The following is a 57,671-nucleotide window of genomic DNA, read 5'->3' as shown; positions in this document are numbered from 1 at the left end:
CCAAAAAACTGGATAATCAAATTGCGAAGGATTTTACCTTGGAAGATATTTCGGCCGAAACGGGATTAACACAAGCAAAGCTTCAAGAAGGATTTAAATTGCTCTACAACAACACGGTAACCGAATATATTCGTAATACAAGATTGGAAAAGGCAAGAGACCTTATTGCAAATTCAGAAATGAACATCTCCGAAGTGGTGTATTCGATTGGATTTACCAGTAGAAGCTATTTCTCCAAAATTTTCAAAGAAAAGTACGGTATTAGCCCTAGCGAGTTTAAAAACAGCAAACGGGAAGCTGTTATGGTTGAGTAGTGCGCTTAAAGCCTTGTTTATAAAGCAATTTTCAAGGATTAAAGCGGTAAAGGGGGGTGCGGAACTGTTCCACGCCAAGTATACCTGTGTATACATGGGTCACCTCTACACGAAGTAAGGGGTCTGGGGCATCGATAATATAGGTTAGTACAAGTTTTTCTTCGTCCATATAGTACCTGCCGTTGTTCAAGGGTCGGGGTAGGGAGCGCATTTTGCCGCTATGGAACTCGGTATTGTTTGGAACTAAAAACTGAAAGGAAAAACTGAAAACGGGATTGTCCAGCACCGTCATCTCCGCCAGATTTTTTTGAGGCAGTTTATGAAGGATGATGCGGCTCTTGTGCTTTTGCACTTGGTTTAAAAATTGCCTGCTTTTATAGTTGAGGATGATAAGCGAGGCAAAGGAGATCCGTAGGGATGTTTTGGGGTCTTGTTGTAGATAGTTGGAAAAAGTGGGTAAAATGGAATGTGTAGGCATGATGGATGGTTGGATTGTTAGATTTTGGGATTGTGTAAAAATATACAAAATGACGTTTACGTCATTAATTTCGACCTTCAAAATTTTGACATTGCTGTCGTATGATGGATACCGACGATCAAAATGTTGACTTTTTAAAGGACTTAGCTAATCGGGTTAAGGGGTTGAGAGAAGCTAAAAATCTTACCCAAGAAGATGCCTACAATGATACGGGAATCCACTTTGGACGTATAGAAACTGGCAAATGGGACCCAAAGTTCAGTACAATCAAAAGAATTACTACCTATTTTAAATTGAGCATCACTGAGTTTTTTGCCGAAGGATTTGATTGATAAATAAGTTGTTGCTAAGCTTAAAGATTTGACAAAAGAAGAAGAACAATTCCTGAAGAAATTTGGCGAGCAGATACGTCGATTACGTAAAGAAAAAGGGATGACCCAAGCCGATTTGGTGTTTGAAGCCAAGGTTCATGGAAATATGATAGGTCGCATAGAACGCGGTGAAAGGGCAGCCAATCTTCTTCAACTTCATAAAATTGCCAAAGCACTTGAAATTAGTGTGGAAGAGCTTTTTGAGTTTAAGGAGTAAACAACTCCAGTCATCCATTTTATTCTTATTTTGGGGTATAGTTGTGTTTTTATATTTATACAAACTAGTTGTAGTACATTAAAAGAATGAGGAAATCGCTGGAAGTTAAAAACATGGCAACAAAAACATTTTAGGCGTACTCAGAAATATGGGATGAATAAAAGAGCTTTTAAAATTGTTGGACTTTATATAGTTAGTATAATCTGTATTCTCTGCCATTACTTAATGGACTATTACAACATAATAAATGTACTCTTTCAAAAAACGAATAGAATTCCTCAAGATGGATTTGTAGTACTTCTTCTTACTGGCTTATTCCAATATGGATTATTAATAGTTGGTATATTCATATTCGCAATACTGAGTTTTTTCTTAATTAAAGAAAAGAAAGCTCCAAAAAAGTATAAAAACAAAAATCAAAATGAAATTCTTGAAGTAGGGCATGAATCTTACATGATTCCAGACGAATATTTGAAAACTGAAGCTTCATATAGAATATTTCTACTCAATAACACGGACAAAATTGTAACTATCAAAGATAAATTTACCTTGGAGCCAAATGAATATAAGGTATTCCCTTTTGTAGATACAGACTCTATTTCATTTGACATAGGACCTGAAATTTTTTTCGGAGAATATGGACTTGAAATCAGAGACAAAAAAAGCCAAATAGCTGCAATTGGAGGAGTGTATTGGGAAAAGTACAACGTTCCAAATAGTGTGGATTACGGATTTGTGATAGTGCCTCCAGGTGAAGGTGATATTGCTACTAAATAAAAAGAAGCTAAAAACAAAAAACCCACAAACAAAGTTTGCGGGTTTTTTTGTGGTACCTCCAGGAATCGAACCAGGGACACACGGATTTTCAGTCCGTTGCTCTACCAACTGAGCTAAGGTACCATCGCCTAAAGCGGGTGCAAATATAATTTCAAAATTAGGATATACAAACAAAATCTAGAAAAAAGGCGACGATTTTTTTCCAATTCTCGATCTTTGCAATATGAATCTCGTCATCGACATAGGGAATACATTGGTCAAATACGCTGTTTTTGAGAACAGAACCCTAATTTTTGACCAAAGTTCCGAGTCAGGTCTTTTTCTTTCCAAGATCAAAGAACTTTTTGAGCTGTACCCTAAAATTCGGAAGGCCATTATTTCTTCCGTAGGTACTTTGGACCGAAAAGAACGGGATATTGTTGCCATGTTCTGCAAGGTGCATGTGCTCAGCAATGCTTCCAAAGTGCCATTTAAAAATAGCTATGCTACTCCCCAGACCTTGGGTGTGGACCGTATTGCTCTGGCTACTGCAGCTTTTTACCAAAATCCGCGTGGGAACACCTTGGTGATCGATGCGGGAACCTGCATTACTTACGATATGGTGAACAATTTTGGTGAGTATGTTGGAGGAGCTATTTCTCCTGGGGTGCAGATGCGCTATAATGCCATGCACAACCAAACTGCAGGGCTCCCTCAACTAAAACCAGATGACTTTTTAGATTTTATTGGAAATTCCACAAGCAGCTGTATGCACAGTGGGGTAATCAATGGTGTGGCTAGGGAAGTTGACGGCGTAATTGAACAATATGTGTCTCGCTTTCAAGATTTAACAGTTATTTTAACAGGCGGAGACTCCCATTTTTTTGCCAAAAGGCTAAAAAACACCATATTTGCGAACTCCAAATTTCTCTTGGAGGGGCTTAATTGCCTACTGGAATACAACACAAACTGAATGATTAAAAAACTTTTGATCGCATTTATTTGCGTGACTGCCCATGGACTGTTTGCGCAAAACGGAACCATTTCGCCCTATTCCTATTTTGGTATTGGTGATTCTAGGGACAATGGAACAGTAGACAACCAAATGATGGGGGGAGTAAGCATGTATGGCGATAGTATACATGTAAACCTTTCTAACCCCGCAGCCTATTCCAAGTTGTTGACCACCGCTTATACGGCAGGTATTTCCCATAAGGAATACCAATTAAAAAATTGGACGGAAGAACAAAACACCTCCGTAACCAATTTGGATTATTTGGCCATTGGTTTTCCACTGGCTAAAAATGTAGGCGCTGGATTTGGTATTATGCCTTATTCATCTGTTGGCTATGGACTCAATGTAACCTCTGCAACAAATCAAGGCGCCGAGGTGGCAAGTGCCTTTAGCGGAAGTGGAGGATTGAACAGACTTTTCGCATCCATTGGATTTGAGCCTATCAAAAACCTAAGTTTTGGGGCCACGGTCAATTTTAATTTTGGAACACTTGACTATGAGCGTTTACAAACTGTGGAGGATGTTCAATTTGGAACATTTGATCGTAGGGAATCGAGGGTGAACGGCTATGATTTTAACTACGCCATAAATTATAACCCAACCATAAAGGATAAATATACCCTTTACACATCGGTAGTGATCAATACCCAAGGCAACTTGGTTTCCGAAAATTCACAGACCATTGGTTCTTTCTCTTTGAATACGGGAGAAGATGTGGAAACCATCGATGTGAATTTGGATCGCGATAATTTAAAACATACCGAGTTAAAGGTGCCAACCGAAACCACTTTGGGGTTAGGTTTTGGTGAAAATAAAAAGTGGTTTTTAGGAGCGGAGTACAGTTTTCAAAAAATGAGTGATTTTGAAAACCGCTTTCTAGGTTTGGAGAATGCATCTTATATTGATGCCAGCACCTATGCCTTTGGTGGATACTGGGTTCCTGATTATAGATCTCTATCAGGTTACTTTAATAGAGTTACGTATCGAGCTGGATTGCGCTACGATAAAAGTGGAATGGTGGTGAACAATAAGGAAATAAACAACTTTGGCATAACTTTTGGATTGGGTTTACCGTTAAGCGGAAACTTTTCAAACCTTAACCTAGGATTTGAATTGGGTAGACGCGGAACAACCGATGCTGACCTTATTGAGGAAAGCTATCTAAAAGTGAATATTGGATTATCGTTAAATGACCGATGGTTTCGTAAAACAAAAATTAATTGATCGAAAATTTTTTAATAAATTCATAAATAACCACCCATTACTAATCCATTTTCAGGATTTTTTAATGAAAATTTGTACTTTAACCGCTTTAAAATTAAGAAGATGAAAAAGAGACACTACTTAACAATGTTATTGATCCTTATGTTGACGGGATTAAGTAATGCCCAGGCACAAAACCCAGAGTGCATGACTAATCTTTCCATTTATGCAGAGCACGTAAAGGTAAAAAACTACGATGCTGCATACGAACCATGGAAGATGGTTTACGAAAGTTGCCCAGATATTAACAAGGCTAACTTTTCATACGGAGAAAGAATTCTAAAACACAAAGTTGAGAGTTCTTCTGGTGCAGATAAAGATGGCTACGTCCAAGATTTATTGTCCCTTTACGACAATAGCATTAAATATTTCCCATCCAACTATTCAAAAGCTGATGTTGCAATTGACAAAGCTTTGTTGATGTATGATGAAAAAATGGCTTCCGACGAAGAAATCTTCAATATGTTGGACAAAGGCTTTAAGGAAGATCAAGCCAATTTTGATAACCCTAAAGCATTATACCTTTACTTCTCAAGCTTGGTAGATTTGCACGGTGCAGGTAAAAAAGACCTTCAGGATGTTTTCAACACCTATGATGATGTAACTGGAAAACTTGATGAAGAAAATCAAAAATTGACAGGTGTTGTGACCAAATTGCTTCCAAAAGATTCTTTGGGAACTTTAACTGCAAAGGAGAAAAAGCAATTAAGAGCAGCAACTGTAAATGCTGAATCATTTGGTAAAGTTGCTTCTAGTGTTGATTCTAAATTGGGTGCACTTGCAGATTGTGATAACCTTATTCCTTTGTACGAAAAGAACTTCGAAGAGAGAAAAGGAGATGTAAAATGGGTAAAGAGTGCTGTAGGTAGAATGTTCTCCAAAGAATGTACCGATGACCCAATGTTTAGAAAATTGTTCGAAGCTCAGTTGGCTTTGGATCCTTCTGCTGAAGCATATATGTATGGAGGTGTATTGAAGCAAAAATCTGGCGATATGCAAGGTGCATTGGCCGATTTCAATAAAGCAGCAGAATTGGAAACTGATTCTTATAAGAAATCCAACATCCTATACAAGATTGCAACTACTGTAAGAAGAAGCAGTAAATCTCAGGCAAGAAGCTATGCTTTAAAAGCCGTAGATGCCAATCCAGCAAACGGAAAAGCTTATTTGTTGATTGCTAACCTTTATGCAAGTAGTGCCAACGATTGTGGTAGTACCCCATTCGAGAAAAGAGCTATCTACTGGAAAGCTGCAGAAATGGCAAGAAAAGCTGGACGTGTAGATCCTGCTTTGAGTGGAACAGCTGGTCAAACAGCAGCTAGCTACGATGCTAAAGCTCCATCCAAGGAAATGATCTTTAGCTCTGGTAAAGCAGGACAAACCATCACTTTCTCATGTTGGGTAGGTGGTAGCGTGAAGGTGCCTAGTTTGTAGAGTGAAACAGACTTCTAAAAATATTTTAAAGAGTTTTGCCACGGTTTTTACCGTGGCAATCCTTTTTATGTCCTGTGGTGACGAATATGAAAGAGTTGGAGAGGAGCGTGTAAAACCTATTTTTCCACAAGGTGTTGCACATAATTTCACCTTGACCTATACCGAGACCAAAGAGGCAATGTCGGCGCAAGATTCTGCAGAGTCAAGAATCATAGCCGTGTTGTCCAGTCCAGTGTCCGAGGATTACGACAATCAATATTTTAAGTTTAAAAACTTCCCAGAAGGTCTACGTGTGGATTTCTATGATGACAATGACCAAAAAAGTGTTGTGGTTGCAGACTATGGAATTGTTTATTCACAAACCAATTTAATAGATTTGCAAGGTAATGTAGTGATTGAAACCCACGACGGGAAAAAATTGGAGACCGACCAATTGTTCGTTGATAGAAAGAACAACTGGATTTTTACCGAAGCAGCATTTAAGTACACCAATCCCGAGGACGGAACCGTTATGGATGGTGAAGGGATGGACTTCAATCGGGACTTCAGTTATTTTAAAGCCCACAAGACGTACGGTTTAATGACGATTAAAGAAGAAGACCAATGATCAAAGTTTTACGATATACCGAATACCTATATTTGGCCGTTGCAGCCATTTCCATTTATAAAGTGGCCACCCTTTGGAGTGTTAATCCAAAGGAAACCTACATTTTTATCTTCTTCGCAGTGGTGTCTATCGCCATGTTTGCTTTTAGAAGAAGATATAGGAAACGTTTTGAACAACGACAAAAGGATAATCAATAAGTGCATTGGATAGTTCCATCATAATTATACTTGTATCGCTCTTGTTTTCGGCATTCTTTTCAGGAATGGAGATTGCCTTTGTCTCTGCGAATAGAATTCACATCGAAATAGAGAAAAAACAAGAAGGGTACCTTGCCAAAGTACTTACCTTACTTACCGACAAACCATCAAAATTCATTGCAACCATGCTTATAGGCAATAATATTGCTTTGGTTGTTTACGGACTTTTTATGGGAGAAGTATTGATGAATTGGTTCCAAGGGTTGTTGCCCACCGATTATCAGTTCTTAAATACACTACTTACCGACTTTAGTTTGCTCTCGCAAACGGTGATTTCTACACTGGTCATTTTATTGACCGCTGAGTTTTTACCGAAAGTATTTTTTCAGATTTATGCCAATACCTTGATCAAGGTTTTTGCAGTCCCAGCATACATTTTTTATGTATTGTTTTCTGTTGTTTCTTGGTTTGTCATCAAGGTGTCCGATTTTGTACTTCGCGTATTTTTTAAAACCGAAGGTGATGAGGTACAACTTTCCTTCACCAAATTGGAGTTGGGTGACTATATCACTGAACAAATGGAAACCGTGGAAGAAGAGGATGAAGTCGATTCCGAAATACAGATATTTCAGAATGCCTTGCAATTTTCAACTGTAAAGGCAAGAGAGGTAATGGTGCCAAGAACCGAAATCACGGCGGTGGAAATTAAGGAGACCACTAAAAATCTGGTCAAACTATTTACCGAAACAGGCTACTCCAAAATTTTGGTATTTAAAGATAGTATCGATGAGATTATTGGGTACGTGCACTCCTACGAATTGTTTAAAAAGCCAAAGACCATAAAAAGCATCCTATTGCCTGTGGAATTTGTTCCCGAAACCATGTTGATCCAAGATATTTTGAATGTGTTGATCAAAAAACGGAAGAGTATGGCCGTAGTTTTGGATGAATACGGTGGAACTTCAGGGATTTTAACAGTAGAGGATATTATTGAAGAGCTTTTTGGTGAAATTGAGGATGAGCATGATTCCACGGACCTTCATGAAGAACAAGTTGGCGAATACGAATACAAGTTTTCGGCACGAATGGAGGTGGATTACATCAACGAGAACTATAAATTGGAGCTTCCAGAAGGAGAAGAGTACGAAACTTTGGGTGGTTTGATCGTGAATCAAACAGGTGAAATTCCTGAGCAGGACGCTGAAGTAGAAATAGAAGGATTTACCTTTAAAATATTGGAAGTGTCAAATACCAAAATAGATTTGGTAAGTGTTCAGGTTCATCCTGAAGATTAATAATTTCCACCCCTTTTTTAGCTTTCCTATTTGAAAAGAAAGTGGTATTTTCGCCCACTGAAATTAAAGAAAACAAGCAGTAAAATGGCAATATTAGAGAATATTAGAAAACGAACAACTGTTCTGATTCTTATTATTGGTTTGGCGTTGTTCGCATTTGTAATATCAGGAGTTTTCAGCAGCAATAATTTTTCTGGTGGAAAAGTTGGCTCCTCGGTTGCAGAGGTAAATGGGGAAGATATTTCCATTGACGAATTTAGAGCTGAGGTTGAGACGGCATCCAGAAGATATGGACCTACCGTTACTTCTACCCAATTGGTGAACATGATCTACGATCAAGAAATCCGTAAAACTCTTTTGAACCAACAGTTCGAAGATTTGGGTATTGAAGTGGAAAGTGACCAAATTGTTGAGTTTGTAAAAACTTCAGGGTATGCTCAAATTCCTGATTTCATGGATGAGAATGGATTTTTCAATGAAGCAGTTTTTCTAAGTGCTATTGCCGATTGGAAAGCGAATGACCCATTGCGTTACGATGCATGGTTGCAAGATGAAAAAGCCATCATTCAAGCTGCAAAAGAAAATATTTACTTCAACTTGATCAAAGGTGGCGTTGGCGCTACATTGACAGAAGGTAAATTGGATTACAAATTGGCCAACGACAAAGTAGGTATTCAATACGTACGTGTGCCTTATACTTCTATTCCAGATAGTACCATCGAAGTTTCCAAGAGCGAGATTCAAGCCTATATAGATGATCACAAAATGTTGTTTGAGCAAGATAAAGCTCGAGATATTCGTTTTGTGTACTTTGAAGAAAAACCATCTGCGGAAGATGAGAACGCAGTAAAAGAGTCGATCACTACCCTTTTGGATGATGTGGTTGAGTATTCTGAGGCAAAAGATGCCAATGACACCATCAAAGGTTTTAGAAATACTACCGATATGGCGGCTTTCTTGGATAGAAATTCAGATACGAAATACGATACTATTTACAAGGCCAAAAAAGATCTTCCTTCTGTTGTGGCGGACACCTTGTTCACTTTGGAAATTGGAGATATCTACGGTCCTTATAAGGATGGTGATTTCTATAAAGTATCAAAAATCATGGGCAAAAAAGCCAATGGTTCGGTAAAGGCTAGTCACATTCTTATTTCTTGGGCTGGTGCTGAGCGTGTGAGTCCAACTGTGACCCGTACAAAAGAAGAAGCAGAAACACGAGCTAAAGAGTTATTGGCAGAAGCTAAAAAAGCAGATGTACAATTTACCACATTGGCCAGAGACAATTCTGATGGACCTTCTGCACCTAGAGGTGGAGATTTGGGATATTTCCAAGAAGGGGTTATGGCAGATGAGTTCAACGACTTTAGTTTCGGAAATCCAGTGGGAACTATCGGATTGGTTGAAACACAATTCGGTTACCACATTGTAAAAGTAGATGACAAACAAGATATTCTTCAGGTGGCAACCTTGACAAGAGCTATTGAGCCATCAGAAGAAACCATCAATACTTTGTTTACAGATGCTACCAAATTTGAAATGTCATCCTTGGATGCAGCTGCAGAAGATTTTGGAGATATCGCAAGAGAAAGTAACTATACTGTTCGTCCTGTAAACAAAATCAAGGAAATGGAAGAAAACCTTCCTGGGCTTGGAGCACAACGTAGCATTGTACAGTGGGTATTCAATGATGATACCAGTGTGGGAGATATCCAACGTTTTAATGTGAACAACGGTTATGCTGTGGTACAGTTGACCAAGAAGTACCAAAAAGGGTTAATGACTCCGGAAGATGCTTCGTTCATCGCATTGCCGGAAATTAGAAAAGAGCGTAAAGCAGAACAAATCATAGCAGCCAACCAAGGCAAGGCTATGGATGCAATTGCGTCGTCTAACAATGTAAGTGTAAGCACTGCATCAGCTTTAACGGTTAAATCTCCAACCATTCCAGGTTCAGGTAGAGAGCCTTTGGTGGTAGGGACCGCTTTTGCATTGGACCAAGACCAAACTTCTGGTTTGATCAAAGGAAATACTGGCGTATTTATGGTGAAAGTGACAAACAAGACTGCTGCTCCAGAAGTAGATAACTATAGTACATACGCGCAAAGCTTGCAGACAAGTGCTGCCGCTAGAGTGAATGGTGCAGTTTATAATGCATTAAAAGATAAAGCGGAAATAGAAGATAAAAGAGCTACTTTTTATTAGTAGTTTCATCTAATAGTATAAAAAAACGCCTCCTTTTAAGGAGGCGTTTTTATTTATCGGCTTTCCGTTTCTTCCCATTTCATTTTATAGCAGATGTCCACAATTCTGCCTGTGGAGTCTATACTGATTTCAAAACCTTGTTTGGTTCGGAAATAACCATCCCTCAAAAAGTACCATTTCCCATTTTTAAAGAAGAATTCCCTTTTATCGGGTTTCCAATCGGGGAGGGGGTAAATTTGATCTAAAAGGGATTCAAAATCTGGAGCAGATTGCTCGTTAAGCACAAAATCCTCCTTGATATAACTGGTTAGCTTCGGTAATTGGGTAGTTTCTTTTATAGTTTCAAAAGTGGTAACTAGTGAATCCGTATCTATTACAATAAATTCATTGGTTCGCTGGGTTTTATCCCCATATAAATTATGTGTCTCCAACTCGATATGATAAGCTTTGTGTTTTAAAATTTTTTGAACTGCAGGAACGGTGATTTCAGTATAGGTCCGTTTACAATTTTCCAGCATAAAATTATCTAGTCGAACCGTTGCAATCGAATCGGTCTGTGCCAAAACATTAAGGGTGTTTAACAGTAGAATGCCAAATAGGCATTTACGAGCAAAGATATTTTTGATGTGGAACATAACATTTGCTTTTTGAGTTTATAATCAAACTTAATGGCAAACGCCTTAAAATTATGCTCCCAATTGACGGATGGGTGGTTTGGGTTTATGGAAATAGACTTTTCTTTAAAAAGAAAGGCCACATTTCAATAAATGCGGCCTTTTGGTGATGAAATAATAAACTTATTTTTTAATATCCAGCATTTTGTACCATGTTGGAGTTTGCATTTATTTCACTTATTGGAATTGGGTACGCAAACAAGTTGTTTGGGTATGAAATTGTACCTAAACTGTTCTCGGTAGAACCCCAGAAGGGTATGGCTTGACCTGTTCTCACCAAATCATCAAAACGGAAACCTTCGAACATAAGTTCTTTTCTCCTTTCATTTAATATGTCTTCCTTATTTACAGCAGCATAAGCCAGTGCTCCTCGATTACTGGTAATCAAATTGATTTGAGTGAGTGCATCTCCTCCAGTTTCTAACAAGGCTTCAGCATAATTAAGAATAACTTCTTCATACCTAAATAAAGGAATATTGTCTGCTCCAGTTGCTGTATCGGGGTATTTACCCATATTTCTTAGACGTGTACCGCCATGTTGGTACCCTAAAATATTGGCGCGAACATCTCCCAAATCAAATAAATCAATTACCGTACTAACTACTTGTAGGTCACCGTATCCTCCTGGTTCATCTGCTGGATACCGATAGATATATGACAAAGCATTTGAACCTTGGTTGTCAGCACCACTGAATGCCAATTCAAAAAGAACATTCGAACCTCCATCGCCAGCCCAACTGCTTACATAGGATTCCGCACTAATTATGGAATACATCCCTGAATTAATTACTGACTCGGAAGCAGAGATAGCCCTATTCCATTCTCCAAAATATATGGCAACACGTGCTTCCAAAGCTTTTGCCACATATTTTGAAACAATTGTTTTTGATGTGTCATAGCTTTCATCCATCATATCGAATGCAGTTTGCAAATCGTTGTAGATTGCTGCTTTTACTTCGTCAACTGAGCTTCTGGATGGGAACAAGTCCTCTCCTTTAAATTCGGTGACAATTGGAACTCCAAGGGTGCCACCTGCATGTTGCTGACCATAAACTCTCAATAAGTCATAGTGCGCAAGAGCTCTTAGAATTAAAGCAGCACCTTGTAAGTGCTCACCATAAGCTTGGTCACCCTCTAAAGTAGTTACATCGGTATTGATAATAATATTTGCATTTGCAATCACGTAGTATGCATTGTCCCAAATAAACCCAGTATTAGAGTTATATGCATATTCACCTTGAGTAGTGAATCTCCCAGAATTACCATTTGAAAAGCAGTTATCGGAGCGCACTTCGTTGGTCGCAATCATATCACGGCCATAGTAGCCTGAACTTGTAAGTGAATTGTGCGCACCTTTTAAAATACTATATAGATTGTCTACCTTGGTTACACTACCTTCTACAGCTTTATTTTGTGAAAGGGTAGGTTCAAGACTATCGGCTGTACAAGCTCCAATTAAGATGGTTGCTAGTAACAACAGTCCTCTATTTATTTTTTTTATGGTTGTTTTCATCTTCTTTTTCTTAGAAATTAATATTTACACCTAAAGAAATTGAACGTGTAGGTGGTGTTTCAAGTCCTGTTTCCCCTGGGTCTACCGTACCATTTTGGCTATCAATATCCACTTCTGGGTCGAACAATAAATTTTTATCCTTTACCCAAGTCAATAAATTGTTTCCCCTAAGAAAAACACTCAACTTGGTAAAACCTACAGACTCCAAAGCTCTAGATGGTACATTGTAACCAACAGTCAAAGCTCTTAAACGCATGAAATCCGCATCATATAAATATTTGGAATGTCTTTGCCAAGGAGAAAATGATGAAGAGAAGGCTCCATTTCTTGCGATATCTCCAGGTTGTTGCCATCTGTCTAATAGGGAAGTATAGCCATTAAAAGCTAAAATTGGATAGGCATTTGATTGATTTAGGTACAAATGCCAACCTTCATAAATTTTATGCCCTCCTGCGTAATAACCAGTTGCATTTAAAAAGAATCCTTTAAAAGAAAAGTTCAAATTAAGACCTGCTGTGGTTGTAGGTACAGCGTTGCCACCTTGAAATACCGCTTCGGCTTCATTAAAGTTTTCTGTAGTTTCTCCATCTACACCATTAATATAATATTCTTCAACTCCTGTTTGTGGGTTGACACCTGCCCAAGTTGGCATATACCAGGCATATGCTGGATGACCAGATTCAATTCTGGTTCGAACTGTTGTTATGGTTCGTTCTTCTCCATTTGGGTCAGTTGGTAGCGAAGTTATTTCATTCTCAACTTTAGAGATGTTTCCACCAACGCTTAAACTAACATCTTCTGTATTGACAATGTTGAAGTTAAGGTCAATTTCAAAACCCTTGTTAGTTAGTTCTCCAATATTTTGAACTTGACTTGCAAAACCAGTGGTCTCTGATAATGGAACATCCAATAAAAGATCTTTAGAATCTCTATTAAAGTAAGCCACACTTCCACTTATTCCATTATTAAGTAATCCAAAATCAATTCCAACGTCCAAGGTATTGGAGGTTTCCCATGTTAGTTCATCATTTCCGAACGTATCAACATACTGCGCGCCTTCTCCTCCGTAGTCAGCAGCATACCCAAATAAAGATTGATATTGGTTAAGGCCAATTAAAGCATTACCTGTTACTCCATAGGAAGCTCTTAGTTTAAGGGCATTCACAATTTCTGAATCGGCTAAAAAAGCTTCTTTATTCAAGTTCCAAGCTGCACCTACTGACCAGAAGTTACCCCAACGATTATCTTTGCTAAAACGAGAGTTTCCTTCTCTTCTTAAAGATAAATCCAAAACGTAACGACTATCAAATGCAGAATAATTTAGCAATCCCATATAAGCACCTACATACCAATCGCTAAATGATGAGTTAATGCCAGTCGGGGTTCCAAGATTATCAAGGTTTTGTAATCCTTCATCTGCAAAATTCTGCCCATCACCTCCTAAAAAGTAACGACGGTTGGATTGATATTCTTGAAGTGCCTTGAATTTGAACCTATGATCATCGTTGACATCAAAATTATAGTCTACGAAATTTTGAAAGACATAGAAAACATTGGTTCGATCATATTGACTTGCATCACCACTCGTTGCTGCTCCGTAACCATAAGTTGGATTCGAATATGTTCTAAAGTTGTATAATTGAAAATCAACATTAAATGTAGATCCGAAAGTAAAGCCTTCTGCAAAGTCCCAAGTAACGGAGTTGTTCGTTACAATACGGGTTAATCTATTTTTACTGGTATTATTTTCCGTTAGATATATGGGATTGGGTAAAGAACCTCCAAAAAGGTTGTATGTTCCATCTGGGTTATAAGGAAGTGATAGTGGAGAAATAAAATATTTTACTGTACGCGGGCTCTCAAAATATGCACTTGTTTCCAAGAATGCATTTTGTTCCATATGTGATGCTTGATTGCTTGAAGAGAATGTAATGTTATCGGTTAAATCTTTGGAAAAGTTTAAAGAACCAGAGATTCTTTCAAAATCAGAACCAATGACAGTTGCTTCCTGTTGCATATAACCGAGAGAAGCAAAAAAGGTATTGTCAACTCCCCCACCGGAAGCAGAAAAACTATGTTGTTGAATAATGGCATCTTTATTGGCTACAGCTCTGTCCCATCGTGCTTCAGGACGGCCATTTGCATCCCATTCTGCGAAGTCACTTGCTAGAAGGTCCTGAATTGCATCATCTTTTGAGGCATAGAAGCCATCGTTGTAAAATGCTTCGGCAGCTAGTTCCAATCGATTGGCGGCTGATAATGGCACCGGACCCTGAATAGCATCGTTTTGAAACCCATAGCTGCTATTTAAGCTAAAAACTGTTTTACCTGCTCTACCACTTTTTGTTGTAATTAAGATGACCCCATTAGATCCACGTGCTCCATATTGAGCTGTAGCTGAGGCATCCTTTAGTACTGTAATGGATTCAATATTACTCTGGTCCAAACCAGCCAAAGCTGAAAGTGAAGAATAAGCACCACTTGAACCAACATTACCATTTGAAACTGGGACACCATCAATAACATATAAAGGCTCATTACCTGCAGTAATGGAGCTTATACCACGAATTCTAATGTTTGCTGTTGATCCAGGAGTACCAGATGTGGCAGAGACTGTAAGTCCAGAAACATTTCCTTGTAAGGCTTGATCTACAGATGGAGCAATAATTTCCCCTAATTTTTCTGCTTCAACCTTTACCACAGATCCTGTTATATCTGAACGTCTTTGTGAAGTGTATCCAGTAACAACAACTTCTTCAAGAGTTTGTGTGTCTGCTTCCATTTGAATATTAATAATGGTTGCTGCCCCAACGGTTCTTTCAACCGTTTTTTGCCCGATGTAACTAAACCGAAGTACTTGACCTGCACTTGCGGTAATGGTATAGTTTCCATCAAAATCGGATTGGGTTCCGTTGCTGGTGCCAACCACGAGAATGGAAACCCCAGGTAATGGTAAACCATCTTGGTCGGTAACGGTACCGGTTACATTTTTTTCTTGTGCCAATGCCGCCGTGAATACACAGACCAATAGCATTAGCGACAGCCAATAATTTTTCGCTTTCATAAAAATTAATTAAGAGTTAGTTATAGCAACCGTCCAAGGCGGGTGATAAAATCTTGACTTTGTAGGCTAATTCAAATAATCAATCTTCCGTAACAATGAAAACTAAATAAACAGGAAGAATAAGATTTAGAGTCCCGCCCTTTTAGGTTGCTCAGCAAAAAAAGGGAAAGAATGTACGGGGTTTGTAAAGGCTTAAGAACCTTTACAATGAGCCCGATAAAGGTTAACATTAACAGTTAGGTGTGGTATTAAGCGGCCTTTACCATAAATTCTGTTGGTGTGGATCCAGTAACCTTTTTAAAGGCCTTGTAAAAAGAGACCCGGTTGTTAAAACCACATTGATAAGCAATATCGGAGATGGATTCGGATGAGTTTTCAAATCCATTACATAGCTTAATTTTAGCATCTTTAATTCTATAGGAATTGATGAAATCGTAAAAACTTAGGCCAAAGTTTTCGTTGATGACTTGGGAGGCATGATGCCTTGAAATATCCAATAGGTCTGCGATGTGATTTAATCGGATTTCATGGTTGAGGTAGAGTTTTTTGGAATCCATCAGATTTTCCAATTTGTCTTTAAGTTCTAATGAAAAGGACTCGGACAATCCAGTTTTTTCATATTTGTTCTGTTTCATTTGTAGAGTTCCCAAATGATAAACTGATTGGTCAAGAATTTTTGGGAACCGTATCAATACAAATATGATAACCGCGTATAAAAGCAAAGGGATTAAATGTGAAAAGACCAGAACAGTGTTAATTTGTCCATCTGACTTAAACCAACTGAATGAAAGAATTCCAACAGAATAAACAAATAAAAAAAAGAAAATGAAGAGCAGGTTTTTGGTGATGGTCTGCCCGTTTTTTTTGGTAAAAAATGGGGTTTGATTCCAAATTGACATAGCTATCTTTTTTGGTTTTCTGGAATCAAAATGCAAAAAACAAGTCGTTTAGCTACTCGCCAATTGACGGATGCCCGTTTTGAATTTATGGATAGGTGTAAATTTGAAACGGATACGAATAAAATTAACTTTTACAGCTCCAATTTAGCATAAGGAATTACAGTTTCGTACCCTTTGCTTTTAAAATAGTCCAATGCTTTAAAATCTCCAGTGGCCAAAACAAAATCGCCGCCCCAAGCGCCAAGACTTTTTATAGCTCCAAAATAATCTGGGAATAGCCGTTCTTTAATCGGAGCTATTTGAAGTACTTCCGAAAGCAAAGTTTCATGCTCTTCCATCAATTGTTCAAATCCAGCCAAAGTATCGGCCAAAATCATTTTTTTGGTTTTGGCTGAGATGTCTTTGACCAATTTGTCTTTGTCAATGGAAAGGTTTCGATAGGCCTCAATGGCCTCTTTGCTACTTTGTTTTTGATTGAGGTGTACAAAAAACAAGGAGTCTTTAAAAATGGGATTGAATGTTACTTCCTCAATCTCAGGGATACCATTGTTTAATTGGTAGGTGATTGGGGAGTTGTACTGTGCGCAGGCAATATCATACCCACTACCACCAAAGGCATTCCAAAGCAATTTATAAGCATCTACACGGGCCCATTGTGCCACATTATTAATTAATGTAGAAGAAGTGCCCAAGCCCCAAGAGCGAGGAAAATCTAAATAAGTTTCTATTTTAAAGCCCTCACTATCGGTCAGCAATAGGGGATTTTGGGCATTGGCCTCCAACAAAATCGTAATTAAAGATTGTGCTGTTTTTTGATCTGTGGTGGATTTTATTTCAAAATTATCCAGATTAAAACTGGCCGAAAACCACGCTGCATTTTGTTCATCAAAACTGGTCCATTCCAAAAGCCCCGTTTCGGTAGGAGTCACATGTAAGGATTGACCATAACTTGTTGGGATCGCAAAGCCCAAGGCGCCATCCAATATGGCATATTCGCCAGATAGTAATAGTTTTCCGTTGCTGTAAAACTCCTTTTGCATTATTGTGTTTGTATGTTTTTCAAAGCCTCTTGCACCGAAGCATTGGTTACTGTATTGTGTTTAAAATGTTCCACCAATTGCTTTTTTTCATCCTCCGAAGCGCCCATTTGGTTGAGCATGTTCAGCAAGTGCATTTTCATGTGCCCTTTTTGAATTCCTGTGGTCACCAAACTGCGAACCGCTGCAAAATTTTGGGCCAATCCAGCTACAGCAACAATTTTCATTAACTGTTGTGCCGATGGGTGTTGTAGAATTTCTAATCCCAATTTCACCATTGGGTGCAAAGTGGTCAATCCACCCACAGTACCCAAAGCCAAAGGAACTTCAATCCAAAATTTAAATATTCCATCTTCAACACAAGCATGGGTGAGGCTAGAATACTGACCTTCTTTAGCGGCATAGGCATGAACTCCTGCTTCTACAGCTCTAAAGTCATTTCCAGTAGCAAGGATTACTGCATCAATTCCGTTCATAATGCCCTTGTTGTGGGTTACGGCTCGATACGGTTCTACGTTGGCAATATTCACAGCTTGCACAAATTTTTTGGCAAATTCTTCCGCTGGCATGTCATCATTTCCAAGCTCGGCGATTGGACAACTCACTTCTGCCTTTACCAAACAATTGGGTACATAGTTTGAAAGGATGCTCATTACCACTTCCATATTTTTCTCTTCTTCTGAAAAAGCCTCAAACATATTTGCTTGCTCTTTTAAAGTGGCAGCAAATTGTTCCAAACAGGAGTTGATGAAATTGGCACCCATTGCATCCAACGTCTCAAAAGTACAGTGCAATTGATAGTATCCGTCAATTTTGTCACTAAAATCCCGTAGTTCGATATTGTTGATGCCCCCACCACGTTTTTCCATGTTTTTGGTAATGGATGAAACGCTGCTCAACAATTCGGGTTTTAGGATATCAAAGAAACTTTTAAGTTTTTCAGCATCACCTTTATATATAAAGTGTACCTGTCCAACTTTTTCAGTTCCTAGAATCTCTGTTTTAAACCCTCCTTTTTCCAACCAAAATTTGGCCGACTTGCTCGCTGCAGCCACCACAGAACTTTCTTCTATCGCCATGGGAATGGCAAAAAGTTCGCCATCAATCAAAAAATTAGGGGCAATCGCAAATGGCAAATAATAATTGGAAAGGGTATTTTCTATAAACTCATCGTGTAATTTTTGGACTTCCGAATCCGAATTCCAATACCGTTCCAACAATTGAATAGTGGCCTCGGGGTCATCGGTGCAATTATGTGCAATCCAATTTATTTTATCGGTTTTGGAGAGTTTGGAAAAACCTTCAACAGGTGAGTTCATAGTGTTGGGTTAAAAGGATTCAAATATACGGATATTGGGATTTTTGAAGAGGGTCTCTACTATTTTGTGCAGTAGGAACCATACGCAGAGCTTGGTTTTAGTTGTTAATGCAACAACGAAAATTTATTTTTCGGATAAAAATCAGTAAACTTGGAAGTTTTAATTCCAATTTTTACTACATGAGAAAACAGCTTTTCCTAAGCGTTTGTTTACTAGGGTTTTTGACTTTTTCTGCAGCACAAAAGAAAGAAATAACCCTTGAAGAGATTTGGGGTGGCGAGTTCCGAACAGAATATATGGATGTACTCAGATCCATGAACAACGGTACCCAATATACCATTTTGAATTTTGACCGTTCGGCACATTCCAGTAGTTTGGATAAATACGATTACAAAACCCTACAAAAGGTTGAAACCATTGTGGCATCTTCTAATACAGTACCTTACTTTTCTTCCTATTCTTTTAGTGATGATGAGTCCAAAGTATTATTGGCAACAGAAGTAGAGCCAATTTTTCGTCGTTCAAGATTGGGCATTTATTATGTGTATGATATTGCTACTAAAGATTTGGTGAAAATTTCCGAAGAAAAGATTCAAGAACCAACCCTTTCCCCAGATGGTTCCAAGTTGGCCTATGTGAAAGATAATAATATGTATCTGTTGGACCTGACTTCTAAGTCAACAAAACAATTGACTACGGATGGAAGCAAGGGTACCATTATAAATGGTGTTACCGATTGGGTGTACGAAGAGGAATTCGGTTTTGTTCGTGCTTTTGAGTGGAACAGCGATGGAACCAAAATTGCTTTTTTACGTTTTGATGAAACCGATGTACCCCATTTTTCCATGGATGTTTATGGTAGCAACCTTTATCCTTTTCAACATGAGTTTAAATATCCCAAAGCAGGTGAAAACAACTCATTGGTTACTCTTCACATGTTGGATGTGGCTTCTGGCGCGGTTTCAGATGTTGACTTAGGAAGTCCATACTATATTCCAAGGATCAAATGGATGAACAATCCAAATGATTTGAGTGTGCAGACTTTGAACCGTCATCAAGACGATTTGAAATTGATTGCTGTAAGCGCAAAGGATAATTCCACTTCCTTATTGTTGGAAGAAACCGATGCAGCCTATGTCGATGTGGATGATGATCTTACTTTTTTGGCGGATGACAGCTTTATTTGGACAAGCGAAGCCAATGGTTATAATCACCTATATCTATATGATAGGAATGGGAAATTGAAAAATCAGATTACCGATGGTTCTTGGGAGGTGACCAGCTATTACGGTTACGATAAAAAGCATGACCGAATTTTTTATCAGTCAGTTGAAAATGGTTCTATCAACAGAGATGTGTACAGCATTTCCACCAAGGGAAAGAAAAAGAAAAGGCTAACGACAAAAGAGGGGACTAATTCCGCTTCGTTTAGTACTGATTTTACCTATTTCATCAATACCTTTTCCAGTTCAGAAACGCCTTATGAGTTTACGCTACATTCCGCATCTGACGGAAAATTGGTGAAGTCAATAAAGGATAATTCAGCTTTGGCGAGCAAATTGGCGGGGTATGAAGTCACTCCAAAAGAGTTTTCCACTATCAATATCAATGGCTACGATTTGAACATGTACATGATCAAACCCGCCGATTTTGATCCCAATAAAAAATATCCGCTGTTCATGTTCCAGTACAGTGGGCCAGGCTCGCAACAAGTAGCCAACCGCTGGATGGGTACTAACGATTACTGGCATCAGATGTTGGCCAGTCAAGGGTATATTGTGGCTTGTGTTGATGGGCGTGGAACGGGATTAAAAGGTCGTGATTTCAAGAAAATAACCCAAAAGGAATTGGGAAAATACGAAGTGGAAGACCAAATCGCTGCAGCCAAAAAATTGAGTGAACTTCCTTATATTGATGAAGAAAGAACTGGAATTTGGGGATGGAGTTATGGTGGATTCATGTCGACCAACTGTATTTTAAAAGGAAACGATGTGTTTGAAATGGCCATTGCAGTTGCCCCTGTGACGTCATGGCGTTTTTACGATACGGTTTATACAGAAAGATATATGCAGACCCCCCAGGAAAATCCATCAGGTTACGATGATAATTCCCCATTCAACTACCCTGAGTTGTTGAAAGGAAAGTATTTGTTGGTGCACGGTTCTGGAGATGATAACGTACATGTGCAGAATACCATGCGAATGATTGAGGCTTTGGTTCAGGCCAATAAGCAATTCGATTGGGCCATTTATCCCGATAAAAACCATGGAATTTCAGGTGGGAATACACGTTTGCATCTGTACACCAAGATGACCAACTTTATTAAAGAAAACCTATAAACCAATACCACAAAAGATATGTCAGAAGTTAAACCAGTTAGCGAAAAACAATTGTTCGGACATCCCCAGGGATTGTTCTACCTCTTTTTTGCGGAGTTATGGGAGCGTTTCAGTTTTTATGGAATGCGCGCCCTGCTTACGCTTTACATGGTCGATGTTATTTTTGAAGCCTTAATGGAGCGAGACTACGCTACCGCTGCGGTGTATTCTTCTTACGGATCTTTGGTATATGCCTCAACGGTGATTGGAGGTCGTATTTCTGATAGTATTTTAGGAATGCGAAATTCAATTTTCTTGGGAGGTATTTTAATGGCGATTGGGCATTTTGTGTTGGCCATCGAAAACAATGTAGCTTTCTTTTTGGCCCTTTCATTGATCATTGCTGGTAACGGATTCTTCAAGCCCAACATTTCCACTTTCGTAGGTTCATTATATGAGGAGGGAGACCCGAGAAAGGACTCTGGGTTTACCATTTTCTATATGGGAATTAATATTGGTGGCTGGGTAGCCCCTTTATTATGTGGATTTCTGGCCGCTAAATATGGCTGGCACTACGGATTTGGACTGGCAGGAATAGGAATGTTAACGGGACTTATCGTTTTCTGGAGCGGAATTAAAAAAGGCGTTTTTGGTGACAAAGGATTGCCACCTGAAAATGGAAATATTGATAAAAAAGTAGCTGGCATTAAGCAAGGAACTTTGGTGCCAATTTTGGCTTTTGTGTCCGTGCCTGTAATTGCATTTCTTTTGTCTTCTTATAAAGCATTGGGAGGTGAGGGAAGTTTCTTCGAGGACCAAAACATCGTGAATGTCATTTTTAAACTTATTGGAATTTCCATTTTGATTTATCTGGGTTTCATCATGTATAAATCCACGGCGGATGAACGCAAGAAATTGTTCGTTGCCGTTTTGATCACATTCTTCATGACCATTTTCTGGGGATTCCACGAACTTTCAGGGAGTGTGATTACGTTGTTTGCTGCTCGAAATGTTGATTTAGAGGGCATTATGTCTGCTTCCCAGACCAACTCCCTAAACTCCATGTGGATCATTATTCTTGCCATACCTATTTCATTGATGTGGCAATGGTTATCCAAAAAGAATTTGAATCCAAGAACACCCTACAAATTTGGAATGGGGCTGCTGTTTGCAGGAATCAGTTTTTATGTTTTGGCCATTAGCGGTACGAGTGCCAATGAAAATGGTTTTGTTCCTTTCACTTATTTATTGTTGATGTACTTTTTAATTTCGGTTGGTGAGCTTTTCATGTCACCAGTGGGATTGTCAAAAATTACAGATCTATCACCAAAACGCATTGTTGCCTTTATGATGGGGGTTTGGTTCCTATCATCTGCATTTGCATTTCAGGTTGTTGGGTTTATCGGAAAACAATTAGCTGTTGAAAGTACCAGTAGTGATGTAAGCGGTTTTGAAACTTTAGGAGTTTATACCGATGGATTCATGTTGATTGCAAAATATGCCCTTGGAGCAGGTTTGCTAGTGATTATAGCCTCACCATTGATTAAAAAATTAATGGGCAAGGTGCACTAGTCATCTGCAGAATCAAAAACATAAAATCCCTTTTCGCCTGTGTGGTGGAAAGGGATTTCTTTTTCCGAACAAGTTTGTTTCCAGCGTTTCACGTAACTTGGATAATTGCTCCCATCGGCCAATACCGTTTTAGGCTGAATGGAATCCAATAGACGTTCCAAATTCACTTTTGGGGATTGGGTGAGCAGGAGGTAATCGTATTCTTTTTCCAAAGGAAACAAACCTAGACTGTCGATTACATACAATTTTTTGGTTCCAATTTTATAGCTGTTTTGTATGGGTTTGATTGCTATGTTTTGAATTCGTTCCGCAACTGAAAAATCATAGGCTAAACTTCCCAAATTTGATGAGTCTTTTGCATAAACAAACAATTCAGATCCAGTTTGATGGAGTAGCACCGTATTTCTAGATCTATGGGCAAGGCTGAGTTTTTCTGTATTGTTGGTTTGGTAGGTAGACCAAATCAGCCAATTTTGGAATACTACCAAACCACCAAATAGAACCAAAAGTTTTCTTTTTGAGGTTTTGGAGAGAAAAATTACCAATGCAAATACAATGAAGTAACCCATTAGTAATTGAACAGAATCAAACGGAATGTTTTTAATGAGAAATCCCTCTTGGTTCGCCACCCAACCTATAATCGAATTCATTATTTCAATGATTTCATTAAAAAGTGTTACCAAAAAGGAGGGGAGCAAATCGAACAATGCCAATGCAATCACTAAAATTCCAAGTCCCAAAATCAAACCCAAAAAGGGAATCACCAATAAATTGGACACAAAAAACAATGCAGGAAACTGATGAAAATAAAACAAACTGATGGGTAATACGCCCAATTGTGCCGCAGCACTTACAGAGAGCAATTGCCAAACTTTCCGAACAAAAATGTTGTCTGGGAACCAAAATCGTTGCAGTTTGGGATAGATCCAAACTATGGCAATAACCGCCGCATAACTCATCTGGAATCCTACTTGAAATAAAAACAACGGCTTCATCAACAAAATGAACAGCATGGAAAGTGCTATGATGTTAAATGAGTTGGTAGGTCGGTTCAAGTGTATGGCATAGGCCAAAAAACTGAACATGGTCACCGCTCTAACTATGGATGGCGACAACCCCGCAACAAACGCGTAGCTCCAAAGCAGGGCAATCACTAAAATCATTTTTAAGGTTTTGCCTTTTGGTAATTGTTCCAAGGGAGAGCATAAAAATTGGAGAATGAGCAACAGAATCCCAACATGCAGTCCAGAAACAGCCAAAATATGTACAGCTCCCGCATTGATGTAATTGTTATAGGTGGTTTCTGAAATATCATCCCGTTTTCCTAGCAACAGGGCTTCAATTACCCCGAGTTCTTCCGTTCCAAAATCATAGGCTTTGAGTTTTGAAATAATATGCTCCCTAAAATTTGAGGCACGCCCCACCAATGTTTTAGATGCATCTTCAACAAGTAGAATTGCTTTTTCATCTGCCCGAATTTGATGGGATATTCCTTGCTTTTGGAGATATGCTTTATAATCAAATTGATTTGGGTTTAATGGAGACCGAATTGTTTCCACTTTACCTGTCACATAGAATTCGTCATCTACTCCAAAACCAACTGAAGATGAATCCTTACTTAAACTCAACAATAATCGACCAGCTGCTTTTTCATTTTCAACCGCTAAAACATCAACAAAATAGCGTTGGGAAAAGTCATTGGGTTTGAGGACTTCCCGAACTTTCAATTTCCAAGTGTGCTCCTTAGAGATATCATGATTTTGGTAGGATTTGTATGTGGCCAATCCCACTGAAAAAATACCCAAACAAGTCACAAGAAGTGCAGTTGAGATTTCAAAATAAGGAAATCCCTCCCTGGGCTGTTTTTTGCCTACGCCATATAAAATGGGAAGTAAAACAACCATAAAAATAAGAGATAGCAGCGGAGTTATCTCAACATAAAATCCTATAACAATGCCCAACATAAGCCATAGGGTAAGCTTAATGGACACAAAATTAAGTTGCTGCACCCTAAAGGATACGCATCGCTTTTACAAAGGCACTGTTCCAATAGCCTTCCCGCAACGATGATACTAAAACGCCTCTTGAGGTTGTGGCATGAATAAATTTGATATCGTCTCCGTCCACATCCACCACGAGTCCTACATGGTTGATGCGTTTTCCACTTTTAGAGGTCTGGAAATACAGGAGATCACCTTTTTGAACTTCTTTCACCCTAACTTTTTGACCCTCCATGGCCATTTGGTACGAAGTTCGAGGAAACATAATGTCGTTTTCCTTTAAGGAAACATAGACCAATCCAGAGCAGTCCATTCCCTTTTTGGTGGTGCCCCCGTATTTGTATCGGGTGCCTGAATACGACAAAGCTGATGAAATAACGGCATCGGCCGTTTCGTTGGTACGCCCCTCTTTTTTGGATTTTTTTTCTGGGGAAGTGTCGGTGGTCGACCCCTCAACCGTAACGGTTCGGGTCTTGCTGTAGGTGCGTCGTTTTTTGCCAGGCCCGCAGGCAGAAATGGCCAAAAACAACAGTAAGATTATGGTTTTTCGTAACATCCAAGAATAGATTTACATTCTTGGAAGCTAAAACTACACATTTTCTACAATTAATTGAGCTGCCAATTGACTGGCACCTTTTCCTCCCAATTTTTCTTTCAGCAGTTTATAGTCGGAAAGCATGCGTTCCCGTTCAGAGCCCGCAACAATTTTTGTGAGTTCGGATTTTAGGTTTTTAGTTGTTAATTCATTTTGAATCAATTCCTTAACTACTTCTCTGTCCATGATTAAATTCACTAAGGAAATATAATCCAAAGTGATAATTCGCTTGGCAATTTGGTAAGAAATCCAATTGCCTTTATAGCACACCACTTGAGGGATGCCAAAAAGGGCAGTTTCCAAAGTAGCCGTTCCACTGGTCACCAAAGCAGCATGGGAATGCTTTAAAAGGGTATAGGTTTTGTTGGAAACATACTCCACTTTATCCCCTTTTAAAAAGGGTGTGTAAAATTCATCTGGAAGACTGGGAGCACCTGCAATCACAAATTGATACTCGGGAAAATCCTTTTTCACCGAAAGCATTACCTCCAACATTTTTTGCACCTCTTGTTTTCTACTGCCTGGGAGTAGGACTATGATGGGCTTTTCATGATCTAATCCATATTCAGCTCTGAAAGATTCATTATCCTGAATGGGTGTGTTTTCTATCGCATCAATCAATGGATGTCCAACAAATTGAACAGGGTAACTATGTTTTTTCTCGTAAAAATCCTTTTCAAAGGGTAGAATCACATACATGTTGTCGATATCCCTTTTTATTTTTTTGATTCTACCTTCACGAGAGGCCCAGATTTGAGGGGAGATGTAGTAGTTGGTTTTAAATCCATTTTCCTTGGCCCATTTGGCAATGCGCAGATTGAAACCTGAAAAATCAATAAAGATTACCACATCGGGAGTGAACTTTTGAATGTCCTCTTTGCAATAGGAGATATTCTTGAAAATGGTTGGGATGTTCATGATCACTTCCAAAAAACCCATAAAGGCCATATCCTTATAATGCTTGGCCAATACACCACCTGCTTGCTCCATTAAATCCCCACCCCAACACCGAATTTCGGCCTGGGCATCCTCATTTTTGAGTGCCTTGATGAGGTTGGACCCGTGCAGGTCTCCTGAAGCTTCGCCAGCAATGATGTAGTATTTCATGAAAAATTCAAGTTCAAGATCAAGTTCAAAAAGGGGATCAGAATAAAACTTTATATAATAAGATTACTAAAGCAGTGACCAAAGTAGCGAGCATTACCCCTTTGGCTCGTTGGTCTCTTTTGATACGGAGGAAACCAAAAAAAGCGATGAGGTTTAAAATGGCTCCCAACGCCAATATGCTTCCAATATGTCCTTGTTGTACGGCCGCATTGAAGGTTTCAACAATTCCTAAATCCGAAAAAATGATGATATAAAGGAGCGTTCCAAAGGTGTTGGCAATGATTCCTACAATAAAACCGATGATCAATTCTTTTTTACTATTCATTCAAGTTCCAGTTGTTTATTTGTGGTATGGCATGATGGGCCGTTAGGTCAAATTGAGTGGGCACCACCGAAATATATCCTTGGGACAACGCCCATTCATCGGTATCCTCCCCTTTGTCCAATAATTCGAATTTACCTGTTAGCCAATAATAATCTTTCCCCGATGGACTGGTACGTTTGTCGAACTCTTCTTTCCAATTGCCACGGGCTTGTCGGCAAATTTTTATCCCTTTCGGTTCTTCTTCGGATTTGGGAATATTCACATTGAGCACAGTTCCTTTGGGAATCCCATGTGTCAATGCTTCAACAACAATTTTCTTTATTGATTTTAAGCTTGGCTCAAAATTGGCATTCCAAGAATAATCACAAAGTGAAAACCCAATGGCTGGAATTCCTTCGATTCCTGCCTCAATGGCAGCACTCATGGTACCTGAATAAATCACATTTATGGAAGAATTTGATCCGTGATTGATCCCACTGATGCAAATGTCAGGTATACGGTCCAAAATTTCGCGCAGCGCCAATTTTACACAATCAGCAGGAGTGCCACTGCAACTATATTCTTCGGGTGCTCCTTCTTTGTGGTCCACCACCACCTTTTTGGAAAACAAGGTGCTATCCACCGTAATGGCATGCCCCATGCCGCTTTGCGGGCTATCGGGTGCCACAACCACCACATCACCGATCTCTTTCATGGTGCGGATCAAGGCCCGTAATCCAGGGGCCGTAATGCCATCATCATTGGTAACAAGAATAAGCGGTTTGTCCATGAAAGATAATTTACGGCATAAAAATACGTTTTTCATGAGGATGAGACTCTTGGCGTTTAACAAAAAATAACATTGTGCCCTCTGGACTGGCACGGTTTTTTCTGTATCTTAGAGATTCATACAATTAAAAAGATGGAAGACGTTATGTAGATTTGACTGTATGAGGTCAGATTATTTCGCTCCAGAAAAATCAGATTATGAAAAAGAACTTTGTTTTAGCACTTTTGGGTGTCCTTGTAGCGGTCGCCTCGTGCAGTTTTACCAATAAGTCTTTTGAGAACGACGACAAGGATAAGCTCCTACTCGATTTGATCACTTATGTGTTGGAAAGAGGTCACTATGAACCAAAGGATTTGGACGATTCATTCAGCTCCAATGTCTTTGACGATTTTATCGATGTAATTGATCCGACCAAGCGTTATTTTCTTGAAAGCGATTTAAAGGATTTTGAAAAATATCGATTCATGTTGGATGATGAAATCCGTAATACGGACATCACATTTTTCAACGTGGTATACGATCGTTTAATGGTTCGTATGGATGAGGCCAAGGAAATCTATAAAGAAGTACTAGCCGAACCCTTCGATTATACCCTTGATGAAAACATCGATATCGATTATGGAGAGCAAGAATTTGCCTCCAGCAAAAAAGAATTGAAAGAGCGTTGGAGAAAGCAGTTGAAATACAACACTTTGGCAGGTTTTCAAACCAAGATTGAAAACAAATGGAGAGATGGCATTTCAGGGTCTGGTGGTGATGATCAAGCTTCTGCAGATGTTTCCATTCCAGAATTCAATGAAATTCCAACCTCTATCGACAAAGCCTTGACGGAAGAAGAGGCGAGAGAAAATACAATGTCCAATTTGGATGAATTCTTCGACTTTGTTGGGGATTTGGAACGTAAGGATTGGTTTGTACAGTATTTGAACACGATTGTGGAAGAGTTTGACCCACATACCTTCTATTTCGCTCCAGAGGAAAAGGAGAAGTTTGACATTGGAATGTCAGGTAAGTTTGAAGGAATTGGTGCCCGTCTGCAGAAAAAACCAGAAGGTGCTAAAATCGTAGAGATTATTTCAGGCGGTCCTGTTTGGAGAGATCAAACCTTAGAAGTTGGTGATGAGATTTTAAAAGTAGGTCAAGAAGGCGAAGAGCCTATCGATATTGTAGGAATGCGACTTGATGATGCCATCAAATTGATCAAAGGCCCAAAAGGTTCTATTGTTGACCTTACCGTTAGAAAAGTAGATGGTACCATTGAAACCATTTCAATTACTAGGGATGTCGTGGAGTTGGAAGAATCCTATGCCAAATCTGCTACGATTGATGCTGGTGATGATACTTATGGCTTGATCAACCTTCCAAAATTTTATATTGACTTTGACGATTATACTGAAAGAAACGCTGCAACTGATGTAGCCAAAGAAATTGAGCGCTTAAAAGAAGCGGGTGCCGAAGGTCTTATCTTGGATTTAAGAGATAACGGCGGTGGTTCCTTAAAAACAGTGGTTGAAATGGCTGGATTGTTCATTAAGGATGGTCCAATTGTTCAAGTGCGTTCTTCTGGACAGCGCAAAGAGGTTCATGAAGATAAAGACGAGCGAATCCAATGGGATGGTCCGTTGGTAATTTTAGTGAACGAGCTTTCTGCATCGGCTTCAGAGATTTTGGCAGCCGCAATGCAAGATTATAAAAGAGCCGTTATTATCGGAAGCAAACAAACTTTTGGTAAGGGAACCGTACAAAATGTGATTCCATTGGACAACATTGTTCGTGGAAATGAGCACGGTGATTTAGGGGCCATTAAATTGACAACTCAGAAATTTTACCGAATCAATGGAGGTTCTACCCAATTGGAAGGTGTAAAGAGTGATATCGTGGTTCCAGACCGTTATAGCTATATCGATTTGGGTGAGCGCGATCAGCAAAACCCATTGGGATGGGATAAAATTACTCCTGCCGATTACCAAGTTTGGGATGGATATATCGATTTTGAAACTGCGGTAAGCAATAGTAAAAAACGTTTGGAGAACAACCCTCAAATTGAATTGATCGAGGAAAGCGCCAAGTGGTTGAAAGAGCAACAAGATGATAATGTGATTTCGTTGAGCTATGACAATTATGTTAGTAAGCAAGAAGAAGCGAAAAAACGTTCCGAGAAGTTCAAAAGTTTAAGGGATTACGATTCCAAATTGTCTTTTGGTTCGTTGAAATATGAAACCGAATTGTTTACCCAAGATTCAGTTTTAAGAGAAAGAAGAGATAGATGGCACAAAGATCTAGCTCGCGACATTTATGTGGAAGAAGCTGTGAATGTGCTTAAAGACCTTCACCTGAACAACATTAAAAACCAAGAAGGAAAATTGGCCAGCGTTAAAGGCTAATCAAGATATAGTAAAAAAGAAAAGCCGACTCATTGAGTCGGCTTTTTTTATGCTGTTTTGTTACTACATAATATAAAAATCAATGGGCTCAATGGGTTTAGGAAGTTCAGTTTCGCCCAATAGTTGTCTAATATTTATATCAATGGTTCTTGCTATTGATGTCACTGGAGTATCCGTTGGAAGGTTTTCAAATGGATCTTGTAATCTAAATGCAGCCTTTTCCAGAAATAGAAACACCATGGATAAAATCAGCAGAACAAGTACCTCAATGACTATGTTAAGATTTAAAGGTTCTGTAAGTGAAAGAAAGATTACAAATAAATAAATGGCCAAATGCAATCCTTTACGGTAGGTGGTTGGAAAGACTGTATTTTTGATGCGTTCACACCTTCCCATTGAGGCTGTTAATCGTTCTAAGGTTTCTTCAAACTGTAACCTTGAAAAATTATCAAGCTTTCCCTCATCAAATAGGGTTTTTATGGAATCGGCCTGAAAATCCAATATGCCCAAAGGAACATTTTTTTGCGATTGTAAGAGTTCAAGCTCTGATTCAGAAATTAAACCATCTAAATTTTCGTATGGATTTTGCCCTCTCAAAGATTGTCCTAACGAATAGCACCATGCAATTTGCCGATATGCCATGGTTTTTATCATTGGGTTATCCGATTCGGTGTACATTTTTAACTGCAATACCAAGGTGCGAGAATCGTTCACGATGGCGCCCCAAATTTTTCGTGCTTCCCACCAACGGTCGTAAGATTGGTTTACTTTAAAGGAAACCAAAATGGAAATTGCGATACCTAGAGTGGTTGGAATCGTCACAGGAATTTCAGTGTAATGCCGTGAAAAAAAGATGACAGGAATGTCTGTAATCAGCACAATGGACAAAACCACCAATAACGAAACACTGATTTCTTTGAAGACATATTTTAAGGGAAGTACAGGTTTTATGATCATTAAAAAACGGACTTTAGTTCTGTTGTCTCAAGATAAACATATAATCTCAGGGAGTTTTATTTTTCTAGGAAGTATTTATTTGTAAAATTGAACCACCTAATCAAACAATGACATCAGATGAAAAACAAAACCCTTTACGCACTGCTCATGTTTATATGTATTGTTGGGTTTTGGCTATTCGAAAATTTCTATACTCCTGCAACCTATTCCAATCCAATTTCTAAGGAAACGGAGCTGGTCGAATATGATTTTTTGCCAAGTTCTATTGCGGGTGAAGTGGTCAATCATGAATATTTTACGCTTTCGTACAGTGAACCTCATGAGCAGGCTGAATGGGTCGCATATCAACTCAAAAAGGAACATTTAACCTACGAAGATCGCAAACGCCCTTATTTTATTGAAGACCCAAAAGTGAAATCGAAGTCTGCGGATTGGAGAAATTATAGAGGTTCAGGATACGACCGAGGTCATCTGGTACCAGCAGGAGATAGGCGTTTTTCTGAGTATGCCTACAACGAGACATTTTATACCAGCAACATAAGTCCACAGGATGCCAATTTTAATGCAGGAATTTGGAACAGATTGGAGCAACAAGTTCGGTACTGGTGTAAAACCTATGGTGATTTAATCGTGATTACAGGAGGAGTGCTTGAAGATGGGTTAAAAGAAATTGGTGATGAGGACGTGGATGTACCGAATGCTTTTTATAAAATTGTTTTGAAGGATAAAGATGATAGAAAAGAAGCAATTGCATTTTTGATTCCAGCCAAGGATAGTGAAAAACCCTTATCCCAATTTGTGGTTTCGATTGATGAATTGGAAGAAAAAACAGGAATAGATTTCTTTCAAAAGCAACCCAAAACATGGCAAGACGAGGTTGAATCTAAAAAGAAAATTTCAGGATTTAAGTTTTAGATACCGTCCTTTAATCGGTTCGAATCCAACTTTAAGAATACGAAAAGCAACATCGTAAAGAAAATAAGTCCAGAACCTCCATAACTAAAAAAAGGTAATGGAACCCCAATGGTGGGCAATAAACCGATCACCATTCCAATGTTGATGAAATAATGGAACACTAAAATGGAAATCACACCATATCCGTACATGCGACTAAAATCGCTTTTTTGTCGTTCTGCGATATAAATCAATCGTAAAAAGAAAAATGAGAATAATAGGATAACCGCTGCGGAGCCTAAAAATCCCCATTCTTCACCCACAGAGCTGAAAATGTAATCTGTATGCTGTTCAGGAACAAAATCTCCTTTGGTTCGTGTGCCTTCCAAAAATCCTTTTCCAGTAAATCCTCCAGATTCAATGGCTTTTTCTGATTGGTAGGTGTTATAACCAATGGTTTTGCGGATTTCGTCTAATTTATCTTCATCCTTTTCCAAACTCAACCAAAGGGCAAAACGGTCCCTGTGGCGTTGCTCGAAAACTTTTTCAAAAACAAAATTTACCGAAAGCGAAAAAAGTATGGCCACAACTACAGCCCCAACTACAGGTAAAATGGGGATTTTAACGGAAGCTTTTTTAAAGGTATATATGAGTAAGGTGATAATGATCAATCCGATGGCCACCCACACAGTTCCAAACATTAATGTTGTGGCAAACAGTACCACTGCAAAAATGAGAATACCTAAATAATACAGAGGGAATCCCTCACGAAAGAGGACAAAAAACAAAGAAAAATAAATCAATGAACTTCCAGGGTCGGGTTGTGGTAAAATCAATATAGCAGGCAGCAAAATTATGATCAGTGCATACATTTGATGTTTACGTGTTCTAATATCCGTCTGTATATCACTTAAGAACTTAGCCAATGCTAAAGATGTGGCCACTTTTGCCAATTCCGAAGGCTGCAGATTAAAAAATCCAAGGTCGTACCATGATGTTGCCCCTGCGATGGTTTTTCCGAAAACAAAAAGGCCGAGAAGTAAAACGATAGCTACAACATAAAAAATAGAGGCAAAGCGCTCAAAGAAATTGGATTCCACAAAAAGCACAAAGATTATTCCTGCAAGGGCTAGCCCAATAAAAAAGAGTTGCTTGCCGTACAATGTCGAGAAATCAAAAATAGAGGTTTCGGTTTCACCTACTGAGGTAGAATAAATATTAAGCCACCCAATAAAAACCAAAAGGGCGTAAAGTATAACCGAAATCCAATCCAATCTACCAAAAGGTCCCTTACCACTCACGCTCGTTTATTTTGAAAGGTTCGCCACTGTAAGGTTTGGCATATTCGTGTTCCAAAGTTTTTTCCAACATGCGTTTTTCCAAGTCGGTACGGGTAATTTCCCCTTTGATGTATTTTTCGATAAGTAATGATGCAATATGTCCAGCATAGCGGGAGCCAAAATAGCCGTTTTCAATATAAACTGCCAAGGCTATTTGTGGATTTTCGATAGGAGCGAAAGCCACAAAAACAGAGTGGTCGGTCAACTGCATGCGTTCCCCATCCACTCGAATGTAATTCTCTACCGTACCTGTTTTTCCAGCAATATTTACTCCAGGTATTTTTACCCAACGAGCGGTTCCATATTCGTAAACATTGGCCATACCTTCGATTACGGGTTCAAAATGTTTGCGATCGATGGTGGTGTATCTTGGTTCGGTATAACTCGGATCGATAGCTCCATTGTCACCCACACTTTTTATAATGTGAGGAGTATAAAAATAACCGCGGTTAGCGATAGCAGCCGTCATATTCGCTAACTGTAGTGGCGTTGCGGCAATCTCTCCTTGACCAATGGAGTTGGAAATAATGGTGGATGAAGCCCAACGTCCATTGCCGTACCATTTATCATAATATGCGACGTCTGGAATTCGTCCTGGTGCTCCCGTTGGAATGTCTGAGCCTAAATAATTGCCCAATCCAAAACTTTTGATGTGCTTTTCCCACACATCCATACCTTCATCCGTAGTTTCGTATTTGTTGTAAATCTTACGGAAAACACCTGCAAAATAGGCATTGCAAGATTGATAAATACCCGAATTCAAATCTCTTATTCCGCCACCACAGTGACATCCTCTTAAAGTGTTACCAACATAAAATCCGTGGTAGCATCTAAACTGGGTGTTCTCATCTATTACGCCTTCTTGTAGACCAACTAATGCGTTTAAGGTTTTAAAAGGAGAACCTGGTGAGGGTTGGGCTAAAATTGAACGGTCCCAAGTGGGTTTGGATATGGTATCGTAATGTAATTTGCTGTAATTTTTGGAACGTTCCCTTCCCACCAAAAGGGCAGGGTCGTAGGTGGGTCCCGAAATCATCGCCAAGATTTCACCCGATTTGGGTTCAATGGCAACAATTCCCCCTCTTTTTCCGTGCATCAATTTTTCACCATACTCTTGGAGGTCTTTGTCCAAGGTGATGTGGATTTCTTTTCCTTGCTGCGGAAGCGTATCTAATTTTCCATTTTTGTATGGGCCAATATCTCTATTGAAACGGTCTTTTTGAATATGTTTAACCCCTTTTCTTCCTCGGAGTAAATCTTCATATTGTTTTTCAATTCCAGTACGCCCTTTCAATTCACCCGCAACATAGTAGGGGTTGTTCTGTAAGTCCCATTCGTTTACCTCACTAATGTATCCCAAAACATTAGCAGCACTATGGGTGTTGTAATATCTCAAAGATCTTTTCTGGATATAAAACCCAGTAAAATGGCGCATTTTTTCCTGTAGGGTAGCATAATCTTCTTTGGAAAGCTGCGGAACCAAAACTGAGGGTAGGCGTGGTGAGTAGGTTCTGGCCTTTTCCATTTTGGTTAGAAAGGTCTTTTTACCTATTCCCAAAAGCTGGCAAAATTCCAAGGTATCCAATGGTTTTACCTCTCTCGGAATCACCATAACATCATAAGCAGCCTGATTTCCCACCAAAAGTTGGCCATTACGATCGTAAACGTAACCTCTTTCAGGATAATCATACACCTTTTTAATGGCAGGGTCGTCCAAAATCTGATCTGCGGAAAACCGAAATAATTGCAAATAGGAGAGTCTACCTATAAAGGTAAATCCTATGAGAACAACCACGGATGACAGCAATAATTTCTTCATTATTTAATTGAAATCTAGACCTACATTATACCCAACGATAAAAACTACGTTTTTATTCGCTTTTTGGACTAAAAAGTGAACTGAATAATACACAAAGTATTAAAGTTACGATTCCTGTGGCAAAAACTTTTTTCAAAATTAAAAGGAAGTGGGACAAACTTAAAATTTCGAAGAAAAAGAATATCAGGTGATGCAATAGCACGATAAAAGCCAAAAAAGTGATGCGTTGTACTGTTGTAGTATGCTTAAAATTGAAATTCTGGAATTCGTAGTTGATTCCAAAACACAAACGCATTAAAGCGGGCCGAGCATAGGCCACAGTAATCGATGCCAAAGCATTCAATGCTAAAGTATCAGAATAAATATCGATGAACAAGCCCAACAAAAAAGCGGTAAACATAAAAAGTGCCCTGTTTCCTTTTATAGGATACCAGTAAAAGAAAATGACATAGACCATCGGGTTGATGAACCCCATAAAATTGAGGTTGTTGAACACCAAGACCTGAGTCAGGGCCAACAAAACAAACCTTAATATGTTTATAAAAACAGTGCTATTCATTTAGGGTGCTCGATTCTAAAGCTTGAATTTCGGGTTTGTCCTTATTTTCAATGAGGTAAACATTTTTGATGTTAGCCATATCGTTAAAAAGCTCGACTTCTATATTGTAAAAACTTTGTGAGGCATTCAAATCGTATTTTTTGATGACTCCCACTGGAATATTTTCTGGAAAAATACTGGACATTCCCCCAGTAACAATGGTGTCACCAACTACAACGGGAACCAATCTCGGAATATCGATTAATTGTGCAGTGGTGTAATCCTTGGCATCCCAAATAAAAGAACCAAAATAGTTGGTACCCTTAATTTTTGCGTTGATGTTCGATTTTGTGTTCAATATGCTTTGAACCGTAGCAAAATTATTGGAGACATTTTCAACTATTCCCAAGATGCCTTTGGTGGTAATAACGCCCATATCCTGTTTTACCCCATCATTTTTTCCCTTATTAATAGTGAGATAATTTCGAGGGGAAGAATAACTGTTTTTAATGAGCTTGGCACTCAAAACTTGATAAACAGATAAAGTAGAGTCCAGCGGTTGAATGCTATCATCAGGTGCATTAAAAAGTAACCTTCGCAATTCTTCATTCTCCTCAACCAATCTTCTATTTTCCTCCCGTAAACCGAAGTAGGAAGATATATCAGCACCAGTGCCGTACACATTGCCAGCTAACCAACGAGACGAATTAAAAAAACGGGATTGATGATAAGAATGCGACCGAACTGTCATCACCAAAGCAATAAGTGCCAGAAACCCATAAAGGAATGCATTTCTGTACCGTAAGATAAAGTTGATGATGCGTTGCATGCAATCGTATCGTTAAGAAAGTTTGAACACCTTCAAGGTAATAGAACTGCGTAAATTACAGGCCTATTTTATTAAAATACTTTTATAGCGCTCTAAATTTTTAAGGGCAATACCAGTTCCGCGAACAACAGCTCTCAATGGGTCCTCAGCAATATAAACTGGTAAATCAGTTTTTTGTGAAAGTCTACGGTCCAAACCTCTGAGCATGGAGCCACCTCCAGCCAAGTAAATACCTGTATTGTAAATATCCGCAGCCAATTCAGGTGGCGTTTGCGACAAGGTTTCCATTACGGCATCCTCAACCCTCAAAATACTTTTGTCCAATGCTTTGGCAATTTCTCGGTAAGAAACCTGAACCTGCTTTGGTTTTCCAGTCAACAAATCACGTCCTTGAATGGATTTATCGTCTGGTGGGGATTTTAAATCCTCGGTAGCGGAACCTATTTCAATCTTGATAGCTTCTGCGGTAGTTTCACCTACATACAGGTTGTGCTGGGTCCGCATGTAATAAATGATGTCGTTAGTGAAAACATCACCCGCAATTTTAACCGATTTATCACACACAATTCCACCCAAAGCGATTACGGCAATTTCTGTGGTTCCCCCACCTATATCCACGATCATATTCCCTTTAGGCTGCATAATATCAAGACCAATACCGATGGCAGCAGCCATGGGCTCATGAATCAAGTATACCTCTTTACCGTTAACACGTTCCGCAGATTCGCGAACCGCACGCATTTCCACTTCTGTAATCCCAGAAGGAATACAAATTACCATTCGAAGTGCAGGTGGAAACCACTTTTTCTTTAAAGCTGGAATGTTTTTGATGAACATATTGATCATCTTTTCCGAGGCATCAAAGTCGGCGATTACCCCATCTTTCAATGGACGTATGGTTTTGATGTTTTCATGGGTTTTCCCCTGCATCATATTGGCTTCGCGGCCCACCGCGATAATTTTTCCTGAAACACGGTCTCTTGCCACAATGGAAGGACTGTCAACAACCACTTTATCCAAGTGGATGATCAGGGTATTTGCAGTACCAAGGTCAATTGCAATTTCCTCGGTCATGAAATCAAAAAATCCCATAAAAAAAGCGTCTATTTCGGATTAACGGTAAAATTTAAAGGCTAAAGTACTAAAATTAATGTTTAAAATGTCGAGTGCCTGTCATCACCATTGCCATTCCATTTTCGTTGCAATAATCGATGCTCAATTGGTCTTTGATCGACCCTCCAGGTTGAATCACACTTTTGATGCCTGCCTTGTCTGCAATCTCCACACAATCAGGGAACGGGAAGAATGCATCACTGGCCATAACGGCACCGTCCAAATCAAATTCGAATGATTTTGCTTTGTGTATAGCTTGGTTCAAAGCATCAACTCGTGAAGTTTGTCCTGTTCCACTGGCACACAATTGTTTGTTTTTGGCCAAAACAATGGTGTTACTTTTAGTATGCTTGCACAATTTGGAGGCAAAAATCAAATCCTCGATTTCTTCTGGAGTAGCTTGTTTTTCTGTTACAGGAGTCAAATCTTCTTTGGCATCGGTTTTGGAATCTTTGTCCTGAACCAATACACCGTTCAAACAAGTTCTTACCAAAGTTTCTGGCAATTCAATCTCGTTCTGAATCAAAATAATTCTATTTTTCTTGCCCTTCAAGATTTCCAAAGCCTCATCGGAATAGCTCGGGGCAATAACCACTTCGCAGAACAAATTGTGGATTTCTTCAGCCGTTGGTTTGTCGATTTCAACATTGGAAATCAAAATACCGCCAAATGCAGAAACAGGGTCACCTGCCAATGCATCTACATATGCTTGTTTGATAGTGCTACGTGTGGCCAATCCACAAGCGTTGTTATGTTTTAGGATGGCAAAGGTTGGGTCATCGTTTTTGAATTCCCCCATCAAGTTTACGGCAGCATCCACATCCAAAAGGTTATTGTAGGATAGCTCTTTTCCGTGAAGTTTTGAGAACATGGCATCAAAATCTCCAAAGAAATATCCTTTTTGGTGCGGGTTTTCTCCGTAGCGCAACACTTGACCTTTGGTCTCACTGATTTTTAGTACGGTCTCTTCTTTTTCTTGGTTGAAGTAATTGAAGATGGCTGAATCGTAATGAGAAGAAACATTGAACGCTTTAGTAGCAAAACGTTTGCGGTCTTCTAAAGAAGTTGTGCCATTTCCTTCGGTGATCACATTTAAAAAGTCTTCGTAATCCTCCATGGAAGACACACAAAGAACATCCTTGAAGTTTTTGGCAGCAGCCCTGATCAAGGAAATACCACCGATATCAATTTTCTCGATAATATCTTGTTCCGATGCGCCACTGGCAACGGTTTTTTCAAAAGGATAAAGATCTACGATCACAATGTCCAACTGTGGAATTTCAAATTCCGCCATTTGGGCCACATCACTTTCATTGTCCTGTCTGTTCAAAATACCTCCAAAAACTTTGGGGTGCAAAGTCTTCACACGACCGCCCAAAATGGATGGGTAGCTGGTCACATCCTCAACAGGTACCACATCGATACCCAAATCACGGATAAATTTTTCGGTTCCCCCTGTGGAATAAAGTGTTACTCCAAGTTCGTCCAATTTTTTTACGATGGGTTCCAAACCATCTTTATGAAATACGGAAATTAATGCGGCGGAGGCTTTTTTAGCAGTCATCTTCTCTGTCTTAGAATCAATTTATTAAGCGCACAAAAGTACTTTTTTTGAATCTAAAAAGCAGAACGGTTTATCAACAAAATTCGTTAAGTTTTACAGAAATTTGGCCACCTCGGCATTGATGAATTCCAAAAAGCGCTCATCTTCGGCCGTAAATGGGTCTGGAGTATTGGAATCAATATCAATTTGACCCACATTTTCACCATTCACAAATAAGGGAACCACAATCTCTGCTTTTACGGTAATACTGCAAGCAATATAATTGTCTTGGGCGGCCACATCGGGTACCACAAAGTTTTGGTTGCTCACGGCAACCTGTCCACAAATCCCTTTTCCAAATGGGATAATGGTGTGGTCGGTGGGAGCACCTGCGTAGGGTCCAAGTTTCAACTCTTCTTTATCCCCATTTTTAAAATAGAAACCGACCCAATCATAATGATCCACATTGCTGCGTAAAAGTTCACAGATTTCGCCCAAACGGGTGTCCACAGATTTGGATTCCTCCTGAACAATTTCAAGTACTTTGGGTTCTAATGATTTTAGCATGAGATATTTTTTTGCAAATGTATTGAATAGAGGATTTGTACGACAAACAAAAAGAAAGCTTACAGGCCAAAAACAGATAAAGTTCTGTTAAGCAAAACAATAAATGTTAATATTTTGTAGTTTTGTAGTCGAATGAAACAGATTTTTCATCAAATACTATCCTCTTTAATGGCCCTTTTGGTCTTGGCCTCTACGGTTTCTTGGACGGTGGACAAGCATATTTGTATGGGTCGAGTGATGGATATTTCCCTTTTCTCTCATGCGGATGGATGTGGAATGGATATGGAGATGGAAAAATCCTGTTGTGATGATGAATCTTTCACTGTTCAAGGTCAAGATGACCTAAAAATTTCTTTGGAAAAATTTGATTTGGACCAACACGTCTTCTTGGTAAGTTTCGTCCAAACCTATTTTCAACTTTTCGAAATTGATGCTGAAGAACCGAGCATTTTTAGCGAGTACAACCCACCACCATTGATACGGGACGTACAGGTTCTTGACCAGACTTTCCTTATTTGATTTAAATGGATTGAATGTACCCGACCAAAATGGTTGGGCAAATGCGTTTACGCGTGTTTTTAATGTCAATCTAATGTTTAAATCAAACCTTTATGCTGAACAAAAGCATTAAATTTTTAATAGAAAACAAATTAGTTGCTGTATTGATGCTCTTGGTCTTTATGGCCTGGGGAATCATAAGTACACCTTTTAACTGGGATACTGGTGGTATTTTACCAAGCAATCCTGTAGCTGTGGATGCCATTCCCGATATCGGGGAGAACCAACAGATTGTATTTACCAAATGGCCTGGACGTTCCCCTCAGGATATCGAGGATCAGATTACGTATCCCTTAACTACTTCTTTATTGGGGATTCCAGGGGTAAAAACCATTCGAAGTTCTTCCATGTTTGGGTTTTCGAGTATCTACATTATTTTTGAGGAAGATGTGGAATTTTATTGGAGCCGCAGCCGAATTTTAGAAAAGCTCAATTCACTCCCCAACAACTTATTGCCTGATGGTGTTAATCCAGCTTTGGGACCAGATGCAACTGCTTTGGGTCAGATTTTTTGGTACACTTTGGAAGGCCGAGATAAAGATGGCAATGTAACAGGTGGTTGGGATTTGCAGGAACTGCGCAGCGTACAGGATTACTATGTAAAATATGCACTTTCTTCCGCTGCAGGTGTTTCCGAGGTGGCTTCCATCGGTGGATTTGTTCAGGAATATCAGGTTGATGTAGACCCCGAGCTGATGAAGCAGTACAATGTTGGGTTAGATCAAGTGGTAAAGGCCGTGAAGCAGAGCAATCGGGATATTGGTGCACAAACCTTGGAAATCAATAAAGCGGAATATTTGGTGCGTGGGCTTGGGTACATCAAATCTTTGGATGACATTAAAAATGCGGTGGTGACAGCAACAGATTATACCTCCATTCGTGTTCAGGATGTTGCCCGTGTTTCTTTGGGGCCTGCCGTGCGTCGTGGAATTTTGGACAAAGAAGGTGCTGAAGTCGCTGGTGGGGTGGTTGTCGCTCGATACGGTGCCAATCCTTTGGAGGTCATTAATAATGTTAAGGAAAAAATCAATGAATTGAGCGCTGGGCTTCCATCTAAAGTTTTGAAAGATGGTACTACTTCACAACTCACCATTGTTCCCTTTTACGATAGAACGGAACTCATCCAAGAAACCCTTGGCACACTCAACGAAGCATTGACGCTGGAAATCCTTATTACCATTTTGGTAATTGTGGTTATGGTGTTCAACCTTAGGGCCTCCGTTTTAATTTCTGGTTTATTGCCCGTAGCTGTTTTGATGGTATTCATTGCGATGAAAATGTTCGGGGTAGATGCCAATATTGTAGCACTTTCAGGAATTGCCATTGCCATTGGAACCATGGTCGATGTAGGGGTGATTCTCTCTGAAAATATTATCCGTCACATGGATGAGGACAACGAAAACTTATCCTTAAATGAGGTGGTTTACAATGCCACGGCTGAAGTTTCAGGGGCTATTTTAACCGCGGTGTTAACGACCATCATCAGTTTTATTCCTGTGTTTACCATGGTGGGCGCCGAAGGAAAACTCTTCAGGCCCTTGGCCTTTACCAAAACCATGGCATTGACGGCATCCATTATCGTAGCCCTGTTTTTGATTCCACCTTTTGCCGCCATCATTTTTAGAAAGAAAGGTTCAAATCAAGTTTTCAAATACATTTGGAATGGCGTATTGATTGCCCTAGGATTGATTGCAATCGTATTTGGATATTGGTTAGGATTGGCCTTGATTGCCTTTGGAGCTGCTGGAATCCTCAAATTGAAAGCGGTTATTGATGGCAAACAAGCTGGAATGCTTAATGTGGGCATCTGTATTGCCACCATTGTTTTCTTGTTGGCAACTTACTGGAGGCCTTTAGGCTTTGATCGCAGCATCGGCATCAACCTCATTTTTGTTGGATTGATTTGTAGTGTTTTGTTAGGTGTATTCTACTTGTTCAGACAATACTACAGTCGAATTTTGACATGGGCCTTGGAAAACAAATTGTTGTTTTTGTCCATTCCGACCGTAATTGTTGTTTTCGGATTCTTGATCATGCGAAATACAGGACAGGAGTTTATGCCATCCTTAAATGAAGGTTCATTTTTGTTGATGCCCACTTCATTGCCGCATTCGGGAGTGGAAGAAAATAAAAGGGTAGTACAGCAGTTGGATATGGCTGTGGCTACCATTCCTGAGATTCAAACTGTGGTTGGTAAAGCTGGACGAACAGAATCAGCTTTGGACCCTGCACCGCTTTCCATGTACGAGAACATTATTCAGTATCGTTCGGAGTATCAAAAAAATGAAGCGGGAAATCCACAGCGATTCAAGGTGAACGCTGACGGTTATTTTGAATTGAGTGACGGAAAAGTGCTTGCCAATCCAAATTTGGAAGTAAGCAATGAGCGGAACTATGCCAAAAACCATGTGAGCGAACCTTTGCGAATTGATAGAGATCTTTTGATTCCAGATAATGATGGCGAATATTTCCGAAACTGGCGTCCTGAGATTCAAAAACCAGATGATATTTGGAATGAAATCGTAAAGGTGACCAAGTTGCCAGGTGTTACCTCTGCACCAAAGCTGCAACCCATCGAAACCAGATTGGTGATGCTTCAAACAGGAATGCGAGCGCCCATGGGTATTAAAGTGAAAGGTCAGGACTTAAAGGAAATCGAAAACTTTGGACTTCAACTGGAACCTATTTTAAAGGAAGCAGCTGGGGTTAAGGATGAAGCTGTTTTTGCAGACCGAATTGTTGGAAAGCCGTATCTCCTTATCGATATTGACCGTGAAAAATTGGTTCGCTACGGTCTGGTGATTGAAGATGTGCAACAAATTTTGGAAGTCGCCTTGGGTGGGATGACGTTGACCCAAACTGTGGAAGGTCGGGAGCGCTATGGAGTTCGGGTTCGTTACCCGAGAGAGCTTCGTGAAAATCCGACCGATATCGGAAATATTTATATTCCTGTTCAAAAAGGAAGCCCTGTTCCCTTAAGTGAATTGGTGACCATTCGATACGAGCAAGGTCCACAAGCCATAAAAAGTGAGGATACTTTTTTGGTGGGCTACGTGCTTTTTGATAAGCACGACGGTTTTGCAGAAGTAGACGTGGTTGAAAACGCCCAAGCCAAAATTTTAGAAAAAATTGAAAGTGGCGAATTGGTAGTGCCTAAAGGCATCAGTTATCAGTTTACGGGTACCTACGAAAACCAATTAAGAGCCAAAAAGACCTTGTCGGTAGTCGTGCCATTGGCATTATTGATCATCTTTTTGATCTTGTATTTCCAGTTTAGGTCGGTGGCCACATCTTTGATGGTATTTTCTGGGATTATGGTGGCTTTTGCTGGTGGATTCTTAATGATTTGGTTCTATGGTCAGGATTGGTTCTTGAACTTTAGTTTTATGGGTGAAAACCTGCGAGACCTGTTCCAAATGCATAACATCAACTTAAGTGTGGCCGTTTGGGTTGGATTTATCGCCCTTTTCGGTATTGCTACGGATGATGGAGTGGTAATGGCCACGTATCTAACCCAAACTTTTAATAAGAACAAACCACAAAGCCAGAAGGGAATTCGTGCTTCGGTATTGGAAGCTGGCGAAAAACGAATAAGACCTTGTTTGATGACTACCGCGACCACTATTTTGGCGCTATTACCAGTCTTAACTAGTACAGGAAGGGGAAGTGATATTATGATTCCCATGGCTATTCCAAGTTTTGGGGGCATGCTGATCGCATTGATCACATTGTTTGTGGTACCTGTGTTGTTCAGTTGGAAAGCGGAATTAAAAGTGAAAAATGAAAAGAGAATTGCAACTTAAAATGCAAAACCGATGAGAAAAACAGTCATTTACATAGTTTTTGCTTTTGTGGCAATCGGACTAAAAGCTCAATCGTTGGAAAGTTATCTCCAAGAAGCCGAGTTAAACAGCCCCATGATTCAAGCTTTGGATTTGCGCTATAACATTGCCAAGGAAAAGGTGAACGAAGTAAACACCTTACCCAATACCACTTTTGGTGCAGGATATTTTGTGAGTGAACCAGAAACCAGAACTGGGGCGCAGCGCGCTAAGTTTTCAGTTTCACAAATGTTGCCTTGGTTTGGAAGCATCACCACAAGAGAAAATTATGCCAGTGCCATGGCGGAGACCGAATATGCAGAAATTTCGATTGCCAAAAGAAAGTTGGTGTTGTCCGTCGCGCAATCTTATTATAACTTATATGGAATTCAAGCCAAGCAAAAGGTGCTACAAGAGAATATAGCATTGCTGAAAACCTACGAAACTTTGGCTTTGACTTCCGTAGAGGTTGGAAATGCTTCGGCTGTGGATGTTTTAAAACTTCAAATTCGTCAAAACGAATTACAGCAACAAAAAGAAGTGTTGGAGCAATCTTACATGGCTGAGCAGGCGGTGTTCAATAATCTGTTGAACCGTGATGAAAGTATTGCTGTTGAGGTGGTGGATGAAATGGATATTCCAGCGGATGACCCGATGCTAAACAAGGAAGATTTGAGCCTAAACCCCGAATTGTTGAAATACGATCAATTGTATGCGTCGGTTACGCAATCGGAATTGCTCAACCAAAAGGAAAATGCGCCAAGCTTTGGAATTGGATTGGATTATATTCCTGTATCAGAAAGAGATGATATGGTCTTTAGTGATAACGGAAAGGATATAGTGATGCCTATGGTTACTTTTTCTGTTCCCATTTTCAACAATAAATTTAAATCGACCACCAAGCAGAACGAGCTTCGCCAAAAGGAGATTGAACTGCAAAAAGAGGAGCGATTGAACGTTTTGGAAAATGCCTATGCCAATGCCATTTCGCAACGGAACCAGGCCCGAATAGCGCATCAGACCCAAGAAAAAAACTTAAAACAGGCCAAGGATGCCGAAGAAATCCTGATCAAGAACTACGAAACTGGCACCATCAATTTTAACGACGTGCTAGATATTCAAGAGTTACAGTTGAAATTTCAAACCAATCAAATACAGTCAGTGCAGTTGTATTATTTGCAATCTGCCATCATCAATTATTTAATAAACAAGTAAATTAATTTTATCAAAATGAGAACAAACATCAGAACAATTATCGGAATCGCATTCGCTTCAGTTTTGGTACTTACCGTATCCTGTAAGGGAAAAACAGAGGAGGCGAAGGAAACTTCTACCGAGGCCACCATGGATCATGAAGGTCACGATATGGATAAAATGGACCATGAAGGACATGACATGGACAGCATGGAAACTGCCGACAAGCAAGGTAAAGAGTATACTTCTAAATACGTTTGCCCAATGCATTGCGAAGGTAGTGGAAGTGATGAGGAGGGTAAATGCCCAGTTTGTGGTATGGCCTACGTGTTGAACGAGGATTTTCAAATGGAAGGCCACGACCAACACTAATTAAAAATTCATTTGTACCCAAGATGCGCATTAAAGTAAAAAATATGGTTTGCGATAGATGCAAAGCAGTCCTAAATCAAGAGTTTGGGCATGCTGGTATCGAAGTGGTACAAATGGAATTGGGCGAAATTCAGTTTGCTGACAACGCGCAAACACAAATGGAACGGATTCGGGAGATTCTGACAAGTAATGGTTTTGAATTGATAGATGATTTGGACAACAGTGACATTGCTGAAATCAAAAAACATCTGATCAATGCTTTGCAAAACGACACCCATCAGAATCTCTCGAAATACCTTTCTGAAAAAATGAACAAAGAATATTCGGTGTTGAGCAAAATGTTCAGCATAAAGGAGGGGCTTACCATAGAAAAATACTTTATCCTATTAAAAATAGAGAGGGTGAAAGAAGAGATTCAAATGGGAGCCAAAACATTTTCAGAAATCGCATACTACCTAAATTATAAGAGCAGTAGTCATTTGGCCAAACAGTTTAAAACCGTAACGGGCATGTCTATGAGCGATTATAAAAAATTAAAAGATTGGAATAGGAAGCCTTTGGATCAAATTGTATAAAAAACACCCATAATTGTAAAAAGCTTCCAACTGGTGTTCAGCTAGTTTTGAATAAAAAACAAACAAGATGAAACATACCTATCACATACACGGAATGAGCTGCAATGGTTGTAGAAATCATGTGGAGCAAACCCTATCTAAAGTGGATGGGGTTAACTCGGTTGAAGTGAATTTGGAAAAAGCCGAAGCCTTGATCGAGATGGAGGAACACATTCCAATAGAAAAGTTCCAAAAAGCAATGGAAGAAGATGGTGGTAGCTATAGCATTCATATGCCTGGACATCATCATGAACCAAAGCAAGAAAAAAAACAAGCTCCAACAAACGGAACGGGAACTTTTTATTGCCCGATGCATTGCGAAGGGGATAAAACCTACGACAAACCTGGAGATTGCCCAGTATGTGGAATGGATTTGGTTGAGGAGCAGAATACTTCTTCCAATTCCAAACAAAAATGGACATGTCCCATGCACCCCGAAGTGGTGGAAGATGGTCCTGGTTCCTGTCCGAAATGTGGAATGGATTTGGTGCCCATGCAACCCGAGGCCAGTGCAGAGGAAAAGACCTATAAAAAACTACTCAAAAAGTTTTGGATAGCTGTAGGCTTTACATTGCCCATCTTTTTGATTGCGATGAGTGAAATGATTCCCAATAACCCGCTGTATGAACTGATGGCGCCACAATACTGGAATTGGGTGCAATTTGCCTTATCACTTCCCGTGGTTTTTTATGCCACTTGGATGTTCTTTCAACGTGCATACCGAAGCATAAAAACATGGAACCTGAACATGTTTACCTTAATTGGTATTGGTGCAGGGGTGGCTTTTGTTTTTAGTGTTCTTGGATTGTTGTTTCCAGGATTTTTTCCTGACCAATTTAAAAGTGAAACAGGAGCGGTACATGTTTATTTTGAAGCAGCAACCGTAATCCTCACCTTGGTGCTTTTAGGACAGTTATTGGAAGCAAGGGCACATAGCAAAACCAACAATGCGGTAAAGGAATTGTTGAAACTGGCACCGAACAAAGCCATTAAAGTGGTGAATGGGGAGGAAGTTGAAGTCAGTATCGACCACATTGAGCTTGGTGATGTTTTACGGGTAAAACCAGGAGAAAAAATTCCCGTGGATGGTGTTATTACCGAAGGGGAAACTTCCGTGGATGAATCCATGATCACAGGTGAGCCCATTCCTGTTGAAAAAGGGGTAGAGGATAAAGTGAGCAGCGGAACCATTAATGGGAACCAATCCTTTTTGATGAAGGCCGAAAAAGTGGGCAGTGATACCTTGCTTTCCCAAATCATTAAAATGGTGAACGATGCTAGTAGAAGCCGAGCTCCCATCCAAAATTTGGCGGATAAAGTATCGGCCTATTTTGTGCCGACCGTGGTCATTGTTTCCATTTTGACCTTTGCCGTTTGGGCCATTTGGGGACCACAGCCCACATATGTGTATGCCTTGATCAACGCTATTGCAGTTTTGATCATAGCTTGTCCTTGTGCTCTAGGTCTTGCTACTCCAATGTCAGTAATGGTAGGAGTTGGAAAAGGTGCCCAAAATGGGGTGCTTATCAAAAATGCGGAGGCCTTGGAGAAAATGGCAGATGTGGATACCTTGATTATTGATAAAACGGGAACCATAACCGAAGGAAAGCCAACCTTTGCCAAATTGGAAGCATTTTTAGATACCTATTCCGAAGCGGATTTATTGCAATATGTGGTTTCGGTAAATGCCAATAGTGAACACCCTTTGGCACAGGCGACCGTGAAATATGGCAAAGAGAACAACATCAAAATCCTAAAAACCGATTCTTTTAATGCGGTTACAGGGATGGGTGTTGAAGGGAAAATCAAAGGTGCTAAAATTCATTTTGGGAATATCAAATTGATGGAAAAGGCCAATGTTGAGATTTCCGATGCGATGAAAGATCAGGTTAAAAAAGCACAGGAAGAAGGAAAAACGGTTTCCTATTTGGCCATTGATGGTAAATGTCAAGCTTTTGTGAGTATCGGGGATAAAATCAAAGCCACAAGTGCCAAAGCCATCAAGGCAATTCAGGATAAAGGCATTGCAGTGATCATGCTTACGGGCGACAACGCAACTACGGCAAAAGCTGTTGCCAGCGAATTGCATATGGATGATTTTAAAGCCGAAACACTACCTGAAGATAAAATGAAAGAAGTGGAGCGGCTGCAAGGTGTAGGTAAGGTGGTTGCCATGGCTGGAGATGGCATAAACGATGCCCCTGCATTGGCCAAAAGTGACCTTGGTATAGCCATGGGAACGGGTACCGATGTGGCCATTGAAAGTGCCATGATTACCTTGGTAAAAGGCGATTTGCACGGCATTGTAAAAGCACGGAACCTCAGTGAGGCCGTCATGAAAAACATAAAACAAAACCTATTTTTTGCATTGATCTACAACACCATCGGGGTGCCAGTTGCAGCAGGGGTGCTTTATCCTTTCCTTGGGATCTTGCTTTCTCCAATGATCGCTGCTTTGGCCATGAGCTTTAGCTCGGTGTCTGTTATCGCCAATGCATTAAGATTACGAACTAAATCAATCGACTAATAACAAAATGGTAAAACGAACTACAGCGGTTACAATTAGAAAGGCCCATAGGTATTTGGGTATATTTTTGGGAATTCAATTCATTATGTGGACGGTAAGCGGTCTCTATTTCAGTTGGACGGATATTGATGAAATCCATGGAGATCATTTCAGAAATATGGAGTATAAACCCACTGCTTTTGATGGACTTATTGGATTTTCAGAAGTTGATTTGCCCGTTAAAATCAGTTCGTTGAGTTTAAAAGAGATTGCAGGTAAACCCTATTATTGGATCAATAATGAATATTTGGTGGATGCCAAAAATGGCAAGCTGAAAGCGGGGATTTCCGAGGAAGAAGCATTGGCCGTTGCAGAACGTCAAATGTCATCTGAATTAAAAGTGAAAGGGGTCGAGGTTATCGATGAAACGGATAAACACCATGAGTATCGCGAAAAGAAGTTGCCTGCTTATGTGATCAGTTACGATTCACCAGAAAATATTAAAGCCTATGTTTCGGTTGCGGATGGGTCATTTCAAACCGTAAGACATCGTGATTGGCGGTGGTTCGATTTTCTCTGGATGACCCACACGATGGATTATGAAGGTCGGGATGATTTCAACACTACCGTGCTTAGAGCTTTCTCCCTTTTGGGATTGATTACCGTGATGAGCGGATTTTTGCTTTGGTTTACCTCGTCACCTAGGATGAGGAATTTGGTTAAAAGAAAAAAATGATACAATGAAAAAGGAAAACATCATTTATATCGGAATTGCCGTTGTAGTCGGACTATTGGTCGGATACCTCATATTTGGAGGTAATGCAGAAATTGCCACTTCGGATGAGCATGACCACAGTACCGAAATTGCTTCAGGCGAAATGTGGACTTGTTCCATGCACCCACAGATTATGCAGCCTGAACCAGGTTCTTGCCCTATTTGTGGTATGGATTTGATTCCTGCGGACAATGGAGGAGAGGGATTGGCCGTCAACCAAATAAAGATGACCGAAAATGCCATGGTTTTGGCAGGTGTGGAAACGGTAATGGTTGGTTCTGGAGTTGATGGGGAAGACCATATCAAGATTTCAGGAAAAGTTGCTGTTAACCAAGAATCGGATGCGGTGCAATCCGCTTATTTTGACGGTAGAATTGAAAGTTTAAGTATCAATTTTGAAGGGGAGGAAGTGCGCAAAGGACAAAAGTTGGCCACGATTTATGCCCCAGCCCTAGTTTCGGCCCAGCAAGAATTGTTGACTGCTTCCAAGTTGAAAGCATCACAACCGCAATTGTACAAGGCAGTTCGCAACAAATTAAAGTTGTGGAAGCTGTCCGAAGCTCAAATTGACCAGATTGAAAGTTCTGGACAGGTGTTGGAAAACTTTCCTGTATATGCCAATGTAAGTGGTGTGGTTTCTGAAATCATGGTGGAAGAAGGCGATTACATTAAAACAGGTTCACCTTTGGTGAAAGTTACCAATTTGAATTCCGTTTGGGCCATTTTTGATGCATATGAAAATCAGTTGAGTTTGTTTAAAGAAGGTCAATCGTTGAATGTGAATACAAATTCTTATCCGAATGAAACTTTTACAGCTAAAGTTTCTTTTGTGGCTCCTGTTTTGAACAAACAAACGAGAACTTTGGAAGTTCGTGCAGAACTTGATAACAAAAAAGGAATGCTGAAACCTGGCATGTTTGTGCAAGCAGAAGTAGAGGTGGCGAGCAAGCAAGATGGAGAAGTTTTGACCATACCAGAAAGTGCTGTTTTGTGGACAGGAAAACGCTCGTTGGTGTATGTACAACCCAACCCGAACAGTTCCACATTTGAAATGCGCGAAGTGGAGCTTGGCAATTTGATGAATGGCAGTTATGTTGTCAATTCGGGATTGCAATCAGGAGAAATGATTGTGGCCAAAGGAACATTTACAGTGGATGCGGCAGCACAATTGCAGGGCAAAAAGTCCATGATGAATCAAGAAGGAGAGACCATGCAGATGGGTCACGAAGGACATTCCGAAATGGGTAGTGCCATGAAAATGGAATTTTCAACAGAAGCGGAAGCTAAATTTGGTGATCTTTTAAAGGTGTATTTGGATTTGAAAGATGCTTTGGTTGCTTCGGATCAAGGGCAAACACAATCTTTGGCCAAGAAAGGAGCTGGAATAGCTGCTGAAATAAGTGGTTTACAAATGGATGATATGGGCAAAAGTCATATTTCACAATTAGCAAAACAACTTACAGAATTGGCAACCAAAAAAGATTTGGAAGGTCAACGCGAGGATTTTGTTCTGCTTTCCCAAAATATGATTCAAATTGGACAGCAAATGGAAAGTTTAGAATCAAAATTGTATGTGCAACACTGCCCAATGGCCAATAATGATAAGGGGGCTGATTGGCTCAGTTTAGAGGAAGAAATCCGAAATCCATATTATGGATATGCCATGCTCACGTGCGGTAGTGTGGTGCAGACTATCAATTAAAACTTATTAGCTCCTTTAAAGGAGCTTTTTTTTGCACTTTTTCTACGTTTTTGAATGGTTTGATGAAAATTTAATAATCATTAGTTGTCTGATTGTCAATTTTTTCCATAAGTTTAAGTACTATTCCATTAACTATAAAACTTAAAAAATGCAGAAAAAATTCTTACGAAGATTTCTGATGTCCATTTTTTTGGCATCAACCTTAACAGCAATTGGCCAAATAAAAAAGGTCGCAACAGTGGAAGGTATTACCGAATACCAAATGGAAAACGGTCTAAAAGTACTCCTGTTTCCAGACAACTCTTCCCAGACCATTACCGTTAACATTACCTACCTTGTTGGATCTAGACATGAGGGTTATGGAGAAAAAGGTATGGCTCACCTATTAGAGCATATGGTGTTTAAGGGTACTCCGAACCATCCAGATATTCCTAAGGAATTGTCTTCGCACGGTGCACGACCCAATGGCACCACTTGGTACGATAGAACCAATTATTTTGAAACATTTAATGCAACCGACGAAAACTTGAATTGGGCCCTTGATTTGGAGGCTGATCGTATGATGAACTCTTTTATTGCCAAGGAAGATCTAGAGTCTGAGTTTACCGTGGTTCGAAACGAATTTGAAAGTGGAGAAAACAATCCAACTGGAGTTTTATTGAAAAAGGTAACCAATGTTGCTTTCGAATGGCATAACTACGGAAGCAGTACCATTGGAAACCGATCGGATATTGAAAGAGTACCTATCGAAAACCTACAAGCATTTTATAAAAAATTCTATCGCCCAGATAATGCCGTCTTAATGGTCACAGGAAAATTTGAAGAGGCAAAGGTTTTGGGTTTGATTGAAAAGAAATTTGGAGATTTAAAGGCTCCAGATGTTCCATTGCGCGATTCTTATACTGAAGAACCAGAACAAGATGGAGAGCGCTACGTTACTGTATCTAGAGTAGGCGATTTACAAATAGTTTCTGCTTTGTATCATACACCTGCTGGGGCGGATGAGGACTATGCAGCCATCGCAGTCGTGGACAATATATTGAACGATACGCCATCTGGTAGGTTATATAAAAAGTTGATTGAGACACAAAAAGCATCTTCTTTATGGTCTTTTTCTCCGTTCACAAAAGAACCAGGATTCCTTTACATAAATATTGATGTGCCTTCCGATAAGAATGCTGATGAAGTGGAGCAAATTGTAAAATCGACTTTGGATGGATTGGAGCCTATAACCCAAGAGGAATTGGATCGTGCGAAAGCCAATCTTTTAAAGGAGATGGATGAGATCAATAGAAATTCAAGCTATTTAGGTCGGTACATGAGTGAATTCATAGGAGCAGGAGATTGGCGATTGTCGTTCATTCATAGAGATCGGGTTGAGGCTTTGACCTTGGAAGAAGCCAATACGGTAATGAAAAAATATTTGATTCCAAGTAATAGGACCCTTGGTCGATTTGTACCTACAAAAGATCCTGTGAGAATTGCCATTCCACATCCTGAAAATGTGGATGCCTTGGTAGCTGATTACAAAGGAAGAGAAGATAAAGGTACGGGAGAGGTTTTTGATGTGTCCTATGACAACATTGAAAGTAGGCTCGAGACTGGTAAATTATTGGATAAAATAGAATATGGACTCATAGAAAAAGACAATCGAGGACAAACGGTTATTCTTAGTTTTAATATGAGAAATGGAGATGTAAACAGTTTGATGAATCAAGGTATGGTTCCGTCTTTTACAGCTTCGATGTTGGACAAAGGAACGACCAGTAAATCAAGACAGGAAATTGAAGATGAACTCAGCAAGTTAAAATCATCTTTAAGGTTTTATGCACGTAATGGAAATATTTATTCTTCTGTGGAATCTACCGAAGAAAACTTAATGGGCACTATGGCCTTGTTGGCCGAAATTATTAAAAATCCATCATTTGATGAGGGTGAGCTTAGCAAGTTGAAAGCAGAACGATTGGCTGGAATTGAGAGAAACCGAACCGAACCAGGTTTTTTAGCGTCCATGCGATTATCGGAAATCAACCAGACTTACCCTAAAGGCCACCCTTTGTACAGCATGAATTTGGATGAACAGATTGAAGCTATTAATGCTGTTACCAAACAAGATTTAGTTGATTTCTACAACAAATTTTATGGGTTGGGTAGAAGCACAATGGTCGCAATTGGCAACTTTAGTTCAGATGCCTTAAAAAGTTTTATGGAAGAGAATTTCAAAGGTTTTGAAAGTGAAGTAAGCTATGCTGAGATCAAAGACCCATACAAGAAAAATAAAGCTGTCAACGAGAACATCATCACTCCAGATAAGAAAAACGCGGTCACCTATGGAACTTTGGCTGTGGAAATGAGTCAATACGATGATGATTATCCAGCGATGGTCATTGCGGGGGAAATACTTGGAGGTGGATTTTTGAATTCAAGGTTTGCCGATAGACTGCGACAAAAGGATGGGGTAAGTTATGGAGTGGGAGCTAATTTTGGTGCCGATGGGGACCAGGAAGATAAAAACAGTTCCATTTTCTTATACGCCATTTACAATCCAGATAATTTAGAGAAGGTGCAACTAGGATTCAAAGAAGAATTGGATCGCTATATCGCAGATGGTATAACAGATGAGGAATTTGAAAATGCTGTTAACGGTTGGATACAAGGGCAGACTGTTTCACGTGCAAAGGATAATGAATTATCATCTTTGGTGAATAATAATATTTATTATTACCGAACAATGGATTTTCATAAGGGCATAGAGGCCAAGATGAAAGCATTGACTAAAGAAGATGTGAACAAAGCCATTAAAAAGTACATAAAACCATTTTCGGATTGGACTATCGTTAACGGAGGAGATTTTAAATAAAACACAGATTGTCAAGTAAAAAGCACCCTCTAAAAATAGGGTGTTTTTTTGTATGAAAACTTGGGCCAAATATTTTAGTTAATATTTAGCCAACAAAAATCTACGGATTCAAAACTAGAATACATTTACATCAGTTTTTTAATTTATTGACTGATGAAACAAGCAAAGTCAAACGGAAAGTCATCTCCTGCAAAAGCGGTTAAAACTGTTGCAAAGAAGACCACCCAAGCTACTGGTAAAAAGAAGTAACTAGGTGATTTTTGGCTCAAAGAGCCATTTACTCAAGATGCAAAAAAAACGCCCCGATGAAAATCGGGGCGTTTCTATTTTAATCCGAATAGGGATGATCTTACATCATTCCTGGCATTCCGCCACCTCCCATTGGAGGCATTGCAGGAGCATCTTCCTTAATATCGGTCAATGCACACTCGGTAGTCAAAATCATACCAGCAACAGATGCCGCATTTTCCAATGCGATACGGGTTACTTTCTTAGGATCGATGATTCCAGCTTTAAGCATATCTACGTATTGGTCAGATTTGGCATCGTAACCGAAATCTTTTTTACCTTCCAATACTTTAGAAATCACTACAGAACCTTCACCACCAGCGTTTTCAACGATGGTACGCAATGGAGCTTCAATAGCTTTGGCTACAATCTGAACCCCAGTGGTTTCATCCAAAGAGTCAGTAGTCAATGTTTCCAAAACTTGTTTTGCTCTAACCAAAGCAACACCACCACCAGCAACGATACCTTCTTCAACGGCAGCACGGGTAGCGTGCAATGCATCGTCCACACGGTCTTTCTTCTCTTTCATCTCTACTTCAGAAGCAGCACCAACGTAAAGAACAGCAACACCACCGGCCAATTTAGCCAAACGCTCTTGCAATTTTTCTTTGTCGTAGTCAGATGTTGTAGTTTCGATCTGAGCTTTGATTTGGTTTACTCTAGCTTTGATGTCATCTGCATTTCCGTTACCGTTTACGATAGTAGTATTGTCCTTATCGATGGTAACAGTTTCGGCAGTACCCAACATGTCCAAAGAAGCATTTTCCAAAGTGAAACCTCTTTCTTCAGAGATTACGGTACCACCTGTCAAAATAGCGATGTCTTCCAACATAGCTTTTCTTCTATCACCAAATCCTGGAGCTTTAACGGCAGCAATTTTAAGTCCACCTCTCAATTTGTTCACCACCAAAGTAGCAAGAGCTTGTCCTTCTACATCTTCAGCAATGATCAAAAGTGGTCTTCCTGATTGTGCAACTGGCTCAAGGATAGGAAGGATTTCTTGTAAGTTAGAGATTTTCTTATCAAAAAGAAGAATATAAGGATTCTCCAAGTCAGCGATCATTTTGTCGGTATCAGTAACAAAGTAAGGAGAAAGGTACCCTCTGTCGAACTGCATACCTTCAACAACGTCAACGTAAGTGTCAGTTCCTTTTGCTTCTTCCACAGTGATTACACCTTCTTTACCCACTTTGGTGAAAGCGGTAGCGATAAGGTCACCAATTGTTTCATCATTGTTTGCAGAGATGGAGGCAACTTGCTTGATTTTATCAGAATTGTTACCTACTTCTTTGGTTTGTTTTTCCAAGTCACCAACCAAAGCTTCAACAGCTTTGTCGATACCTCTTTTCAAATCCATAGGATTTGCACCGGCGGCAACGTTTTTTAGCCCTTCTTTTACGATAGCTTGAGCCAAAACAGTAGCGGTAGTAGTACCGTCACCTGCTTGGTCGTTGGTTTTGGAAGCAACTTCCTTAACCATTTGAGCACCCATATCTTCAAGGGCGTCTTCCAATTCGATTTCTTTTGCTACGGAAACACCATCTTTGGTTACTTGAGGAGCACCAAAAGATTTGCTGATGATAACGTTTCTACCTTTTGGCCCCAAGGTTACTTTTACCGCCTCGGCCAATTTGTCAACGCCACGTTTCAGTCCGTCACGTGCTTCAATATCAAACTTAATATCTTTTGCCATTTCTTTCTAGTTGATTTTTTAATTAAACAATTGCCAAAATATCACTCTCGCGCATCATTAAATAGTCGGTTCCATCGAACTTAAGTTCGGTACCGGCATATTTTCCATAAAGCACAGTATCACCAACGGAAACCGTCAATTTTTCATCTTTGGTTCCTGGACCCACAGCCACTACGGTGCCTTTTTGTGGTTTTTCCTTAGCGTTGTCCGGAATGATGATACCGGAGGCAGTTGTGGTCTCGGCCTGAAGCGGCTCGATCAAAACCCTGTCTGCCAATGGTCTGATATTTAATTTAGCCATATTTATAATTTTTAGGTGTTTGTTTTAAAAATTCTGGAATCTAAAGGGCAGAAATTATGCCAATGCACAAAACCTGACATTCTGTAAAATAAAAATGCCAGCTTGTCATTCAAGCTGGCATTTTTTCAAGTGTTGTCACTTTTTTTATCCGATGGTATCTGCTGGACTTGGTGTCGAAGCAGGTACTTGTTCCGGTACTTCTTCTGGAATTGTTTCTGGGATTTCGGTATCGTTACCATCCAACAATTTAGAGTCTGCTTGGCTATAGTTTCCTTTTAGGGAAACATTGGAAAGCAAAATCAAAACAATCAACAAAGTGGCAAGGGTCCAAGTACTCTTGTCCAAAAAGTCGCCGGTCTTTTTTACACCGCCTACTACTTGATTACCACTTCCGCCAAAGGATGAAGATAACCCACCACCTTTAGGGTTTTGGACCATAATGACCAAAATCAACAAAAGGCACACGATAATAATCAATACCAAAAAAATTGCAAACGTGCTCATATCTTTAAACTTAATCTTTTTCTTTCTGCAGCTTCTTCACCGCCTGAATTTGGTCTGCAAAGAAACCACTTTTTTCCGGATATTTCAAACTCAATATTTTAAAAGCTTGAATGGCTTTTTTGTACTTCTTTTGCTCCAGATAAACCTTCGCCAAAGTCTCTGTCATCAACTCGTTTTGATCAATTTTGGTAGACTCTTTTATGTTGATTTTCTGGTTGGTTTCTTTTGGAACTATTTTAGGATTGTTCTGAATGAATTTGTCCAAGAGCTCAAATTTTTTCTTGCGCTCCAACTCCTCCATTTCATTGGATTCGATTTGTGGCTCCTCTTCTGATTTATTGGTCAATTGAAGCCACTCGGTAAAGGAATGTTTCTCTTTTTTGGTAAAAGGAATGGGCTTGCCGATGTTCAATGTGGTCTCTGTTTGTTCCTCTTCCTCTTTTGTTTCCTTTGTCTTGAACAACTTCGGATTCAAAATTTGTTCGGCATCCTGAAGATTTTGTGGCAATGCAGGTTCTGGGGATTCTACCAGCATGATTTCCGCATTCGGATTGGGTGCTATTTCTTCTGAAACGGCATCTTGTTCCTCCAATTTAGAACCTCGTCCTGCAATGGCGTCGGCAATATTGTTTTGAATAAATTCCTTGGAGGTAATGTAGTCAAAAAGAACATCGCGATCGGCCGTATGTGCGGCAGTTACTTTTAAGGCGTTGTTGTATTTGTAACTGTCCAGATTTTTAAGTCCCTTTAAATGCAGTGCCCTAGCAGCCTGAAAATAGGGGTATTCTTCAATAATATCTTCCAAATCCCTTGTTTGTTTTGGGGAAAGGATGGTATTGGAGTTTTGAAGAATATGTATAAAATCCGAAACGTTCATATTGTTTTACCAGTTACCTAGTGAGGCATTAAAAATATCCTGCGTCAATCGCTCAAAAATCTCTTCGTGTGCTGCAGCTTGAATTGAGGTTAAAGAAGCTGCGGCATCAAAATCGTAAAAGAATGAAAAGCGACGTTCAAAATCGTTTTCCTGTTTTTTGGTGTTGAAAAACCGAACATTTACACTCATGGTCAGTCGGTTTTGAGAAGTACGTTGGTCGGCCGTGGCGGTCATCGGTATTACTTTATACTCCACAATTTCCCCTTCGTACACTAAAT

At 39.7% G+C, this 57,671-nt stretch carries 49 protein-coding genes and 1 tRNA gene (2 of these 50 cut by a window edge); 24 read left to right on the top strand and 26 right to left on the bottom strand.

Annotation, left to right across the window (positions count from 1 at the left end):
• Positions 1–314: the end of a helix-turn-helix domain-containing protein gene (locus BLQ18_RS00705; RefSeq protein WP_090291677.1), read on the top strand. It extends 724 nt beyond the left edge of the window; only the last 314 of its 1,038 coding nucleotides appear in the window; the start codon falls outside the window, past its left edge; it ends in the stop codon at positions 312–314.
• A gap of 31 nt (positions 315–345) precedes the next feature.
• Here BLQ18_RS00705 and BLQ18_RS00700 read toward each other — a convergent pair whose 3' ends face one another.
• Positions 346–792, bottom strand: a complete 447-nt coding sequence (locus BLQ18_RS00700; RefSeq protein WP_139150345.1) for a hypothetical protein — start codon at positions 790–792, stop codon at positions 346–348.
• Positions 793–893: 101 nt separating this feature from the next.
• Here BLQ18_RS00700 and BLQ18_RS00695 point away from each other — a divergent pair, with 101 nt between their 5' ends.
• The 3 genes from BLQ18_RS00695 (at position 894) to BLQ18_RS16935 (ending at position 2,157) form a co-directional block, all read left to right on the top strand.
• On the top strand, positions 894–1,124 hold the full coding sequence (locus BLQ18_RS00695; protein ID WP_245668046.1) for a helix-turn-helix domain-containing protein: 231 nt from the start codon (positions 894–896) through the stop codon (positions 1,122–1,124).
• Between the two features lie 28 nt (positions 1,125–1,152).
• Positions 1,153–1,380 carry a helix-turn-helix domain-containing protein gene (locus BLQ18_RS00690; protein WP_139150344.1) on the top strand — a complete coding sequence of 76 codons (228 nt, stop codon included), beginning with the start codon at positions 1,153–1,155 and terminating at the stop codon, positions 1,378–1,380.
• Positions 1,381–1,533: 153 nt separating this feature from the next.
• Positions 1,534–2,157 (top strand): hypothetical protein, encoded by a 624-nt coding sequence (locus BLQ18_RS16935; protein ID WP_175443693.1) that lies wholly within the window; start codon positions 1,534–1,536, stop codon positions 2,155–2,157.
• A gap of 50 nt (positions 2,158–2,207) precedes the next feature.
• Here the strand turns inward: BLQ18_RS16935 and BLQ18_RS00680 are convergent.
• A tRNA-Phe gene (locus BLQ18_RS00680) sits at positions 2,208–2,280 on the bottom strand.
• Positions 2,281–2,380: 100 nt separating this feature from the next.
• Between BLQ18_RS00680 and BLQ18_RS00675 the strand changes: the two genes are divergently transcribed.
• The 7 genes from BLQ18_RS00675 (at position 2,381) to BLQ18_RS00645 (ending at position 10,152) form a co-directional block, all read left to right on the top strand.
• Positions 2,381–3,109: a type III pantothenate kinase gene (locus BLQ18_RS00675; protein ID WP_090291673.1), complete on the top strand. Its 729-nt coding sequence runs from the start codon at positions 2,381–2,383 to the stop codon at positions 3,107–3,109.
• A complete protein-coding gene (locus tag BLQ18_RS00670; protein WP_090291671.1) occupies positions 3,110–4,375 on the top strand; it encodes a BamG family beta-barrel-assembly machinery protein in 1,266 nt (421 codons plus the stop codon).
• A gap of 102 nt (positions 4,376–4,477) precedes the next feature.
• Positions 4,478–5,848 carry a hypothetical protein gene (locus BLQ18_RS00665; RefSeq protein ID WP_090291669.1) on the top strand — a complete coding sequence of 457 codons (1,371 nt, stop codon included), beginning with the start codon at positions 4,478–4,480 and terminating at the stop codon, positions 5,846–5,848.
• A 1-nt stretch (position 5,849) separates the two neighbouring features.
• Positions 5,850–6,455, top strand: coding sequence for an LPS export ABC transporter periplasmic protein LptC (gene lptC / locus BLQ18_RS00660; RefSeq protein WP_090291667.1), 606 nt, complete (start codon positions 5,850–5,852; stop codon positions 6,453–6,455).
• Entirely contained in the window at positions 6,452–6,652 is a 201-nt protein-coding gene (locus BLQ18_RS00655; RefSeq protein WP_090291666.1) for a hypothetical protein, read from the top strand. Before lptC ends, BLQ18_RS00655 begins: the two co-directional genes overlap by 4 nt.
• Positions 6,653–6,657: 5 nt before the next feature.
• Positions 6,658–7,947 (top strand): hemolysin family protein, encoded by a 1,290-nt coding sequence (locus BLQ18_RS00650; RefSeq protein WP_090291664.1) that lies wholly within the window; start codon positions 6,658–6,660, stop codon positions 7,945–7,947.
• Positions 7,948–8,031: 84 nt separating this feature from the next.
• On the top strand, positions 8,032–10,152 hold the full coding sequence (locus tag BLQ18_RS00645; RefSeq protein ID WP_090291662.1) for a peptidylprolyl isomerase: 2,121 nt from the start codon (positions 8,032–8,034) through the stop codon (positions 10,150–10,152).
• Positions 10,153–10,205: 53 nt separating this feature from the next.
• Here BLQ18_RS00645 and BLQ18_RS00640 read toward each other — a convergent pair whose 3' ends face one another.
• From BLQ18_RS00640 to BLQ18_RS00615, 6 genes are all read right to left on the bottom strand, one after another.
• Entirely contained in the window at positions 10,206–10,787 is a 582-nt protein-coding gene (locus BLQ18_RS00640; protein ID WP_090291660.1) for a hypothetical protein, read from the bottom strand.
• Between the two features lie 169 nt (positions 10,788–10,956).
• The gene (locus tag BLQ18_RS00635; protein ID WP_090291657.1) at positions 10,957–12,339 is read right to left on the bottom strand and encodes a RagB/SusD family nutrient uptake outer membrane protein; all 1,383 of its coding nucleotides are present in this window, start codon (positions 12,337–12,339) and stop codon (positions 10,957–10,959) included.
• A gap of 10 nt (positions 12,340–12,349) precedes the next feature.
• A complete protein-coding gene (locus BLQ18_RS00630) occupies positions 12,350–15,403 on the bottom strand; it encodes a SusC/RagA family TonB-linked outer membrane protein (protein WP_090291655.1) in 3,054 nt (1,017 codons plus the stop codon).
• Positions 15,404–15,651: 248 nt separating this feature from the next.
• Positions 15,652–16,038 carry a helix-turn-helix domain-containing protein gene (locus BLQ18_RS16930; RefSeq protein ID WP_175443692.1) on the bottom strand — a complete coding sequence of 129 codons (387 nt, stop codon included), beginning with the start codon at positions 16,036–16,038 and terminating at the stop codon, positions 15,652–15,654.
• Between the two features lie 395 nt (positions 16,039–16,433).
• Positions 16,434–17,342 (bottom strand): GYDIA family GHMP kinase, encoded by a 909-nt coding sequence (locus BLQ18_RS00620; protein ID WP_090291651.1) that lies wholly within the window; start codon positions 17,340–17,342, stop codon positions 16,434–16,436.
• Positions 17,342–18,658, bottom strand: a complete 1,317-nt coding sequence (locus BLQ18_RS00615; RefSeq protein WP_090291649.1) for a hydroxymethylglutaryl-CoA reductase, degradative — start codon at positions 18,656–18,658, stop codon at positions 17,342–17,344. The genes BLQ18_RS00620 and BLQ18_RS00615 overlap by 1 nt, the downstream gene beginning before the upstream one ends.
• A gap of 179 nt (positions 18,659–18,837) precedes the next feature.
• On the opposite strand from BLQ18_RS00615, the gene BLQ18_RS00610 reads away from it, so the two are divergent.
• Both BLQ18_RS00610 and BLQ18_RS00605 read left to right on the top strand, forming a co-directional pair.
• Positions 18,838–20,997, top strand: a complete 2,160-nt coding sequence (locus tag BLQ18_RS00610; RefSeq protein WP_090293613.1) for a S9 family peptidase — start codon at positions 18,838–18,840, stop codon at positions 20,995–20,997.
• An 18-nt stretch (positions 20,998–21,015) separates the two neighbouring features.
• Entirely contained in the window at positions 21,016–22,548 is a 1,533-nt protein-coding gene (locus tag BLQ18_RS00605) for a peptide MFS transporter (protein ID WP_090291647.1), read from the top strand.
• On the opposite strand, the gene BLQ18_RS00600 is transcribed toward BLQ18_RS00605, so the two are convergent.
• Genes BLQ18_RS00600 through surE form a run of 5 tightly spaced genes read right to left on the bottom strand, consistent with a single transcriptional unit; the run spans position 22,545 to position 27,344 of the window.
• Positions 22,545–24,539 (bottom strand): ComEC/Rec2 family competence protein, encoded by a 1,995-nt coding sequence (locus BLQ18_RS00600; protein WP_090293612.1) that lies wholly within the window; start codon positions 24,537–24,539, stop codon positions 22,545–22,547. The genes BLQ18_RS00605 and BLQ18_RS00600 overlap by 4 nt on opposite strands.
• Positions 24,540–24,558: 19 nt before the next feature.
• A complete protein-coding gene (locus tag BLQ18_RS00595) occupies positions 24,559–25,104 on the bottom strand; it encodes a C40 family peptidase (protein WP_090291645.1) in 546 nt (181 codons plus the stop codon).
• Positions 25,105–25,137: 33 nt separating this feature from the next.
• A complete protein-coding gene (gene lpxB / locus BLQ18_RS00590; RefSeq protein ID WP_090291643.1) occupies positions 25,138–26,250 on the bottom strand; it encodes a lipid-A-disaccharide synthase in 1,113 nt (370 codons plus the stop codon).
• Positions 26,251–26,287: 37 nt separating this feature from the next.
• Complete coding sequence (locus BLQ18_RS00585) at positions 26,288–26,575, bottom strand: hypothetical protein (protein ID WP_090291641.1); 288 nt, start codon at positions 26,573–26,575, stop codon at positions 26,288–26,290.
• Positions 26,568–27,344, bottom strand: a complete 777-nt coding sequence (surE, locus tag BLQ18_RS00580) for a 5'/3'-nucleotidase SurE (protein ID WP_090291639.1) — start codon at positions 27,342–27,344, stop codon at positions 26,568–26,570. The genes BLQ18_RS00585 and surE overlap by 8 nt, the downstream gene beginning before the upstream one ends.
• Positions 27,345–27,541: 197 nt before the next feature.
• Between surE and BLQ18_RS00575 the strand changes: the two genes are divergently transcribed.
• Positions 27,542–29,728, top strand: a complete 2,187-nt coding sequence (locus tag BLQ18_RS00575; protein WP_090291636.1) for a carboxy terminal-processing peptidase — start codon at positions 27,542–27,544, stop codon at positions 29,726–29,728.
• 63 nt (positions 29,729–29,791) lie between these two features.
• On the opposite strand, the gene BLQ18_RS00570 is transcribed toward BLQ18_RS00575, so the two are convergent.
• The gene (locus tag BLQ18_RS00570) at positions 29,792–30,685 is read right to left on the bottom strand and encodes a bestrophin family protein (protein ID WP_090291634.1); all 894 of its coding nucleotides are present in this window, start codon (positions 30,683–30,685) and stop codon (positions 29,792–29,794) included.
• A 117-nt stretch (positions 30,686–30,802) separates the two neighbouring features.
• Here BLQ18_RS00570 and BLQ18_RS00565 point away from each other — a divergent pair, with 117 nt between their 5' ends.
• Positions 30,803–31,600 carry a DNA/RNA non-specific endonuclease gene (locus BLQ18_RS00565; protein ID WP_090291632.1) on the top strand — a complete coding sequence of 266 codons (798 nt, stop codon included), beginning with the start codon at positions 30,803–30,805 and terminating at the stop codon, positions 31,598–31,600.
• Here BLQ18_RS00565 and rodA read toward each other — a convergent pair.
• The 7 genes from rodA to BLQ18_RS00530 form a co-directional block, all read right to left on the bottom strand.
• The gene (gene rodA, locus BLQ18_RS00560) at positions 31,597–32,880 is read right to left on the bottom strand and encodes a rod shape-determining protein RodA (protein WP_090291630.1); all 1,284 of its coding nucleotides are present in this window, start codon (positions 32,878–32,880) and stop codon (positions 31,597–31,599) included. The two genes, BLQ18_RS00565 and rodA, sit on opposite strands and share 4 nt — an antisense overlap.
• Positions 32,870–34,738: a peptidoglycan D,D-transpeptidase FtsI family protein gene (locus BLQ18_RS00555; RefSeq protein ID WP_090291628.1), complete on the bottom strand. Its 1,869-nt coding sequence runs from the start codon at positions 34,736–34,738 to the stop codon at positions 32,870–32,872. The genes rodA and BLQ18_RS00555 overlap by 11 nt, the downstream gene beginning before the upstream one ends.
• Positions 34,739–34,790: 52 nt before the next feature.
• Positions 34,791–35,213 carry a rod shape-determining protein MreD gene (locus BLQ18_RS00550; RefSeq protein ID WP_313885124.1) on the bottom strand — a complete coding sequence of 141 codons (423 nt, stop codon included), beginning with the start codon at positions 35,211–35,213 and terminating at the stop codon, positions 34,791–34,793.
• Between the two features lie 76 nt (positions 35,214–35,289).
• Positions 35,290–36,105 (bottom strand): rod shape-determining protein MreC, encoded by an 816-nt coding sequence (mreC, locus tag BLQ18_RS00545; protein ID WP_090291624.1) that lies wholly within the window; start codon positions 36,103–36,105, stop codon positions 35,290–35,292.
• 63 nt (positions 36,106–36,168) lie between these two features.
• The gene (locus BLQ18_RS00540) at positions 36,169–37,197 is read right to left on the bottom strand and encodes a rod shape-determining protein (RefSeq protein ID WP_090291622.1); all 1,029 of its coding nucleotides are present in this window, start codon (positions 37,195–37,197) and stop codon (positions 36,169–36,171) included.
• 55 nt (positions 37,198–37,252) lie between these two features.
• Positions 37,253–38,782, bottom strand: coding sequence for a bifunctional phosphoribosylaminoimidazolecarboxamide formyltransferase/IMP cyclohydrolase (purH, locus tag BLQ18_RS00535; RefSeq protein ID WP_090291620.1), 1,530 nt, complete (start codon positions 38,780–38,782; stop codon positions 37,253–37,255).
• 93 nt (positions 38,783–38,875) lie between these two features.
• On the bottom strand, positions 38,876–39,328 hold the full coding sequence (locus tag BLQ18_RS00530) for a GAF domain-containing protein (RefSeq protein WP_090291618.1): 453 nt from the start codon (positions 39,326–39,328) through the stop codon (positions 38,876–38,878).
• A 132-nt stretch (positions 39,329–39,460) separates the two neighbouring features.
• Between BLQ18_RS00530 and BLQ18_RS00525 the strand changes: the two genes are divergently transcribed.
• From BLQ18_RS00525 to BLQ18_RS00485, 9 genes are all read left to right on the top strand, one after another.
• Positions 39,461–39,847 carry an HYC_CC_PP family protein gene (locus tag BLQ18_RS00525; RefSeq protein ID WP_245668045.1) on the top strand — a complete coding sequence of 129 codons (387 nt, stop codon included), beginning with the start codon at positions 39,461–39,463 and terminating at the stop codon, positions 39,845–39,847.
• Positions 39,848–39,939: 92 nt separating this feature from the next.
• On the top strand, positions 39,940–43,689 hold the full coding sequence (locus tag BLQ18_RS00520) for an efflux RND transporter permease subunit (protein WP_090291616.1): 3,750 nt from the start codon (positions 39,940–39,942) through the stop codon (positions 43,687–43,689).
• A 12-nt stretch (positions 43,690–43,701) separates the two neighbouring features.
• Positions 43,702–44,922, top strand: coding sequence for a TolC family protein (locus BLQ18_RS00515; protein WP_090291614.1), 1,221 nt, complete (start codon positions 43,702–43,704; stop codon positions 44,920–44,922).
• A 15-nt stretch (positions 44,923–44,937) separates the two neighbouring features.
• Positions 44,938–45,273, top strand: coding sequence for a heavy metal-binding domain-containing protein (locus BLQ18_RS00510; protein WP_090291612.1), 336 nt, complete (start codon positions 44,938–44,940; stop codon positions 45,271–45,273).
• Positions 45,274–45,296: 23 nt separating this feature from the next.
• Entirely contained in the window at positions 45,297–45,848 is a 552-nt protein-coding gene (locus BLQ18_RS00505) for a helix-turn-helix domain-containing protein (RefSeq protein ID WP_090291610.1), read from the top strand.
• A gap of 67 nt (positions 45,849–45,915) precedes the next feature.
• A complete protein-coding gene (locus BLQ18_RS00500) occupies positions 45,916–48,414 on the top strand; it encodes a heavy metal translocating P-type ATPase (protein WP_090291608.1) in 2,499 nt (832 codons plus the stop codon).
• Between the two features lie 7 nt (positions 48,415–48,421).
• The gene (locus BLQ18_RS00495; RefSeq protein ID WP_090291606.1) at positions 48,422–49,129 is read left to right on the top strand and encodes a PepSY domain-containing protein; all 708 of its coding nucleotides are present in this window, start codon (positions 48,422–48,424) and stop codon (positions 49,127–49,129) included.
• Between the two features lie 4 nt (positions 49,130–49,133).
• A complete protein-coding gene (locus BLQ18_RS00490) occupies positions 49,134–50,870 on the top strand; it encodes an efflux RND transporter periplasmic adaptor subunit (protein WP_090291603.1) in 1,737 nt (578 codons plus the stop codon).
• Between the two features lie 148 nt (positions 50,871–51,018).
• Entirely contained in the window at positions 51,019–53,730 is a 2,712-nt protein-coding gene (locus tag BLQ18_RS00485) for a M16 family metallopeptidase (protein WP_090291601.1), read from the top strand.
• A 349-nt stretch (positions 53,731–54,079) separates the two neighbouring features.
• On the opposite strand, the gene groL is transcribed toward BLQ18_RS00485, so the two are convergent.
• The 5 genes from groL to BLQ18_RS00460 form a co-directional block, all read right to left on the bottom strand.
• A complete protein-coding gene (gene groL, locus BLQ18_RS00480; RefSeq protein ID WP_090291599.1) occupies positions 54,080–55,711 on the bottom strand; it encodes a chaperonin GroEL in 1,632 nt (543 codons plus the stop codon).
• Between the two features lie 22 nt (positions 55,712–55,733).
• On the bottom strand, positions 55,734–56,012 hold the full coding sequence (locus tag BLQ18_RS00475; protein ID WP_090291597.1) for a co-chaperone GroES: 279 nt from the start codon (positions 56,010–56,012) through the stop codon (positions 55,734–55,736).
• A gap of 144 nt (positions 56,013–56,156) precedes the next feature.
• Complete coding sequence (gene secG / locus BLQ18_RS00470; RefSeq protein WP_090291595.1) at positions 56,157–56,516, bottom strand: preprotein translocase subunit SecG; 360 nt, start codon at positions 56,514–56,516, stop codon at positions 56,157–56,159.
• 10 nt (positions 56,517–56,526) lie between these two features.
• Positions 56,527–57,393, bottom strand: coding sequence for a hypothetical protein (locus BLQ18_RS00465; protein ID WP_090291593.1), 867 nt, complete (start codon positions 57,391–57,393; stop codon positions 56,527–56,529).
• Between the two features lie 6 nt (positions 57,394–57,399).
• Positions 57,400–57,671, bottom strand: partial view of an LptE family protein gene (locus BLQ18_RS00460; protein ID WP_090291592.1) — the 3' portion only. The gene runs 250 nt beyond the window's last position; 272 of the gene's 522 nt are visible here — the last part of the coding sequence; its start codon lies off the right edge, out of view — the gene reads right to left on this strand; its stop codon occupies positions 57,400–57,402.

It is taken from the genome of Flagellimonas zhangzhouensis, assembly GCF_900102925.1.
GTDB lineage: Bacteria > Bacteroidota > Bacteroidia > Flavobacteriales > Flavobacteriaceae > Flagellimonas > Flagellimonas zhangzhouensis.
This window is presented reverse-complemented; position numbering and strand designations above follow the sequence as displayed.

Excerpts from the sequence above, each read along its gene's own strand:
- BLQ18_RS00700 (WP_139150345.1), bottom strand. The coding sequence starts at position 792 with ATGCCTACACATTCCATTTTACCCACTTTTTCCAACTATCTACAACAA.
- BLQ18_RS00695 (WP_245668046.1), top strand. The coding sequence starts at position 894 with ATGATGGATACCGACGATCAAAATGTTGACTTTTTAAAGGACTTAGCT.
- BLQ18_RS16935 (WP_175443693.1), top strand. The coding sequence starts at position 1,534 with ATGAATAAAAGAGCTTTTAAAATTGTTGGACTTTATATAGTTAGTATA.
- BLQ18_RS00675 (WP_090291673.1), top strand. The coding sequence starts at position 2,381 with ATGAATCTCGTCATCGACATAGGGAATACATTGGTCAAATACGCTGTT.
- BLQ18_RS00670 (WP_090291671.1), top strand. The coding sequence starts at position 3,110 with ATGATTAAAAAACTTTTGATCGCATTTATTTGCGTGACTGCCCATGGA.
- BLQ18_RS00665 (WP_090291669.1), top strand. The coding sequence starts at position 4,478 with ATGAAAAAGAGACACTACTTAACAATGTTATTGATCCTTATGTTGACG.
- BLQ18_RS00655 (WP_090291666.1), top strand. The coding sequence starts at position 6,452 with ATGATCAAAGTTTTACGATATACCGAATACCTATATTTGGCCGTTGCA.
- BLQ18_RS00645 (WP_090291662.1), top strand. The coding sequence starts at position 8,032 with ATGGCAATATTAGAGAATATTAGAAAACGAACAACTGTTCTGATTCTT.
- BLQ18_RS00640 (WP_090291660.1), bottom strand. The coding sequence starts at position 10,787 with ATGTTCCACATCAAAAATATCTTTGCTCGTAAATGCCTATTTGGCATT.
- BLQ18_RS00635 (WP_090291657.1), bottom strand. The coding sequence starts at position 12,339 with ATGAAAACAACCATAAAAAAAATAAATAGAGGACTGTTGTTACTAGCA.
- BLQ18_RS00630 (WP_090291655.1), bottom strand. The coding sequence starts at position 15,403 with ATGAAAGCGAAAAATTATTGGCTGTCGCTAATGCTATTGGTCTGTGTA.
- BLQ18_RS16930 (WP_175443692.1), bottom strand. The coding sequence starts at position 16,038 with ATGAAACAGAACAAATATGAAAAAACTGGATTGTCCGAGTCCTTTTCA.
- BLQ18_RS00620 (WP_090291651.1), bottom strand. The coding sequence starts at position 17,342 with ATGCAAAAGGAGTTTTACAGCAACGGAAAACTATTACTATCTGGCGAA.
- BLQ18_RS00615 (WP_090291649.1), bottom strand. The coding sequence starts at position 18,658 with ATGAACTCACCTGTTGAAGGTTTTTCCAAACTCTCCAAAACCGATAAA.
- BLQ18_RS00610 (WP_090293613.1), top strand. The coding sequence starts at position 18,838 with ATGAGAAAACAGCTTTTCCTAAGCGTTTGTTTACTAGGGTTTTTGACT.
- BLQ18_RS00605 (WP_090291647.1), top strand. The coding sequence starts at position 21,016 with ATGTCAGAAGTTAAACCAGTTAGCGAAAAACAATTGTTCGGACATCCC.
- BLQ18_RS00595 (WP_090291645.1), bottom strand. The coding sequence starts at position 25,104 with ATGTTACGAAAAACCATAATCTTACTGTTGTTTTTGGCCATTTCTGCC.
- lpxB (WP_090291643.1), bottom strand. The coding sequence starts at position 26,250 with ATGAAATACTACATCATTGCTGGCGAAGCTTCAGGAGACCTGCACGGG.
- BLQ18_RS00585 (WP_090291641.1), bottom strand. The coding sequence starts at position 26,575 with ATGAATAGTAAAAAAGAATTGATCATCGGTTTTATTGTAGGAATCATT.
- surE (WP_090291639.1), bottom strand. The coding sequence starts at position 27,344 with ATGGACAAACCGCTTATTCTTGTTACCAATGATGATGGCATTACGGCC.
- BLQ18_RS00575 (WP_090291636.1), top strand. The coding sequence starts at position 27,542 with ATGAAAAAGAACTTTGTTTTAGCACTTTTGGGTGTCCTTGTAGCGGTC.
- BLQ18_RS00570 (WP_090291634.1), bottom strand. The coding sequence starts at position 30,685 with ATGATCATAAAACCTGTACTTCCCTTAAAATATGTCTTCAAAGAAATC.
- BLQ18_RS00565 (WP_090291632.1), top strand. The coding sequence starts at position 30,803 with ATGAAAAACAAAACCCTTTACGCACTGCTCATGTTTATATGTATTGTT.
- BLQ18_RS00555 (WP_090291628.1), bottom strand. The coding sequence starts at position 34,738 with ATGAAGAAATTATTGCTGTCATCCGTGGTTGTTCTCATAGGATTTACC.
- BLQ18_RS00550 (WP_313885124.1), bottom strand. The coding sequence starts at position 35,213 with ATGGGGTTCATCAACCCGATGGTCTATGTCATTTTCTTTTACTGGTAT.
- mreC (WP_090291624.1), bottom strand. The coding sequence starts at position 36,105 with ATGCAACGCATCATCAACTTTATCTTACGGTACAGAAATGCATTCCTT.
- BLQ18_RS00540 (WP_090291622.1), bottom strand. The coding sequence starts at position 37,197 with ATGGGATTTTTTGATTTCATGACCGAGGAAATTGCAATTGACCTTGGT.
- purH (WP_090291620.1), bottom strand. The coding sequence starts at position 38,782 with ATGACTGCTAAAAAAGCCTCCGCCGCATTAATTTCCGTATTTCATAAA.
- BLQ18_RS00530 (WP_090291618.1), bottom strand. The coding sequence starts at position 39,328 with ATGCTAAAATCATTAGAACCCAAAGTACTTGAAATTGTTCAGGAGGAA.
- BLQ18_RS00525 (WP_245668045.1), top strand. The coding sequence starts at position 39,461 with ATGAAACAGATTTTTCATCAAATACTATCCTCTTTAATGGCCCTTTTG.
- BLQ18_RS00520 (WP_090291616.1), top strand. The coding sequence starts at position 39,940 with ATGCTGAACAAAAGCATTAAATTTTTAATAGAAAACAAATTAGTTGCT.
- BLQ18_RS00515 (WP_090291614.1), top strand. The coding sequence starts at position 43,702 with ATGAGAAAAACAGTCATTTACATAGTTTTTGCTTTTGTGGCAATCGGA.
- BLQ18_RS00510 (WP_090291612.1), top strand. The coding sequence starts at position 44,938 with ATGAGAACAAACATCAGAACAATTATCGGAATCGCATTCGCTTCAGTT.
- BLQ18_RS00505 (WP_090291610.1), top strand. The coding sequence starts at position 45,297 with ATGCGCATTAAAGTAAAAAATATGGTTTGCGATAGATGCAAAGCAGTC.
- BLQ18_RS00500 (WP_090291608.1), top strand. The coding sequence starts at position 45,916 with ATGAAACATACCTATCACATACACGGAATGAGCTGCAATGGTTGTAGA.
- BLQ18_RS00495 (WP_090291606.1), top strand. The coding sequence starts at position 48,422 with ATGGTAAAACGAACTACAGCGGTTACAATTAGAAAGGCCCATAGGTAT.
- BLQ18_RS00490 (WP_090291603.1), top strand. The coding sequence starts at position 49,134 with ATGAAAAAGGAAAACATCATTTATATCGGAATTGCCGTTGTAGTCGGA.
- BLQ18_RS00485 (WP_090291601.1), top strand. The coding sequence starts at position 51,019 with ATGCAGAAAAAATTCTTACGAAGATTTCTGATGTCCATTTTTTTGGCA.
- groL (WP_090291599.1), bottom strand. The coding sequence starts at position 55,711 with ATGGCAAAAGATATTAAGTTTGATATTGAAGCACGTGACGGACTGAAA.
- BLQ18_RS00475 (WP_090291597.1), bottom strand. The coding sequence starts at position 56,012 with ATGGCTAAATTAAATATCAGACCATTGGCAGACAGGGTTTTGATCGAG.
- secG (WP_090291595.1), bottom strand. The coding sequence starts at position 56,516 with ATGAGCACGTTTGCAATTTTTTTGGTATTGATTATTATCGTGTGCCTT.
- BLQ18_RS00465 (WP_090291593.1), bottom strand. The coding sequence starts at position 57,393 with ATGAACGTTTCGGATTTTATACATATTCTTCAAAACTCCAATACCATC.